The 56670-nt window shown below is 55.9% G+C and carries 54 protein-coding genes and 2 pseudogenes (1 of these 56 only partly in view); 25 read left to right on the forward strand and 31 right to left on the reverse strand.

Features of this window, described 5'->3' with window-relative positions:
- Positions 1–309: 309 nt before the first annotated feature.
- From AC2FI9_RS15855 to AC2FI9_RS15865, 3 genes are read right to left on the reverse strand one after another with little or no spacing between them, the layout of a single operon-like run.
- Positions 310–1362: an adenylate/guanylate cyclase domain-containing protein gene (locus tag AC2FI9_RS15855; RefSeq protein ID WP_496768959.1), complete on the reverse strand. Its 1053-nt coding sequence runs from the start codon at positions 1360–1362 to the stop codon at positions 310–312.
- A complete protein-coding gene (locus tag AC2FI9_RS15860) occupies positions 1359–1748 on the reverse strand; it encodes a DUF1987 domain-containing protein (protein ID WP_496768961.1) in 390 nt (129 codons plus the stop codon). Before AC2FI9_RS15860 ends, AC2FI9_RS15855 begins: the two co-directional genes overlap by 4 nt.
- A 10-nt stretch (positions 1749–1758) precedes the next feature.
- Complete coding sequence (locus AC2FI9_RS15865; RefSeq protein ID WP_496768963.1) at positions 1759–2313, reverse strand: SiaB family protein kinase; 555 nt, start codon at positions 2311–2313, stop codon at positions 1759–1761.
- A 120-nt stretch (positions 2314–2433) separates the two neighbouring features.
- Between AC2FI9_RS15865 and AC2FI9_RS15870 the strand changes: the two genes are divergently transcribed.
- From AC2FI9_RS15870 to AC2FI9_RS15880, 3 genes and pseudogenes are all read left to right on the forward strand, one after another.
- Positions 2434–2811: a hypothetical protein gene (locus tag AC2FI9_RS15870; protein WP_496768965.1), complete on the forward strand. Its 378-nt coding sequence runs from the start codon at positions 2434–2436 to the stop codon at positions 2809–2811.
- A gap of 25 nt (positions 2812–2836) precedes the next feature.
- Positions 2837–4303, forward strand: a complete 1467-nt coding sequence (locus tag AC2FI9_RS15875) for a SpoIIE family protein phosphatase (protein WP_496768967.1) — start codon at positions 2837–2839, stop codon at positions 4301–4303.
- A gap of 639 nt (positions 4304–4942) precedes the next feature.
- A pseudogene (locus AC2FI9_RS15880) lies at positions 4943–5055 on the forward strand (IS5/IS1182 family transposase); the annotation flags it as partial.
- A gap of 27 nt (positions 5056–5082) precedes the next feature.
- On the opposite strand, the gene AC2FI9_RS15885 reads toward AC2FI9_RS15880, so the two are convergent.
- The 11 genes from AC2FI9_RS15885 to AC2FI9_RS15935 form a co-directional block, all read right to left on the reverse strand.
- On the reverse strand, positions 5083–5568 hold the full coding sequence (locus AC2FI9_RS15885; protein ID WP_496724163.1) for a prepilin peptidase: 486 nt from the start codon (positions 5566–5568) through the stop codon (positions 5083–5085).
- Entirely contained in the window at positions 5558–6370 is an 813-nt protein-coding gene (locus tag AC2FI9_RS15890; protein WP_496768970.1) for a helix-turn-helix transcriptional regulator, read from the reverse strand. Before AC2FI9_RS15890 ends, AC2FI9_RS15885 begins: the two co-directional genes overlap by 11 nt.
- Before the next feature lie 267 nt (positions 6371–6637).
- Positions 6638–7639 (reverse strand): type II secretion system F family protein, encoded by a 1002-nt coding sequence (locus tag AC2FI9_RS15895; RefSeq protein ID WP_496768972.1) that lies wholly within the window; start codon positions 7637–7639, stop codon positions 6638–6640.
- Between the two features lie 10 nt (positions 7640–7649).
- A complete protein-coding gene (locus tag AC2FI9_RS15900; RefSeq protein ID WP_496768974.1) occupies positions 7650–8621 on the reverse strand; it encodes a type II secretion system F family protein in 972 nt (323 codons plus the stop codon).
- A gap of 3 nt (positions 8622–8624) precedes the next feature.
- Positions 8625–10013, reverse strand: coding sequence for a TadA family conjugal transfer-associated ATPase (locus AC2FI9_RS15905; RefSeq protein ID WP_496738143.1), 1389 nt, complete (start codon positions 10011–10013; stop codon positions 8625–8627).
- A 14-nt stretch (positions 10014–10027) separates the two neighbouring features.
- Entirely contained in the window at positions 10028–11236 is a 1209-nt protein-coding gene (locus AC2FI9_RS15910) for a CpaE/TadZ family protein (RefSeq protein WP_496724153.1), read from the reverse strand.
- Positions 11237–11260: 24 nt separating this feature from the next.
- On the reverse strand, positions 11261–11956 hold the full coding sequence (locus AC2FI9_RS15915; RefSeq protein WP_496768976.1) for a TadE/TadG family type IV pilus assembly protein: 696 nt from the start codon (positions 11954–11956) through the stop codon (positions 11261–11263).
- Entirely contained in the window at positions 11953–12459 is a 507-nt protein-coding gene (locus AC2FI9_RS15920) for a TadE/TadG family type IV pilus assembly protein (protein WP_496768977.1), read from the reverse strand. Before AC2FI9_RS15920 ends, AC2FI9_RS15915 begins: the two co-directional genes overlap by 4 nt.
- Positions 12460–12464: 5 nt before the next feature.
- Complete coding sequence (locus tag AC2FI9_RS15925) at positions 12465–14048, reverse strand: pilus assembly protein TadG-related protein (protein WP_496768979.1); 1584 nt, start codon at positions 14046–14048, stop codon at positions 12465–12467.
- 8 nt (positions 14049–14056) lie between these two features.
- The gene (gene cpaB / locus AC2FI9_RS15930; RefSeq protein ID WP_170558864.1) at positions 14057–14872 is read right to left on the reverse strand and encodes a Flp pilus assembly protein CpaB; all 816 of its coding nucleotides are present in this window, start codon (positions 14870–14872) and stop codon (positions 14057–14059) included.
- A 142-nt stretch (positions 14873–15014) separates the two neighbouring features.
- Positions 15015–15185, reverse strand: a complete 171-nt coding sequence (locus tag AC2FI9_RS15935; RefSeq protein WP_170558866.1) for a Flp family type IVb pilin — start codon at positions 15183–15185, stop codon at positions 15015–15017.
- A gap of 328 nt (positions 15186–15513) precedes the next feature.
- On the opposite strand from AC2FI9_RS15935, the pseudogene AC2FI9_RS15940 reads away from it, so the two are divergent.
- A pseudogene (locus tag AC2FI9_RS15940) lies at positions 15514–16454 on the forward strand (IS5 family transposase).
- Positions 16455–16829: 375 nt separating this feature from the next.
- Here the strand turns inward: AC2FI9_RS15940 and AC2FI9_RS15945 are convergent.
- The 8 genes from AC2FI9_RS15945 to AC2FI9_RS15980 form a co-directional block, all read right to left on the reverse strand.
- Positions 16830–17498 carry a helix-turn-helix domain-containing protein gene (locus AC2FI9_RS15945; protein WP_496768981.1) on the reverse strand — a complete coding sequence of 223 codons (669 nt, stop codon included), beginning with the start codon at positions 17496–17498 and terminating at the stop codon, positions 16830–16832.
- Positions 17498–17701: a helix-turn-helix transcriptional regulator gene (locus tag AC2FI9_RS15950; protein WP_496768983.1), complete on the reverse strand. Its 204-nt coding sequence runs from the start codon at positions 17699–17701 to the stop codon at positions 17498–17500. Before AC2FI9_RS15950 ends, AC2FI9_RS15945 begins: the two co-directional genes overlap by 1 nt.
- Before the next feature lie 84 nt (positions 17702–17785).
- Positions 17786–18514 carry a hypothetical protein gene (locus tag AC2FI9_RS15955; protein WP_496768986.1) on the reverse strand — a complete coding sequence of 243 codons (729 nt, stop codon included), beginning with the start codon at positions 18512–18514 and terminating at the stop codon, positions 17786–17788.
- Positions 18507–19604 carry a tyrosine-type recombinase/integrase gene (locus AC2FI9_RS15960; protein WP_496768989.1) on the reverse strand — a complete coding sequence of 366 codons (1098 nt, stop codon included), beginning with the start codon at positions 19602–19604 and terminating at the stop codon, positions 18507–18509. The genes AC2FI9_RS15955 and AC2FI9_RS15960 overlap by 8 nt, the downstream gene beginning before the upstream one ends.
- A 302-nt stretch (positions 19605–19906) precedes the next feature.
- The gene (gene nagA / locus AC2FI9_RS15965) at positions 19907–21043 is read right to left on the reverse strand and encodes an N-acetylglucosamine-6-phosphate deacetylase (protein ID WP_496768990.1); all 1137 of its coding nucleotides are present in this window, start codon (positions 21041–21043) and stop codon (positions 19907–19909) included.
- Positions 21040–22068 (reverse strand): SIS domain-containing protein, encoded by a 1029-nt coding sequence (locus AC2FI9_RS15970; protein WP_496768992.1) that lies wholly within the window; start codon positions 22066–22068, stop codon positions 21040–21042. Before AC2FI9_RS15970 ends, nagA begins: the two co-directional genes overlap by 4 nt.
- Before the next feature lie 19 nt (positions 22069–22087).
- Positions 22088–22837: a GntR family transcriptional regulator gene (locus AC2FI9_RS15975; RefSeq protein WP_496724132.1), complete on the reverse strand. Its 750-nt coding sequence runs from the start codon at positions 22835–22837 to the stop codon at positions 22088–22090.
- Positions 22824–23699, reverse strand: a complete 876-nt coding sequence (locus AC2FI9_RS15980) for a glucosamine kinase nucleotide-binding domain-containing protein (protein WP_496724130.1) — start codon at positions 23697–23699, stop codon at positions 22824–22826. The genes AC2FI9_RS15975 and AC2FI9_RS15980 overlap by 14 nt, the downstream gene beginning before the upstream one ends.
- 169 nt (positions 23700–23868) lie before the next feature.
- On the opposite strand from AC2FI9_RS15980, the gene AC2FI9_RS15985 reads away from it, so the two are divergent.
- The 7 genes from AC2FI9_RS15985 (at position 23869) to AC2FI9_RS16015 (ending at position 31999) form a co-directional block, all read left to right on the forward strand.
- The gene (locus tag AC2FI9_RS15985) at positions 23869–24756 is read left to right on the forward strand and encodes an N-acetylmuramic acid 6-phosphate etherase (protein ID WP_496733988.1); all 888 of its coding nucleotides are present in this window, start codon (positions 23869–23871) and stop codon (positions 24754–24756) included.
- Positions 24757–24781: 25 nt separating this feature from the next.
- Positions 24782–26035, forward strand: a complete 1254-nt coding sequence (locus tag AC2FI9_RS15990) for an ABC transporter substrate-binding protein (protein WP_496768994.1) — start codon at positions 24782–24784, stop codon at positions 26033–26035.
- A gap of 72 nt (positions 26036–26107) precedes the next feature.
- Complete coding sequence (locus AC2FI9_RS15995; protein WP_496768996.1) at positions 26108–27022, forward strand: carbohydrate ABC transporter permease; 915 nt, start codon at positions 26108–26110, stop codon at positions 27020–27022.
- Positions 27023–27032: 10 nt separating this feature from the next.
- A complete protein-coding gene (locus AC2FI9_RS16000; RefSeq protein WP_058275926.1) occupies positions 27033–27872 on the forward strand; it encodes a carbohydrate ABC transporter permease in 840 nt (279 codons plus the stop codon).
- Positions 27869–28903 (forward strand): Gfo/Idh/MocA family protein, encoded by a 1035-nt coding sequence (locus tag AC2FI9_RS16005; RefSeq protein WP_496768998.1) that lies wholly within the window; start codon positions 27869–27871, stop codon positions 28901–28903. Before AC2FI9_RS16000 ends, AC2FI9_RS16005 begins: the two co-directional genes overlap by 4 nt.
- Positions 28900–29895: an ABC transporter ATP-binding protein gene (locus tag AC2FI9_RS16010; protein ID WP_058275591.1), complete on the forward strand. Its 996-nt coding sequence runs from the start codon at positions 28900–28902 to the stop codon at positions 29893–29895. Before AC2FI9_RS16005 ends, AC2FI9_RS16010 begins: the two co-directional genes overlap by 4 nt.
- Positions 29896–30109: 214 nt before the next feature.
- Positions 30110–31999, forward strand: coding sequence for a PhoX family protein (locus AC2FI9_RS16015; protein WP_496769000.1), 1890 nt, complete (start codon positions 30110–30112; stop codon positions 31997–31999).
- Positions 32000–32051: 52 nt separating this feature from the next.
- Here AC2FI9_RS16015 and AC2FI9_RS16020 read toward each other — a convergent pair whose 3' ends face one another.
- Together AC2FI9_RS16020 and AC2FI9_RS16025 are read right to left on the reverse strand one after the other, a co-directional pair.
- Positions 32052–32618, reverse strand: a complete 567-nt coding sequence (locus tag AC2FI9_RS16020) for a tetratricopeptide repeat protein (RefSeq protein ID WP_282151724.1) — start codon at positions 32616–32618, stop codon at positions 32052–32054.
- Positions 32619–32648: 30 nt separating this feature from the next.
- Positions 32649–33137 (reverse strand): Lrp/AsnC family transcriptional regulator, encoded by a 489-nt coding sequence (locus AC2FI9_RS16025; RefSeq protein WP_496769002.1) that lies wholly within the window; start codon positions 33135–33137, stop codon positions 32649–32651.
- A gap of 102 nt (positions 33138–33239) precedes the next feature.
- Here AC2FI9_RS16025 and putA point away from each other — a divergent pair, with 102 nt between their 5' ends.
- Both putA and AC2FI9_RS16035 read left to right on the forward strand, forming a co-directional pair.
- Positions 33240–36641, forward strand: a complete 3402-nt coding sequence (putA, locus tag AC2FI9_RS16030) for a bifunctional proline dehydrogenase/L-glutamate gamma-semialdehyde dehydrogenase PutA (protein WP_496769005.1) — start codon at positions 33240–33242, stop codon at positions 36639–36641.
- Between the two features lie 42 nt (positions 36642–36683).
- Positions 36684–37427: a rhomboid family intramembrane serine protease gene (locus tag AC2FI9_RS16035; RefSeq protein ID WP_496724112.1), complete on the forward strand. Its 744-nt coding sequence runs from the start codon at positions 36684–36686 to the stop codon at positions 37425–37427.
- Between the two features lie 8 nt (positions 37428–37435).
- On the opposite strand, the gene AC2FI9_RS16040 is transcribed toward AC2FI9_RS16035, so the two are convergent.
- A complete protein-coding gene (locus AC2FI9_RS16040; RefSeq protein ID WP_496769007.1) occupies positions 37436–38257 on the reverse strand; it encodes an IclR family transcriptional regulator in 822 nt (273 codons plus the stop codon).
- Positions 38258–38447: 190 nt separating this feature from the next.
- Between AC2FI9_RS16040 and bhcA the strand changes: the two genes are divergently transcribed.
- Genes bhcA through bhcD form a run of 4 tightly spaced genes read left to right on the forward strand, consistent with a single transcriptional unit; the run spans position 38448 to position 42791 of the window.
- Positions 38448–39638 carry an L-aspartate--glyoxylate aminotransferase BhcA gene (gene bhcA, locus AC2FI9_RS16045; RefSeq protein WP_496724108.1) on the forward strand — a complete coding sequence of 397 codons (1191 nt, stop codon included), beginning with the start codon at positions 38448–38450 and terminating at the stop codon, positions 39636–39638.
- A gap of 11 nt (positions 39639–39649) precedes the next feature.
- Positions 39650–40621, forward strand: coding sequence for a beta-hydroxyaspartate dehydratase BhcB (bhcB, locus tag AC2FI9_RS16050; RefSeq protein ID WP_496769008.1), 972 nt, complete (start codon positions 39650–39652; stop codon positions 40619–40621).
- An 11-nt stretch (positions 40622–40632) separates the two neighbouring features.
- Positions 40633–41796 carry a 3-hydroxy-D-aspartate aldolase BhcC gene (gene bhcC / locus AC2FI9_RS16055; protein ID WP_496769010.1) on the forward strand — a complete coding sequence of 388 codons (1164 nt, stop codon included), beginning with the start codon at positions 40633–40635 and terminating at the stop codon, positions 41794–41796.
- A gap of 11 nt (positions 41797–41807) precedes the next feature.
- Complete coding sequence (gene bhcD / locus AC2FI9_RS16060) at positions 41808–42791, forward strand: iminosuccinate reductase BhcD (protein ID WP_496769011.1); 984 nt, start codon at positions 41808–41810, stop codon at positions 42789–42791.
- Positions 42792–42847: 56 nt separating this feature from the next.
- Here bhcD and AC2FI9_RS16065 read toward each other — a convergent pair whose 3' ends face one another.
- Complete coding sequence (locus AC2FI9_RS16065) at positions 42848–43633, reverse strand: inositol monophosphatase family protein (protein ID WP_058275936.1); 786 nt, start codon at positions 43631–43633, stop codon at positions 42848–42850.
- Positions 43634–43729: 96 nt separating this feature from the next.
- Positions 43730–44635 carry a LysR family transcriptional regulator gene (locus tag AC2FI9_RS16070; RefSeq protein WP_496769152.1) on the reverse strand — a complete coding sequence of 302 codons (906 nt, stop codon included), beginning with the start codon at positions 44633–44635 and terminating at the stop codon, positions 43730–43732.
- Between the two features lie 94 nt (positions 44636–44729).
- Here AC2FI9_RS16070 and metF point away from each other — a divergent pair, with 94 nt between their 5' ends.
- Positions 44730–45596, forward strand: a complete 867-nt coding sequence (gene metF / locus AC2FI9_RS16075) for a methylenetetrahydrofolate reductase [NAD(P)H] (protein WP_496724099.1) — start codon at positions 44730–44732, stop codon at positions 45594–45596.
- A gap of 170 nt (positions 45597–45766) precedes the next feature.
- Entirely contained in the window at positions 45767–46417 is a 651-nt protein-coding gene (locus AC2FI9_RS16080; RefSeq protein ID WP_496769013.1) for a J domain-containing protein, read from the forward strand.
- A 50-nt stretch (positions 46418–46467) separates the two neighbouring features.
- Here the strand turns inward: AC2FI9_RS16080 and AC2FI9_RS16085 are convergent, their stop codons facing one another.
- On the reverse strand, positions 46468–46986 hold the full coding sequence (locus AC2FI9_RS16085; RefSeq protein ID WP_058275938.1) for a YHS domain-containing (seleno)protein: 519 nt from the start codon (positions 46984–46986) through the stop codon (positions 46468–46470).
- A 250-nt stretch (positions 46987–47236) separates the two neighbouring features.
- Here AC2FI9_RS16085 and yghU point away from each other — a divergent pair, with 250 nt between their 5' ends.
- Complete coding sequence (gene yghU / locus AC2FI9_RS16090) at positions 47237–48115, forward strand: glutathione-dependent disulfide-bond oxidoreductase (protein WP_496769015.1); 879 nt, start codon at positions 47237–47239, stop codon at positions 48113–48115.
- 42 nt (positions 48116–48157) lie between these two features.
- On the opposite strand, the gene AC2FI9_RS16095 is transcribed toward yghU, so the two are convergent.
- Positions 48158–48946 carry an SseB family protein gene (locus AC2FI9_RS16095; RefSeq protein ID WP_496769017.1) on the reverse strand — a complete coding sequence of 263 codons (789 nt, stop codon included), beginning with the start codon at positions 48944–48946 and terminating at the stop codon, positions 48158–48160.
- Entirely contained in the window at positions 48939–49526 is a 588-nt protein-coding gene (locus AC2FI9_RS16100) for a uracil-DNA glycosylase family protein (protein ID WP_496755200.1), read from the reverse strand. The genes AC2FI9_RS16095 and AC2FI9_RS16100 overlap by 8 nt, the downstream gene beginning before the upstream one ends.
- A 230-nt stretch (positions 49527–49756) precedes the next feature.
- On the opposite strand from AC2FI9_RS16100, the gene AC2FI9_RS16105 reads away from it, so the two are divergent.
- The 4 genes from AC2FI9_RS16105 to AC2FI9_RS16120 are packed head-to-tail and all read left to right on the forward strand — an operon-like array spanning position 49757 to position 54318.
- Positions 49757–50416: an ABC transporter ATP-binding protein gene (locus AC2FI9_RS16105; RefSeq protein WP_282151737.1), complete on the forward strand. Its 660-nt coding sequence runs from the start codon at positions 49757–49759 to the stop codon at positions 50414–50416.
- Positions 50394–51968: a KpsE/RkpR family capsule polysaccharide export protein gene (locus tag AC2FI9_RS16110; RefSeq protein ID WP_496769020.1), complete on the forward strand. Its 1575-nt coding sequence runs from the start codon at positions 50394–50396 to the stop codon at positions 51966–51968. The genes AC2FI9_RS16105 and AC2FI9_RS16110 overlap by 23 nt, the downstream gene beginning before the upstream one ends.
- A gap of 5 nt (positions 51969–51973) precedes the next feature.
- A complete protein-coding gene (kdsA, locus tag AC2FI9_RS16115; RefSeq protein ID WP_496769023.1) occupies positions 51974–52807 on the forward strand; it encodes a 3-deoxy-8-phosphooctulonate synthase in 834 nt (277 codons plus the stop codon).
- A gap of 14 nt (positions 52808–52821) precedes the next feature.
- Positions 52822–54318, forward strand: a complete 1497-nt coding sequence (locus AC2FI9_RS16120) for a phosphomannomutase/phosphoglucomutase (RefSeq protein ID WP_496769024.1) — start codon at positions 52822–52824, stop codon at positions 54316–54318.
- A 56-nt stretch (positions 54319–54374) separates the two neighbouring features.
- On the opposite strand, the gene AC2FI9_RS16125 is transcribed toward AC2FI9_RS16120, so the two are convergent.
- Positions 54375–56324, reverse strand: a complete 1950-nt coding sequence (locus AC2FI9_RS16125; RefSeq protein WP_496769026.1) for an AsmA family protein — start codon at positions 56322–56324, stop codon at positions 54375–54377.
- Positions 56325–56418: 94 nt separating this feature from the next.
- On the opposite strand from AC2FI9_RS16125, the gene rimO reads away from it, so the two are divergent.
- A protein-coding gene (gene rimO, locus AC2FI9_RS16130) for a 30S ribosomal protein S12 methylthiotransferase RimO (protein ID WP_496769027.1) crosses the window boundary here: on the forward strand, positions 56419–56670 show its beginning. It continues 1137 nt past the right edge of the window; only the first 252 of its 1389 coding nucleotides appear in the window; the start codon lies at positions 56419–56421; the stop codon falls past the right edge of the window.

The following is a 56670-nucleotide window of genomic DNA, read 5'->3' on the forward strand; positions in this document are numbered from 1 at the left end:
TAATCAAACCAACCAGATGAGCCACATCCTCTCTTAGATCAGAGCGCCATCTGTCCCAAAATCCCTGACGACGGACACAAGGGTAGGTCTTTATTCTGCGGTCGCAGATCGCATTGCAGCCGTCCGCTGCAAGAGCAATCTTTTGGGTTGGGTGAGCTCACAGTCCGCGGGCGAAGCTACCTTTGAGGCAGGTTACATCTAATTCAGATGTATGAACAAAACTGACCTTGTCCACGGCATGGAACAATTCTTGAGAATTCGTGGGAATTTTCTGAGACACGTTCAAACACTGGCTGCGAGACCTCAGTGTTAGTTTTTGCGGAGTGATGCAAGAGCCGTTTTAAGTATCTCTAAGCTTGCGGCGCGTTCTTCTGGTGTCATCGAGCTCGGGTCCAACACCATTTGAAAATTCGGGTTTTCATATACTACTTTTTCTGCGCACGGTCTCGATTTCTTTTGACCCAAGACACGGTATGTCATGACAGGTTGAGCCACGCCTTTGACTTGGATAGCTCCAACTTCTTCGGTCTCTATTTCGTGGTTCACGTGCGCCCAGGTTTCGTACGAGATGTAAATCTCTCCTTCCTCGGCCTGATGCTCCAACCTTGATGCCACGTTCACAGAGCCGCCGATAATAGTGTAATCCATTCGGTCGTCACTTCCAAAATTCCCAACCGTACAAAAGCCTGTATTGATACCTATACGGCATTGTAAATGTTGCCTTATTCCATGACGAATCCATTTTGCCCGCAACTCTGTCAACTTGTCTCGCATTGCAATTGCCATTCTCACACATGCCAAAGCATCTTCCCGCACCCCTTTAGTCTCCGGGTCTCCAAAGAAAACAAGGATTGCGTCCCCGATAAACTTATCTATCGTCGCACCGTGGTTCAGAGCGACTTCCGCCATTTCGGTCAGGTAGCTGTTCAGGAGTTCTGTTAAATCTTCCGACTCCATCTGATCCGTAAGCTCTGTGAAGCCGGCGACGTCCGAGAAAAACACTGTCAGCTTTTTTCGCTTACTCGCGAGTTTAACTTCTTGGCGACCGGAAAAGATCGAGTTGTAGACTTGAGGCGATAAGTATTTGGCAAGCTTTCCTGACAATGCCTCCAGCTCTTGGTTCTTTTGGGCAACCTCTTCGGCGGCGATGCGCTGTTTTTCGGCTAATGCATTCAGTTCCCGCTCGTTACGATCACTCAATCGCATCATGCGCCGCGTGGTTCTGAGCAGCTTTCTGTATTCTCCGACAAGGTTTTCAATTGATTTGCGTGTTTCATCATTCGGAAACTGTCCACTGTTTATAGCTGCTTCCGCGACTTCCAAAGCCTCATTCTCGCGAACAAAGAGATCGTCGATAGTCATCGATCCGACAACTTTTCCAGTGTGAACTTGGCATGTTTCAGGTCTTCCCCAAACTCCTCCCCAAGTTCTTCCATGGTCGCGTCTTCGGGGTCGTGAAACCAATAGACGTCAACTCTATTCCCCGCCTCAGCAGCGGAATCCAAAAGCTCCATGATCATCATGATGGCCTTGGCGCTGGACGAATTGAAATAGATGAGTTCAAAGTCAAAACGACATTTGGACATTAAACCATCCGACAACCAACTTTTCAAAGCATCAAACAACGGGTTGTAAAACGTCGTAACATCCTCAGGGTAGGATTCCCCAATCAGTTTGAGGTGGCCAACGTCAAAATCGAACGCCACGGCCGGGGTGCGGTTTGTTGCTGGGATATCAATTTTCTGCATTCGTACCCTCTTAAATCGTCGCTTTGAGTGCGAAGAATGCGTGCTGATCGTCAATCCGCATAAAATCAAACTCGATTGGCCTTGACGCTCGACGCGCAATTTCAATTAACCCGATACCTGCATTATTGCTGACGGCGTCAGTTTCTGACCGGAGTTGGCCTTTGTACGCAGCCCTAAGCTCCTCACGATTCATGGCGCGTAGTTCGGAAAGTCGTTTTCGCATGTTGTCTACGTCACTCAAAAGGATCAGATTGCCCGCATGAACGACATAGCCGTTGGCCTCATTTCCTATGGTCACGATGCCGTAACTTATATCCAGTACCTCGGTCTCACCGTCGGCTGATAGCCGTTCGACTGAATATCTGATGATGTTCTGCATTTGCTCTACGAAAACAGCGAAAACGCTTCGGAGAGTTTTTGTGTCAGCATCTTCAGACACTAATTTCTGCTTTAACGCATCGCCAACACCACTGAGGATACCTTCGGTTACATAACCACTGTATGCAAAGACAACACCTTGTCGGCGCAGGTTGGCGCGTAGATCATAGACTTCGCTTGCAAGCATCTGTTCCCCTTGGTCATGCTTGGGTGGCACCAAGTTCAATTCAGGTCTTAATATCATAAGATACACATTTATGCATTTTCAGTGTATCAATTGTGCAGTGTTGTTAGTGGGGAGGTTTATATGATTAGGCTATTGTGTGTGGTTGCCGTAGTAATATCGTCCGACCCGGCTACAGCCGCCGACATTCCAACAGAGATCAAGGCAAAGCTCCAATCCGCCATGATTTCGCATGTCGATGGGGTAATGGTCGACGGTTCTTACACGTATCTGGACACGACCACCAACGCGTTTGAAACCGTTTACCCTGCGAATGTTCATCCCATGGTTCTTCTTGCGGGAAGTGACTATTTCGTCTGCTCTGAAATGATAACCGAAGATGGCGATACCGTGACGGCGGACTTTCTTGTGCGTGAAGTTTCCGGGGATTACAAAGTTGTACAGATGATCGTCAACAATCGTGGCGCTCTTCAGGCCGCGATGAAGAACATCGGGAACTAGATGCCGGACACTATAGAGGCATTTAGTGCGTAAACTCTGGACATCTTTGAAGCGCCGAATATTTCTGAAGCATATTCTGGCGACGCTCCTGCTCGGAGGCGTGTTAAATGCCATTGTGCTTCTTTTTTACTATGAATTCAAAAAGCAAGCTCAAACGGATCAGGTTGCCGCGGAAGTTGCAACGATTGCCAATCGGATCGCGCGTCCGTTGGCTGAATTGGTTGAAGCAGGAAGTCTTGTGCAAGCAACGAGCCTGCTGGCTGTCTATTCGGGTTTTCCTTACGTTATTTGCGCCGAACAGAGGTTAGAGCAAAGCTCAGAAACCTTGGTTTCCTGGCCTGCTATAGGATGCGACAAGATAAAAAAACCTGGTTTAGACATCGTCGTTTCTGTTCCGACGGCCGCAGGGCCGACAACGATGTTGGCCCGAATTGATCAGGCGATCTTGAACGATGAGTTAAGGACAGAAGTGGGGGTTGTGGTCCTTCTTGGAGTTCTCGGGGGATTTGCGCTCATCTTAGCAGGCGCTGCTGCATTTCTTTGGCTCATCAACAGACCTCTCGGCCAAATGTTGAAAGCCATTGAAAAGTTCGAGCGATACGATGACCCTCAAATTGTCCCATACGAGTCAGAAGATGAGATTGGCAAGGTTGTTCAAAGCTATAACTCAATGCTGGATCGCGAGGTTGAACGTGTCAATGAAATCCGCGAGGCGCACCACCAGATCGTCGCAAGCGTAAACTATGCCACGCGAATTCAGCAGGGTTTGCTGCCCACGACAAGCCAGTGCAAGGCCGCCTTTGCTGATTTCGCTGTCATATGGGAACCACGCGATTTGGTTGGTGGGGACATCTACTGGATCAAAACGGATGGCCCAATTACGACGCTCGCCGTAATTGACTGTACTGGACATGGCGTTCCCGGAGGCTTCATGACCATGTTGGCAATCGCTACACTCGAGCGGCTCTACTTCGAAAATGAAACGCTTAGCCCGTCACTGGCGCTGTCCAAGTTGAGCGACTTGACGCGTGCACTTTTAAATCAGGATACTGCAAACGGGACTTCTAACGACGGCATGGACGCTGCGATATGCCAGATCGATTCAGCAAAAGGGGTTGCGACGTTTGCAGGCGCGCACATGTCTCTTTTGGTCAAATCCAAGACTGGAATTGACCGAATCCGAGGCGATAAGCTGAGCATTGGGTATGTGGATACTCCAATTGGTCCAAAATTCTTGGAACACGAAGTTCAAATGGATCAAATAGCAGATTTTTTTATTTCAACTGATGGGTTGATTGATCAATTAGGTGGAGAAAAACGTTTGGCTTTTGGCTTCCAGAAAGTTGTATCTGTATTCGAACAGGAAGAGTGGTCGTGTTCGGAAGATCTATTGTCGGCTATTCACGGCGCTTACCAAGATCATAGTACGAATGAAGAACGTTTGGATGACTTAACCATGATCGCTTTTCGCACTGCCCGAAAAACAGATTAAGGTGCGTTTGTGAGATGCAACGCCCTCTGCTTATCCGTAAACGTTGATGTCTACTCCTGTACTACCTAAGGCTTTGTTAGGCTTTAATAAAACTGAGGTGACGTCGGTTTTTCCTCGCTGAACAGACCCTACAATAGACTGACCATTCTACAGGGCGCTTCGGAGGCATAGGTGCGGCCGCGGGATCGTCGAGATCGTCATACTGAACCTGAATGGCCGCTTTTTGAGTTTCCCATGAATTACTTTGCGACTGCAAAGAACGGCAGTGCCCGTCCCGCGTGTTACTGTGGCATGTCTGGTTTGGGCTGCCTGCGGTATTTGATTCCGAACAGGCGAAAGGCGGAAAAGTTCGCACAGCAGACACTTGTCGCGATTTAGCGAACGACGGCTTAGAGCCCAAACTGGACACTGGTTCGCTACGCAGCATTGATCAATTTGGACGGCAACCGGACATTCTCTGCAGGCGCAAATTGGAGAGCCTTCCTATCGCTAAGCGATCATTCGGCTCCAACACGGTGCTGTTTGTCGGATCAACCCCAACATCTTTCTGGCCTAAGCGCTGTCGCCAACAACCTGAAAACCGCTAAAATGAATTTTCCTCACAGTTCATAAAGCGATGTGGTGCTCACCACACCACCCCAGATCATGTTTGGCCAGTTCAAAGATTGGAGACACGTTGCCATCTGCTACGACAGTAACCTAATGGCCTTCCGTTCTGCCCTAGCACTCCAGCAACCGTTATTTATTGGCTATTCGGCCTAAAACTATCTTGGATAGTACTACCCCAAACCCATCGCAACCAAGGGCAATAATACACCCGACATGGCTATCGATACACCCATCGGATAGCTGGCTTTTGGTCGCAATGCGAGCCAGCGGCATTCCGGAAATCCAATTATCGAGCGGCTTGTGATCACAAACAGCATGCCCACGGCCATGGACAGGGTGAAAGTGTAAAAGAACAGCAAAAGAAAGTAGCTGGGCACAAACAATGTCAGCGCGGCGATTGCCTTTACGTCCCCTCCACCCCACAGGCGTAGCGTGAAACCAAGAAAACCAACGACAAAAACGCCAACGCCGAAGACCGCGCGGTACACCGTCTCGTGCAACGATAGAAACACGGGCGCGGAGAGGACAAAAGCGGCGAGCATCATCAGCACCAGCTTATTGGATATCCTGAGGTTCTTCAGGTCATTCCATGCCATTGCGGCCAAAAGCGGAGTAATGACGATCAAAGGGGCGAGCTGCGCGACTTCAGGCGACATTTTCGCTACCTGCAGTCGGCGATTGGCGCTTGACCATCGGGGTCAGCAAATCATGAATCAATTCGGGTTGAGATGACGTTTCTGTTTTCACGTAGATATTGCGAAGATGTGTACGCAGTGTCGAAATTGAAATCGACAACTCGGACAACAAGGCATTGTTGTTTAATCCCCGCGCCAATAACAGGCAAACCCGATATTCCGAGCGACTCAGCCGACAAGGGTTGTCCAAAGACAAAATGCTTTTTGGTTCTTTCTTGATAAGCTTTCGGCGCGTGTTTTTCAGCTTCGCTTCGGAAAACCGACCAAGAGATCTTTTCTTCCAGCAATCCGACAGAACATGGCCCAGAACGCTCAGAATATCTACCACGGCCGAAGAGATGGGGTGGCTGAAATGCAATTCCAGAAAGTCGGCGACACCATTTTGCCTTTCCAGCAAAATGGAAACGGACTCGTAAAATCTGCGGAACGCATAGAACTCTGACAGATGTTCATATTCGGAAAGGTCATCGAGGTCGCCGAACCAAGCCGACCCCAGTTTGGCCCGGCTCATGTTGTTGCCGCAGATGGCAGGCGCGATGCAGAAGTCGAAACCGCTGAAACTGTCCGGCGTCTTGTGATTGGCGTCGTAGCTCACCACTTTTGCCGAATTCTGATTGCCTTGCAGGTCGACCCGGCTGATTGCAACCACTTCCGCGTCAATTGCGCGAGCCGTTTCACGCAGTGCGTTTAGCAGTGGAACTTTCCCCTGAGAGGCCTGGCAAAGGACCGCCACGACCCTAAGAAGTTCTGAAGTCGGTGCCATTGCATCTGGCGCGAAACGATGCGCCGAAAACATACCATTCATACCGTTTAATACTGACCGAAACCCGATCAACCCTTTCGACAAACGCCCCCACCCGTCGATTGTGTCTCGATTTTTTTTGCGTGGCCGGACTCCACTTAACTGCATATAAGCTTAGTCATACTTCCCTAAAGCGGGCAAAAAGGTTCGCAACAAGTATTCTGTTTGTTCTCCTTTTGGAAACACGGCCTGTTTGAACACGTTATTGATGTGGAACCGGGCACAAATTCACGCCCCAAAGCCCCGGAAGTATCGAATCATCGAAGGTGCGGCGGTGATGATGATCAGCGTCGGCAGCATCAGCGCAGCCAGAACGGCGGACATCTTTACCGGTAACTGATTTGCCAGTTCCTGCGCCCTGGTTTCGCGGGAATCCCGCATTTCAGATGCATAGGTGGTCAGGGCTTCGGACATGCTCGTTCCATAACGAATGGATTGCTGGACGACTGTGGCAAATGACTGGATTTCATCAACCCCTGTACGCCGCGCCATGTCAGACAGCGCGGTTGCGCGGGGACGCCCAGCCTGAATCTCGTGTTGTGTGTTCAGAAACTCAAAGGCCAGATCAGGGGAGGCCAGCGCCAGTTCGTTTCCGACCCGGGTCATAGCTGCATCGAAGCCTAAACCGGCGTGAAGCGAAATCTGCAACAGGTCGAGGGCATTTGGAAACGCGTCGCGGATACGTTGCTGACGCTCCTTACGGCGACGCTTCAGCCAGGCTGCGGGTAGAAAATATCCGACGGCCGTCAGCAAACCGATAAGCTGTATGGCGTTGGCTTTGCTGATGGATTCAAAAATGTCCGTAATCGCGCTGGGAACTGGAATGCCAGGAGTTCTTGAGGCAACAATGAGCAGACCCACAATCATCGGCACGAAAATCCCAAACCAAACCCGCGTCAGCGTATAGATCCGCAGGGCATTCCGGCCGGTCAACCCGGCTTGAATAAGCTGATCCTCAATCTTGCGCCGCTCAGACTCTTTGCTGGGTAGCGCTGCTCTAAAAAGGCCTTTTGGTGTAGCAATGGTTTCCCGCAACAGTCCACGGTCGTTGCGGGCCCCATATCTTTGGGCGCGCAGTTTGGCGATGCGGACGGCCGCGGGATGGCGGCGGCTTAACGCCGAGGTTACAGCAACGAACACCAGCAAAACGCCGAGGCCAAAGATGGTCAGCAGAATTGTTTCGGCTGGCAGACCGAAACGAAGCGACATGATTTCCAGCATATATTCCATGAAACTGCCCTCAGATACGGAAATTGACGAGTTTGTGCAGGATGATGACGTTCGAGACCATCAGAACGACAACCAGCACTGCAAGTTTGATGAATGCGGGATCGTCACTGATATCGGTGTAATATCCCGGTGCGTTGATCGACATTACCCCCATGATCACCAGCGGAATGATCGACAAAAGAAACCCGGACAGGCGCCCTTCTGCGGAAATGGCCTTGATCCGCGCACGCAATGCAATGCGCCGTCTGACCACGGTAGCCAGAACGGACACGATCCGCTCCAGATCGCCACCAGTGCCGTGTTGGATTGCCATGCTTGCCGCCAGGTACTGTGCATCTTCCGAACCGACCCGGTCAGCAAAGTCCTGAACCGCGTCGGGCAATTCGTCGCCAAAACTGATCTGGTCGAAAATGATGCCGAACTCGGACCCGATAGGGTCTTGCATCTCGTCCGCGACGGCTTTGATCGAGGTGTTGACCGGGTGGCCAATTTTCAGGCCACGCGCCATCAACTCTAGCGCATCGGGCAACTGGCTGGTCAAAGCTTTTTGGCGTTCAGCCTGCCGCGATTTCACCACCAAAGCCGGCATGACCACACCCAGGACGAGTGCGATCGGGGCCGTCTGCCAAGGCGGCAGAAACATCATACCGGCGGTTGCGATCGCCAAGGTACCAAACAGGCAAAGCAGCACAAAATTCTTCGCTGAAACATGCAGCCCCGCCTGAACTAGCGTATCCGGCAAGTTCCCAAAAAAAGGGATCTTCGCAAAAAAACCTGTCTGGGTCTCGGGAAGCAGCAAGGCGAGCCGATCTTCATCGGTAACGCCTTGCCGGACCATGCGCATTCGGCGGTTGCGGGCCTCGGAGTGGTTTTCACTGCGACGGGCAAAGTGGAACACACCGGTAACCAGCATGAAAATTCCGACGAAGACGCAAGCGAGCGTCAGATAGTTAAGAAGTTCGGCTGTGTTAATACTGGTCATGCCTCAGCCTCCTGATACTCGGAAGGTCTCGGGTTCGAGATCGACGCCAGCGGCTGTGAGCATGTCATAGCATTTCGGGCGAATCCCAGTGGGAACAAACTTACCAAGCACCTCGCCGCTTTCCGCGCGGCCTTTCTTCTGGAACACGAAGATGTCTTGCATGGTGATGATCTCACCTTCCATCCCGGTTATTTCCGAAATGCTGGTGACGCGGCGCGACCCATCCGCCAACCGCGACAGATGCACAATAAAGTGTAACCCCGACGCGATCTGGGATCGAATGGCTGCGGCGGGAAATTCGATACCCGTCATCGTGACCATCTGCTCCAGACGGCCCAATGAATCGCGCGCCGAGTTTGCATGTACAGTCGTCATCGAGCCATCATGACCCGTATTCATGGCTTGAAGCATGTCGAAGGTCTCCGCTCCGCGAACCTCACCGACAATGATCCTGTCGGGGCGCATACGCAGCGCGTTTCGCACCAGATCACGCTGAATTACCTGGCCGTCGCCGGACGGGGATGGCGGGCGTGTTTCCAGTCGCACAACATGCTCCTGCTGGAGTTGCAGTTCGGCTGCGTCTTCAATGGTGACGACACGCTCGCCATGGTTGATATACGAAGACAGGGCGTTCAACATCGTTGTCTTACCCGACCCCGTCCCGCCTGCAATCAGGACATTCAGGCGCGCAAATACCAGCGATTGCAAGAACCGTGCGGCGGCATCGTTCAGAGCGCCATTTGCAACCAGCTTTTTCATTGTCAGTTTCGACTGGGCGAATTTTCGAATTGAAACACTGGGGCCGTCAATCGAACACGGGCGGATGATTGCGTTTACACGGCTGCCATCTTCCAGCCGGGCATCCACCCAAGGCTGGCGCTCATCCACGCGTCGGCCGATCTTGCTGACGATCTTGTCGATAACACGCAACAGGTGCTTTTCATCCCGGAACCGCACCGGCACGCGTTCCAGCAGGCCAGAGCGTTCGACATAGACCGTCTGATAACCGTTAACCAGAATGTCATTGATAGTTGGATCAGCCAGCAATGGCTCCAACGGGCCAAGCCCCAGAATTTCGTCCAGAAGTTCTTCGACGATGCGGTTGAAGTCTTCGGTATTCAGTGGCTTGCCCGCTTGGGATAAAGCGCTGCCGACAACCCCGGCGACTTCGCGCCGCAGCACGTCTTTTTCAACCTTTTCGATCACTGCAAGGTTCAAGCGTTCCAGCAAAGCCTCGTGCAAAGTGCTTTTGAGCTCAAGCCAATCTGCCAGTTCTGTATCTTCGGCGGCAGTGTCTGGCTGAATGTCCTGGGCCTGCGGTTCGGCACGTTGATTCAGCTGGATAACTTCGGCCTCATTGGTTCGTCCGGCGCGCGTAAACTTTTCAAACATCCCTTAGACTCCAATTAGGCTGCGTTGTTTCTCAGGTCGGCTTTTCCGACCATCGTTTCATTTATGATTTTTCGACCCACCGAGCGGATCGCCTTGGACAGGGCACAACTGCCTGAGGCCTGCGACAGCAACTGACCCCGATCCAGCGCCTGCTTTGCGTGTCGCGCGTCGCTGGGAAGCCAGAACCGCAATTCGCGTTCCAGCACCTTTTGGGCTTCAACATGTTGGCTTGACCGGAATGTCGGTTTCGTTTCTTGGCTGATGACGATCTCAACCGGAGGTTCGAGCCGCTCTTTTGTGAAGAATTCGATCAAACGGCAGGACTGGCGCACTGAAGAAACCGAGCTGTCGCCCACCATGAGCATCCGGTCCGACGCGGTAACAACCGCACCCAGCCAATCGACCAGTACGCGTGGAAGATCAATGACGACAAAGTCGAATTCCAGACGCAGGTTCTCGATCAGCGCGCTGATCTGTTCGCGTGTCAGAACATCCAGAGGAATTAATTCTTCGGGAGCGCTCAGGACTTCCAAGCCGGATGCATGTTGCACCAGAGATTGTTGAAGGAACGTCCGGTCCGGCATGACCCCGTTTTGAGCCATTCTCAGAAGCCCCGAGGAAGGCTGCAAGTCCAAGGACGTTGCCACGGTGCCAAATTGCAAATCCAGATCGACGACAGCGACCTTGTTTTGTGTCTTTTTCCGAAAGATACCGGAATATCCCTGCAACTGGTCGGCCAGATTAATAGACAGCGTTGACGCACCGATGCCACCGCGGGCCGGACATACGCTGATGATCTGTCCCAATCGCTGCGGTTGCGGCGCATAAATGGTGGGCAACAAAGATTTGTCGACCGTCAGACGTTGGATCTGCTCAGCCAGTTCGTCCTGCCCGATGGGATAGGGCAAAATCTCATCGACACCCGAATTGTTCATCGCGCGCACCTCGGTCAATGAGATGTCACGGTCGCTAAGTGCCAGCAGGGTGCCGCGGGGACCGGCGTTACGACGAAGATCGCTGACAGTCTCCAGATCCAATTCACCTGAAAAGCTGAACACCAGCAGGTCATTTTCACTCATCAGATCACAGGCGCGGCCGTTTACCGAAGACAATGTTCCGGAGTGCGTCTCGAGCGAAAGATCGTCGAGCCGGTCGACGGCCTGGGCGACTGAATTCTTAATCGCCTCATTATCAGAGATAAGGGCTAATGATTTTTGAGTCATTTTGCAGCTCCCATGGTTAGAAATTCAACCGTTGACTCCGCTGGCGAGGTCTTCGCCAGGAAGGGTTGCGGTAAAGTCGGAAAATATCTTGAAGCCCGTTGTCGCGGTGGTCAGCGCATCGGTTTGCGGCGTGGAACCGCCCAAAACCAGCGCTGCGATCGAACCCAACGGAGAGACAAACCGGAACGGAAGCTCTTCGATTGTCACTGTGACCATCGGTACATAGGGGCCACCCAGGAAATTCATTTCCGGGTCGAAGTTGTAAGTGAACGTGATGTTGCTTTCGTCAAAAGTTGCGGTGGGATCGTTGGGAACGGCAAACTGAAGCATGTTCCAGATGTCGGTCACGGTGGTCTGGGCAGCTGCATTCGCGGGGGCCGCACCGGTGCATATGGTGGTGGCCGGTTCGACACAGACGCCAGCAGCGAAACTGCAATTGGTTCCGAACCGCGGGCCGGTGATATCGGTATAGGTGCCTCGGCTGTTGGTTGTCGGAACACCGCCACATGCGGGTGGCATCACTGCAGCCATCCGAGCGGCGACCTGTGCTGTTTTTTCAGCAGCCACATAGTGGAAGGCCAATCTGCCGAAATCTATCAAGCCCAGGAAAATCAAAAGGAACAACGGCAGGACAAAGGCAAGCTCAGTGACCGTCGACCCATCTTCCTGACGGCCAAGTCGCGACATTTCGCGGGTTATCTTTTGAATGCGGCGGATCATGGTCCAAACACCCGGCTGCGATCTGTGATCGTGGTTTGGATCTGCGCCGTTGCCGAGCCTCCAACCAATTGGAACACGGGCGTAAATGGCAGATTTGAAATTGTCAGTGACGCGGTCAGTACGGCAACCGGTGTGGGCGAAACGCGGTATTCACCTGCGTTGCCAACGCATTCGAGGGACAGAGAGTCCAGACCAACAGCAATGTCAGTGGTCGAAAGCGACGTCAGTGTATTTGAGACGGCGGTTTGAAAATCGCCGATAGCAGCGCTTGGCGAGGCAGTGCACAGGTCCGACGGGGCGATCCGGCCAACATAACGGGCAGTGTCCCGAACCCCCGTGATCGCATTTTGATAGGACCAGAAAATCCGCCCCCCTTCGACGATCAGGGCAAATGTCACCAACAGGATCGGTAAAAGGATCGCGAATTCGACCAACGCCGCGCCGAACTGGTCATTGCGGAACCGGATGAGGGTCTTTCTGATATGACGGGATGCACCAAACATGATCATTACTCGTACAGCTGAACCAGATCGTGAACGATACCGCCGACTCCGGCGCCGCCAATGCCGTCCGAAACGGTCTGAATGACTTCACCATAGATGACCGCGTTGGCACCGGTGCTGCCGGATTCAGAGGGGCGGATCAGAAACATCTCGATAAAACTGGTGACCGGAATGGTGCCCGATCCGCCGTTAAGCTCGTCCGCAAAAGTTGCGCAATCGATACCGGCGACGGTGATGACACGGCGCGTAGGATCTGCACGACCGGCTGACGCGGGTTGGCACGAAGGCATGCTGCTTTCAGCTTTACCACCAGCGGTCAGGATAGCTTCCAGAGCGGCCTGGTTGGTGACTTCAGCATTGTAGATGTCGTAGCGGGTGCCACCAGTCGGGAACCATGGCGGAATACCGGTTGGGAGAGGGCCGCTGAAATCTGCGCCATAGTTGATGGTCAGATATTCGGTAAGACCAGCAGTGAATACGCCATTGCCAATACGAGGCGTCGGGCAAGTGCCACTGGCAAAACAATCGTCAAGCGGCAAACCAACGGTCGCGGCCGGATCAAGGGCACCGTTTGAATCATAGCTAGGCGACGGCTGGCTGGTACAGTTGTTTCCATTGCCCGAAGTGATCCAACCGTCTAAGACATGCGGAGAAGAGGCAAAATTGTCGACGTCGTAGCGCGAACCGTTACTGAACTGTTTGGCGCTGGATTCAAACTGGTCGAAGCGTGTGTTAAAGCCCGCGATCATGTTACCCACGCTCAGACCCGGTCTGGTTTCAACGCCTCTTTGGCTGAAGCACATGGAAACAGCGCGCGACGCGGCCAGAGCACAAGAATCTTCCTGACCGTTTGGTGCAGGTTCGCAGGCACCAGACGCGTCGATGGCCAGATTCTGATTAGAAGACAGAAAACCAAAGTTTCCGGGACCCCAATGGCCATTGCCGCCCTGACTTACCATCCTAATCAATTGGCCCTCGGTCAGATCGAGGCTAGGTTGCGGCAGGCAGATGAACATGGGGGTGATGTCGCAGGCCATCAGGGTGAACCCTGCCACAGCCTCGGCATTGACGCTGGAGAAGGGCTGCGCATTGCCCAACAAAGCCGCCGCTGCCGCTGCGAGCGGAGTACCAACCTCGTGCGTATCGACAGTCACCCGAACGAATGCAGCATTCGGTCCGCTGACCGGATCGGTCGAATCCAGCAGTTGCGCGGGTTGAGCTGGATCAGTCGCAGTGGTCGGCGGGTTTTCATAAAACCGCAACTGGTAATCCGTTGCGCCGGACAACAGCTGATCCTTGTTCCGAACGCCAAAGCTTTGACGGTCGCGGATCATGTTTGCAGCCGCATTTGTGGCGCGGGTGATTGAATCCGGGCGACCATCAAGCTCCCCCGCAGCCGCAAGGGCAACATTGTCCGCAAAGCTCTGCAATTCCGACTGTGTGGTGGTCACCCGACCAATGTCGAATGCAAGGGCGGCCATACCGACCATGACCGACAGGGCCACCGCAACAAAGACCAGGATCGCGCCGTCTTCGGAGCTGCGGAATGGACGTATGAATTGAGCGAGGGACACGGTCAAAACCTTCATTGGTCGATTCAGTTGATGATGGATTCTGTCACTTCGGTGCCGCGGCGGACCCGAATAATCGTTTTGCGAACCGGTTCTTTGATGTCCCGCGCGACGGCTGGTTCATCAATCAGAAGATCGTTCAGTCGAGTCATGGTCAGCGTCTTGTCCTCGGTGTCATCAATGGACCGCAAGGTCAGGCTCAGCCGACCGGCACGTTGCGCCAGAGCAAGGCGCTGAACTTGATCCGGGGTAACGGCGACGGTGACCGTGCGAGCAACAACGGGTTGGTCGGTCTGTTCATCAGATTCCTGATCAACACCGATGACCCTGATATTTTGCAAAATGGTGACGGCGTGCATGTCTCTTTTTTCGCCAGTGGTCATCACCACATCGACCCGATCACCCGGGGTAACAAAACCCCCAACGGCGGTTTCAGCGTCAACCTCAATGGCCATGGCGCGATGATCTGCGCCCAGCGTCTGAACGATGGTGACCTTTTCACCAAAGTCGGAAACCTTGCTGTTCAGGATCAGTTCACCCTGAGTAATTGCGCGACGAGCGCGACGGGACGGCATGCTAGCCGCCGCAATCAGGTCGTCATAATCTGTAAAGACTCCCACGGGTACAGCACCGCGGGGCCAGTCAATGGTCGTCAGCGCGCCTGGCTCGATTTCTTCGCCAAACGAAATATCGCGCGACGCAACGACCACGCTCACCATCTCGCTCTCGGCCTCGACATTTGCGGACTGAGTATCGAATTGAATGTAATCCCGAGCGACGTAAACCGACCCTCCGGCTACGACCAGGCCCGTCAATGCTGTGAAAATGGCAGAGAGTCTCATCTGGTGCTCCTTCAGCTTTTTTTGGCGTTTATCGAATGAACCGATCTGAGTGGTTGCACTTTGCCAGCGGATCAAGAAAATATTCCGGGACGATAAGCACGCGGGGCTGAGCGCACCGCGTGCTTTGTCTTCCGTCAGGTCATTACATCAGGGTTTCAGCGTCTGTGAACTGACCGTTAACGTCGTTGCCCAACGCTGTCAGGGTAGCAACTGCAATCGCCGTGACGATTGTCAGGGCAACGCCATATTCCACGATGGTCGCGCCGTTTTCGTCACGTGCCATGGTCTTCATCATTACATAAAGCTTCAACATCTTACTCTCCTAGTTAACTCACTAGCTACTCATGGATGCCGCCCAAATTCGCGGCGTTCTAACCCCCTCCATACCGACGGAGCCTTCCACAAGCTTACGTCCCGCCATCAGGGCACCGCATCCTCCAAACCACGGAGAAATACACGCCAGGATTGTAAAATTTGGCAGCTTGGTCGATTCTTTGTCGCAAATTTGACTGATTCCTTACCGGAATCCGAATGGCCAGGTTCCTGATTCTTTCCCAACTGACAGGCCGCCAATTCCGGTGCCAAGCTGCTTTGCTGCACAAATGGACTGAAGGATTCACTTCATGAATCCAGAATGATAGCTGAGAGGTACGACCAGTTGGGCCCGGACGAAGCACAAAGCCGGGAAAAGCCTTCGTACAATACCGCATTGAAAGAACGAGGATCGCTCTCGATCTGGTTTGATCCTGAGATGTATTGGACATCGCCAACTTCAGGCAAGCGCGGCCGTCACCAGAGTTTCAGCGACTCCGCAATCCAAGCGTGTCTGACCCTGAAGGTTTTGTCGAGATGACGATGAGGCAAACCACGGGCTTCGTAGGCGGTCTCCTGCGGCTGGGTGGCTTGGACAGTGCCGTGCCTGATTTCAGTACCCTGTGCCGCTGTAAAAAGAACGCTGAACGTGAGCCTTCCGTATCGTGGTGGGAAGCGGCCCGCTGCATCTGCTGATCGACATTACCGGCATCAAATCCGAGGACGAAGGAGAATAGAATGCCCGCAAGCATGGTAGCCTCAAGCGGTCCATTTGGCGTAGAATACGCATAGGCATCGACGAGGAAACGCTGGAAGTGTGCGTCGTTGAAGTTACCACAGGCAACGTCGGAGACCCGCCAATGCTGCCGAGTTGCTTGATCATATCCCTCCAGGTCACAACATTGGGGCAGTGACCGCAGACGAGGCATGCGACACGCGCAAATGCCACGACGCGCTTGCCGCCCGCAATGGCCACGCCATCATCCCGCCACGCAAGAACGCCAAGGCATGGAATCCCGCAATTGCCGGTGCCATTGCCCGAAATGAGACGATCAATGCATCTCGATACCTTGGCCGCGCTATCTGGCAACGGTGGAGCGAGTATCACCGCCTAAGCCGCGTTGAGAGAGAGGTGCACTGTAAGAAACTGATGGGCCAATCGCTGATGGCGCGAGACATTGATCGGCAGGTAGCGGAAATCCAATTCCGCGTCGCCGTCCTCAACCGTTACACCGCCCTTTGCATACCTGCCACAGAGCTCGTGGGATAAGTCCGCAGGATAAAGGGGGTCTGTCGACCTCAACCGATTTGTGCTACAAAGCCGTCTGCAATTGGTGTGCCCTTCCGACGGCTATTAAGTTGTGATACAAGCTTGTTTTTTCCATTGAAAGCTAGCGGAAGCATGCATTCGCGTACGTGGAGTAAGCGGTCGGAAAGTCCGCGGCGCGAACGTTCAGCGATAGTTTAATGTCTGTTCTGCTCCCCTTTTCGGAGCTCTATGAACGGTGCAGAAAAAGTCTGTTTACAGCCCTAAGTGCACAATTCGTCGTACCCCCCCTTAAAAGTTTCACGCGAACAAATCTGACTACCCCCACCGGTCCCTAGCTTTTAGCCCTAAGACTTTTGATGCCCCCCAAGGAGACCTTCATCGAGTTGGCGACGGTGCAGTACCAATGCTCTGTCCTTTGCTGAGAACGACTTCGCCAAAGCACCGAACATACCGATCTGCTTCTTCAGATTTTGGAAAACGTGCCGGCAAAGCAATAGAACCATCCTTTCTCAGCAATTGCGCCAACGCCTCAAAATTGAAGGCGGTCTTGGCAGCTACGAACGCTTCCCATTCACGAAGAGCAGATGCGTCACTTTCGTCGAACCAATGATATGCACCACGACCTGTCGCACTGAGCTTGATTTCTATGTTCTTTCCTATGTTCTTATTGTGCGCGACAATGTTGTCGCCTTTCCAGTACAGGTCTGTCGCCCTTTGGCGTATATCAATGTCAGGTTCAGTGTCGCGTTCGGCATCACGTGGCACGCTGATCTGAAATGTGCGACGAACACCGCGCCGACGAACACGCGTGATCCAACCGCACCCTTCGAGTTCCCGAAGATAACGCTGAATGCTGCGCTCATGAACGCCAAACGCGCTGGCGAGCGTTGTATTTCTGGCCCAGAAGCAACCATTCGCTTTTGACACAAACTGATCGCAGACGAACATTGCAAAGTGCTTGGTTCGTGGTGCCAGATAAGCTGAACTTTGAATTCGCCTCTTCCAATGGTAACGAAGTTTCGTAAATGGAGCCGTTCGAGCCATTAGCCCTCTCCCCCGACACCTTCGCTTCGCGAAGTCATCCACGCGTCGAGTTCAGAGCGCTTGTACCGGATGGATCGTAAACCGATCCGAATAAACCTCGGTCCCGCAACGCTACCGATACCCATGCGCAGTTTTGCGAGATAGCTTTGGCTTATTCCGGTGTATCGAGCAGCTTCTTGTGTTGTCAGATAGTGCGCCTGCATCGCCTTGCTCCTTTAAGTATGTCTAGGAACAAAAAAGGCGTAGGTGGCGCTTTCGTCATGGGTCGTCAGAAAGAAAGAACCCTTCTAACGACCCACATGTTTTTTCCAGCCTCTAAATGCCGACGTTGGAAGCTCTTCAATACCAAACACCTCGAACATATCGCACAGGAATCGATAGAACGGACCCGCTTCATTCATCGCTTTAGGAACTCGGATTGTGTCTGGGTGACGCTCACAAAGCCCGACACAAGCCGAGACTAAGCGCCAAGCTTCAATTGCCTTCTTCCCGGCCGGCTCGCCCTGAGCAGCAGCAGTTTCAGCATCTTTAATCAATTCAATATAGTAGCGAAGTCTTTTGAAGAACTCTACTTTGGCCATCATTGCCTTCCAATGTGGTGTTTCTTCAATTGCATCGTTAAACCAGACGTTACGAATATCAGCCACTTTGTTTTGATTGCGCAAACCACTCCTGTTAAATGCGCCGATGCGAAACGCATCACTGACGGGCGCAGGAAGCCGATCTAAGATTTCTCCTGCTTCGTTTAAGCGTGTTTTGAGCCTAGCGAGGTCTTCCAGCACCTCTTTAGATGACCAGAACACGTCTAGTTCATGAGCTTGGTCGAAATTTAGGTAATGGGCCACCCAGCTATAGCTTTCGTCATCAACGCGTTCGTACTTGTCAAAGTGCTTTCTCAGGAGGCGAATTAACTCCATATTGAATTCGCTGGGCCCACTATCAAACTCCTCTGGATCTGGCATATCCAATTCAGGTAAGTCGGAATCGACAGGCCAAATCCAATCCCGCTTAGACATTACAATCCACCGCGTTCCACCTTGTTCTGCGGGCCAATTCCCGACACACAGTATCCATCGCTGGTGTGAGGGCTTTCAGCGACGGCTTCACGTAGCGCTGACCGGTGATTGATAGCGGCGTGTGATTGAGAAGGCGTCCTACAATCTCTTCCAATATTCCAGCCTCCATGGCGACCGTCGCGAATGTCCGACGATGGGATTGAATGGACCATTGCATACGCTGGGGCCCCTTCAAATGGCCACTCGGTGACTTCGGAGAGGGGAAGACCCATTGGCGATGAAGGCCCCGTAAAGGAGCAAGTATCTCGTGATGCACTTGCGATATGGGGAGATCAAAACTGCGCCCGTTCTTGGTCATCGGCAAATGTATGTGATCTTCCTGCACGTTCTTCCATTCGAGCGTCAGTGCCTCAGTTTTGCGAAAGCCTGTGAACAAGAGTAATTTGTAGAATACCCTATGGATCGGGTTGTAGAGCTCATCAACGGCCTCGCGCCATGCGTTCAAATCCTCAATTGTCGAGCCATTTGGTTGTTCCGCATACCACTCTATGGCCATCGTTGGGCTTTCCGGCAGATCATGTACCCGCCGCGCATGGTTCCAGACTGTCCGAAAGTACTTCAAAGTGTGATTTGCGGAGGACGGTGTCGCGGCCATTGACCCATGGCGCTGAACCACCATGGATTTTGTGATCTCATCCAGCGGCAGGCGTAGCCAATCTTTCAAATGAAGCTCGAACTGCTGTCGCAACCCGGACCGGTGGGCCTCAGACCGAAGCTTTGGACGTGCCAGATAAGTCTCCATAGCTGTCTCAAGAGTGGGAGCTCCAATCTGCAGCTGCCTGCCTGCTCCCCTGCCCCAGTCCAACGCAAAACCCAATGCAGTTTGTCGTGCGACGTCCGCAGAGATCAGTGGGCACCGCCCGATCAAAACCCGCCGGGTTTGCCCTCCAACATCTTTCTGGAAGTACCAGGTTTTGGACTGCTTGCCGACGAACAGAACGAGCCCTTTGACCTCGTTATCCCAGTGCTTGGCAGTGCCCTTTTTTGTCTGTGGAACCTTGCGGGCGAAGGTCTCTGTGAGTTTTGGCATTTTGTCAGTTTTTTGTCGGAAATGAATTAAAACTCAGGGAAACTCAAGGAAGGAGCAGAAATCAAATAAATACATATTATGAATAGTTTGGCAGCTGCAGGAATGCCTGGGAAACATATAACATCTGCTTGGAAGGCTGAGGTAATAGCCAGTATACGACGCCCGCTCAGCGCTAGTCGATTTAAGCGATGCGTCAGATGTCGTCAAGCGCAGTTCGAAGCCCGATTTCAAATTCGTCGACAAAAATTGACAGGCGATAGTCTGCATCCAGAAGACAGTCGTTCTGGCAGTTAAAGACAAACTCAAGACTGCGGGGGCAGCCATTCGCAACGGCTGAAATCGGCAGATATCCGGATCACCGAACCGTATTCTAAGGCCGTTGGCGGGGCCAACCCGATCAGCTGAGCCGGATAAGAAGTGGCCGCCGCCAGTGCGTCCTGCAACGGCACACCTACTTGTTTGACCAACAAGCCAACGGCGGTCGTCAGGTCCAGGTCCGCGCCGGCCAGCGTTCCGTCCGCCAGTGTCAACCTGCCTTCGGTTCGCGTGATTTTGCGGCCTTCAAGGGTGAATTCGGTTTGATCCGTACCCGCCACAGCCATCGCATCGCTGACCAGAAAGATTTGACTCGGCGCAGTTTTCGCAGCCCAGGCAGCGCGCATCGCGGCGGGGTGCACATGGACACCGTCGGCAATCAGCCCTGCAGACAGCGTTCCGCTGGCCAGCGCTGCGCCGACGAGGCCGGGTTCACGATTGCCCAGCTGGCTCATCGCGTTGAACAGATGGGTTACGCAACGCGCACCGGCGGCAGCATACCGCTGGCAAGTCGCAAAATCCGCATCGCTGTGCCCGAGCGAAATAAGGATACCAACGTCGCTCATGGCGCGGACCTGCTGCTCGGACACAGCTTCGGGGGCGACAGTTACCTTCAGGCAGGGAAGTGCATTAGCCGCTTCTATCAGCGTATTCAAATCCGCCGCTTCCATCGGCCTTATCAAATTACCGTCGTGCGCCCCTTTCCGCGCGACCGACAAATGCGGCCCTTCCAAATGCAGCCCTGCAACGCCCGGCACCTGTTCACGTACCGCCTCGATCGTCGCATCTATTGCTGCGCGGGTTTTGGCGGGTTCGTCGGTGATCAGAGTGGGCAGCAGCGAAATCACACCCAATCGGCGATGGGCGCCGGCAATTCTGCGGATCGTTTCGACCGACGGATCATCGTTGAACATAACGCCATCGCCGCCATTGACCTGCAGATCCACAAAACCGGGGCTGAGGATATCGCCGTTCAGATCTACAACGTCCTTTTCTTCGGTCACCTCAGCGTCGGGGAAAACTTCACCCACGCGCCCCTCGCGAAAAACAATCGCGTGGTCGTTTAACAACCGGCTGCCGTCGAAAATCGGCCCGTTTCGAAAGATCACCTTGCGTTCTGTCATACCGTTTCGGTCACTTTTTTAAGGTGCCGCGGTGCGTCCGGGTCGATCCCCCGCGCACTGGCGACGGCCTCTACCATGCTGTAGAAAGACGTAATCGCCGTTATTGGGTCGGTGATCCAATGATCCGTTCGAACCACTGGCAGAGCCTGCGCACGCGATACTTTGGTGGTCGTCGCAAAAACCGCAGCACCTTTTTCGGCCAAGGCATCAGCCGCATCGGCAGTCGCCTGTTCGGCTGCATCATTGGCCGCGAACGAAATCACCGGAAACCCTTCTTCGACAATCGAAACCGGACCATGCAGCACTTCGGCCGCTGAATAGCTTTCGGCGTGAATTTGGCAGGTCTCTTTGATCTTCAATGCAGCTTCGTCAGAGATCGCACAAGAAGGACCGCGGCCAAGTGTAAACAACGAGCGCCCGGTGATTGTTTCGGCTGCAGCCGACCAATCACAATGTGCCGCCCGCGCCAGATATTCGGGCAAGGATTGGATCGCCCCGATCAATTCAGCATCCTCTTTGACCTCGGCCAGCAGCCATAGACCGGACACCAACGAAGTCACAAATGTCTTGGTTGCTGCGACGCTCAGTTCCGGTCCCGCGTGCAGTGGCAGAACCGCATCCGCCACTTCGGCCAGGCGCGATTCCGAGTTGTTGGTCACCGCAATTGTCAGTGCGCCAGAGTTTCGCAAAGACCCTGTGAGGCCAACGATATCCGGGCTTTGGCCGGATTGTGAGATGGACAGGCAGACAGATCCTTTTGCGCTAAGGTCCACCCCGTAAATTGAACTGACGGAGGGCCCTACTGAGGCAACCGGCAACCCCAAAAGCAGTTCGCTGGCGTATTTCAAATAGCTGCAGGCATGGTCGGATGATCCTCGCGCGACCGAGATCAAAAACCGCGGATCCGTATCCCTTACACTTTGCGCAGCTGCTCGGATATTGTCTGCCCCCGTGCTGAGCAATCTGTCGACGGCATCAGGGATTTCCAGGATTTCCTGACGCATTTTCGAGTTCTTTTCGGACATTTGATCCCGGTCCTTCCGGCTATAGGCGCAATTCAGCGACAAAGTCATAAGCGTCGCCGCGATAGAGCGACCGCGTCATCTCTGCGACCCGCCCGTTTTTCAAAAATGAGATACGCTCGATGTTCAGCCCCGCCGCACCTTCGGGCACCTCCAGCAGGTCTGCCTCTCGCGCAGCAAGATTGAGAGCTGATATCTTTTGCACCGCGCGCACCGGGCGGCGCCCCAGACCTTCAAGAACTTCGTACAGAGACGTGGTGACTTCGATTGGGTTCGGCAGGATATCCAACGGCAGCGCAGCACGTTCCAGCGCCAACGGACGCCCGTCCGCCTCGCGCAAGCGGTAAATACGAGATATCTGCTCACCCTCTGACAGATTCAGCGCAGTGACCTCTTCCGGGGTTGGCGCAAATACTCCGCGCTCCAACCACTTTGAGGTCGTCTCCATTCCTCGGCTCGACATATCTTCGGTGAACGAGGTCAGGTGTTTCAGCGATTGTTCAACCCTTTGAACACGTTCCCGAATGAAGGACCCAGACCCTTGGCGCTGCTCGATCACTCCTTCCTGCACCAGCTCCTGAATCGCCTTGCGCACGGTCACGCGGGATAGTTCTGTGATTTCAACCAGTTCCCGCTCCGATGGCAGCGATGAGTTCGGCGCAAGGACGCCCGTATCGATCCCCTCTTGCAACCTGCGCCGCAATTGCACGTAGCGGGGGCCATTTTCAGGGGTCAGCCAAAGATCAGAGCGCAGGAATTCAGCAATACTCATGCGAGACCTCCTTCGCCAAAGCCAACGCCCCGGTCAACGGCTCGCCCGATGGAGGGCGTATCTCTGACTGCAAGGCAGCAGGCAGATAGTCCGCATAATGCGGAGAGATGCCGCCGGTCAGGCAGATCGCGACTTCTGGCTGCCATCCGAGACGTGCCGCCAAATCGGCAATGTAAGTAGCACCGGCCTGCATAATTTTTTTGGCGACCTCGTCTCCGGACACTGCTGCAGTGGTAACCATCGGGGCCAACGCGCCGAACTCTGTCGGCGTCGCCCGTCCGGCAAACTCGACTATTCCGGCGGCACCGCGAAGTTCGTTCAGCAACTGCTGTGTCAGATCGCTAGAGGCCTGAACGCCATCCACGGAATTCAATGCTTCTGCCAATGCAAAACGACCAACCCATTGCGCGGACGCTTCATCCCCCAATATCGGCCCCCAGCCCCCTGCAAACCGCATCACCCGATCCTTCTGCGAAGCAACAAACGACCCCGTACCACAATGCGCGATCAGTCCATCCTGAGACCCAAGCGCACCGCGAAGCGCGGCGGGTCGGTCATCTGAAACGCGCGCCCGCGTTAGGCCCAGCGCGCTCTGCACGCGACTGGCAATATGGTCATCTGTGACGCCAGCCAATCCGACAAAGGCGGGCAACTGGGTCAGGTCCTGAACATCTACAGCAAGCGTTTGCGCAATCTGCGTAATCCCCGATTTCATCTGCTGGACGGACGCATCGAAATCTGTCGAGACATTGGCAGCCCCGGTCTCAACAGAATGGACAATACCAGCGACTTCACATGCAACCCTGCATCGGGTTCCGCCACCATCTATGGCCAGTACAGCGTTGCTCAGAGACTCAGTCATGACAATACCATTATAATACCTATTTGAATTTAGGAAGGCCAAAATAGGCCGATTTCTGCAGCTTTTCTTTGTTTTAATACAGAATACGTTGATTTCCGCTGAAAAAATAAATTTATGGACAAGTGGTATTGAATAGGTATTGTATTGGGAACCGCAAAGGGGGATTCTTTTGACGCTGCCGCCGACCGAACAACTGCATCCAGACGCCATCAAGCTGGACCCACAAGACCCTGTCGCTTCTGCTCGGGCGCTGGTTGAGGGTCAGATTGAAGCCGCGACCTCGGCACGGGGCGCATTGGACGCGATCGCGCGGGGCGGCAACGCCATGGCGCAGACCATCCGCGCGGGCGGCGTTTTACACTATGTGGCGGCTGGCTCATCTGGGTTGATGGCTGCTGCCGACGCGCAAGAGCTGGGCGGCACCTTTTCAATCCCCGCGAACCAGCTCCGTATACATATGGCAGGCGGCCTGCCGACCGGTGTCGAAATGCCCGGAGGCGCAGAAGACGAAGCCGACGGATTAGCAGACGCGCTTTCGACATTGCAACCGACGGATACAATCATCGCAGTGTCCGCAAGCGGATCGACGCCATACACCCTGACCGCCAGCAATATCGCACAGTCATTTGGCGCAACCGTTATCGGAATTGCCAATAACGCAGACAGCCCTTTGCTGGAAAGCGCAGATATCCCAATTCTTTTGGCGACGCCGCCGGAATTGATCTCGGGTTCGACGCGTATGGGTGCCGGAACAGCTCAAAAAATCGCTCTGAACATGCTGTCGTCACTTATGGCACTGCAACTTGGCCATGTTCACGGCGGCATGATGGTCAACCTGCGCGCCGACAACGACAAGTTGCGCGCGCGGGCGACGGGGATCGTCGCGCGGATCGCCAATGTTGATACGGAAAAAGCAAAACTCGCGCTGGACGCCGCGAACGGAGACGTGAAGCCGGCGGTGCTAATCGCTGCACGTGGCATATCACCCAAGGATGCCTCTGCTGTTCTTAACGCAAGCAACGGGGTTCTGAAATCCGCACTGGAACAAGATAAATAACTGCTAACCAACTGGGAGAACACGAATGAAACGCAATAGCCTGAAACTGGCCTTACTGGGCACGACCCTGATGGCTTCAAGCGCCTATGCCGAGGACGTCACGCTGATCATCGAAAGCTGGCGCAATGACGACCTGACCTTGTGGCAGGAGCAGATCATCCCGGCCTTCGAAGCCAAACACCCTGGGATCAAACTGCAGTTCACCCCGTCAGCTCCGGCGGAATACAACGCTGTGCTGAACTCGAAACTGGATGCAGGTTCGGCCGGTGATCTTATCACGTGCCGTCCGTTTGATGCGTCGCTGGCACTTTATGAGGCCGGGCACCTGACCGATCTGTCCTCGGTCGACGCTATGAGCAACTTCTCGGACGTGGCAAAATCGGCATGGCAGACGGATGACGGCTCGGCCAGTTTCTGCGTTCCGATGGCGTCGGTGATCCACGGCTTCATCTACAACAAAGATGCATTTGCCGAGCTTGGCATTGAAGTGCCGACCACCGAAGACCAGTTCTTTGCTGCCCTCGACAAGATCAAGGAAGACGGCACTTACATCCCAATGGCGATGGGCACCAACGATCAGTGGGAAGCCGCCACAATGGGCTACAACAACATCGGCCCGAACTATTGGAAAGGTGAAGAAGGTCGCCAGGCTCTGATCGCTGGCGAACAGAAACTGACGGACGAAGCCTGGACCGCCCCCTACGCAACGTTGGCACGTTGGGGACAGTATCTTGGTGACGGGTACGAGGCGCAGACCTATCCCGACAGCCAGAACATCTTCACTCTGGGGCGGGCCGCTATCTACCCTGCCGGATCGTGGGAAATCGCTGGCTTCAACACACAAGCCGACTTTGAAATGGGCGCATTCAAGCCGCCAGTCCAAAGCGCAGGCGACACCTGCTATATCTCTGACCACACAGATATCGGCATCGGCATGAACGCCGCCACCGAACATCCCGAAGCGGCCGAAACATTTCTAGCGTGGGTCGCAAGCCCCGAGTTTGCCGAAATCTTTGGCAACGCCGTTCCGGGCTTCTTCCCGCTGTCCAACACACCAGTCGAACTGCAGGACCCGCTGGCCAAGGAGTTCGTCGGTTGGCGTGATGAGTGTGAATCGACCATCCGTTCGACATACCAGATCCTGTCGCGCGGCACGCCGAACTTAGAGAACGAGACCTGGGGCGCGTCGGTTGCTGCAATCAAAGGCGCAAACAGCCCTGAGGAATTGGGCGCAGACCTGCAAAAAGGCCTGTCCTCCTGGTACGCTCCGCACCAGTAAGCGCTGATCTGACACATACCCGGGCGGCGGTGATCGCCCGGGTATCCCCGACACCCCATTGAAAGCAGTCCCATGAACCGCCCCCGCTTCCGCTGGCATATCCTTGTGTTTCTTGCACCGGCCGTTCTTGTCTACACGGCAGTCATGATCTTCCCGCTGTTCAACACATTGCGACTGGCGCTTTACTCCGAAGTCGATCAGAGCCGCGTCTTCGTTGGATTGCAGAACTTTCAAACCCTGTTCTTTGATCCGATCTGGTCGGAACAGTTTTGGAATGCGTTAGGCAACAACTTCTGGTTCTTCCTGATCCACATGCTGGTTCAAAACCCAATTGGGATTGCTCTGGCCGCCCTGCTCAGCCACCCGCGCCTGCGGTTTGCGGCCTTGTATCGGTCGGCGATCTTCATTCCCACCATCCTGAGCTTTGTGATTGTCGGGTTTGCCTGGAAGCTGATCCTCTCGCCGATCTGGGGCATTGCGCCGTCTATGCTGGATGCCGTCGGGCTCAAGTCGCTGTTCGCCCCGTGGCTGGGAAAAGAGGAATATGCACTGACCACACTGGCGCTGATTTCGGTCTGGCAGTTTGTCGGCATCCCGATGATGTTGATCTACGCCGCCTTGTTGACCATTCCGGAAGAAATCCTTGAGGCTGGAGAGATCGACGGGATCACCGGAACTGCGGCCTTCTGGAAGATCAAACTGCCGCTGATCCTGCCCTCGATCGGGATCATCTCGATCTTGACCTTCGTGGGGAATTTCAACGCTTTCGATCTGATCTACGCGTCACAAGGCGCGCTGGCGGGGCCGGATTTCTCGACCGATATTCTTGGTACCTTCATGTACCGCACATTCTTTGGCTTCCAGCTGCAACTGGGTGACCCGCATATGGGTTCGGCTATCGCCGGGGCGATGTTCGCCATCATCCTTGTGGGTGTCTGTATCTACCTGTTCGGCATCCAGACCCGGATGCGCCGGTATCAATTGTGAGGGCCACGCGATGAACAAAGCACGTCATAACCCCCTCAACATGGTCGCGATGCACGGCGCGCTGATCCTGTACACACTGATCGCGCTGTTTCCGGTCTTTGTGATTCTGATTAACAGCTTCAAATCCCGCCGCGCGATCTTTCGTGAACCACTGGCCCTGCCCAATGCGGACAGCTTCTCGATGATCGGCTATGAGACGGTGATGAAGCAGGGGGATTTCTTCCTCTATTTCCAGAACTCGATGATTGTCACCGTGGCATCTCTGTCCTTTATCTTGTTGTTCGGCGCGATGGCCGCCTATGCGTTGTCGGAATACCAGTTCAAGGGCAACCTGATCATGGGGCTGTATCTGGCGCTGGGGATCATGATCCCAATCCGCATCGGCACCGTGGCAATCCTTGAGATGATGGTGGCGACCGGGCTGGTAAACTCGCTCTGGGCGCTGATCCTAGTATATACGGCTCAAGGGTTACCACTGGCCGTATTCATCCTGTCCGAATTCATGCGACAAGTCAGCGATGACCTGAAGAATGCCGGGCGCATCGACGGTTTGTCCGAATACACGATATTCTTCCGCCTTGTTCTGCCTCTGGTCCGGCCCGCGATGGCGACCGTGGCCGTGTTCAACATGATCCCGATCTGGAACGACCTTTGGTTCCCGTTGATCCTGGCCCCAGCCGAAGAAACCAAGACCCTGACGCTGGGAAGCCAAGTGTTCATCGGCCAGTTCGTGACCGATTGGAACGCAGTTCTGTCGGCCCTGTCGATGGCTATTCTGCCGGTGCTTGTCCTGTACGTAATCTTCTCGCGACAGCTGATCCGCGGCATCACATCCGGAGCAGTCAAATGACCCGCGTTCTGGTTGCAGGTCTCGGCAATATGGGTTTGAGCCACGCGCTGGCGCACCATCACCGCCCCGACGCGCAGATCGTTGGTTTGGTGAACCGGTCTGGCCGTGTGGATCACCCACATCTCACCGATTATCCGGCCTATTCCGATTTCGACACCGCGCTGGCTGAAACGAAACCCGATCTGGTCGTGGTCGCCACCTACTCTGATAGCCACGCGGATTTCGCCTGCGCGGCTATGGAGGCTGGCGCACATGTGTTTGTTGAAAAACCGCTGGCCACTAATGTCGCCGACGCCCGGCGTGTGGTCGAAACAGCAACCCGGCTGAATCGTAAGTTGGTGGTTGGATATATCCTGCGCCATCACCCCTCTTGGATGCGGCTGATCGATGAGGCGCGCAATCTTGGCGGGCCCTATGTGTTCCGGTTGAACCTGAACCAGCAGTCGTCGGGCGCGGAATGGGAAACGCATAAGGCATTGATGCAGACCACTTCGCCCATTGTCGATTGCGGCGTGCACTATGTCGACGTGATGTGCCAGATCACCGACGCGCTGCCCGTCCGGGTGCATGGTATGGGCCTGCGCCTGTCGGATGAAATTGCACCGGACATGTACAATTACGGCCAGTTTCAGGTGGTCTTCGACGACGGTTCGGTCGGCTGGTACGAGGCTGGATGGGGCCCGATGATGTCGGAAACCGCGTTCTTTGTGAAAGATATCGTGTCGCCCAACGGGTCGGTCTCGATCACCGACGGAAACAAGGGTGCGTCTGCCGACATCGACGGCCATACCAAAGTCGGCGGCTTGCTGGTCCATACACCGCAAGGCGACCACACGATCGAGATGCCGGACGAACCCGGCCATCAAGACCTTTGTGATGCTGAGCAGGCTTATATGCTGCGCGCCATCGCCGAAGATATCGACCTGACCCGTCATATGAATGACGCCGTCCAATCGCTCGCCATTTGTCTGGCTGCGGATCAAAGTATCCGAACCGGCCAGCCCGTTTCCCTTGAGGAGCCCGCATCATGACCGCCCTGACGCTGAACAATGTGAACAAGTCCTTTGGCAACGTGCATGTCCTGAAAGACATCACCCTGGAGGTCGAAGAAGGCGAATTCGTCGTCTTTGTCGGACCGTCGGGCTGTGGCAAGTCCACCTTGCTGCGCGTGATTGCAGGGCTAGAGGATGCATCGTCAGGTGAGATCAACATTGGCGGGCAGCAAGTCAATCTGGTGCCACCATCCAAGCGTGGGATCGCGATGGTTTTCCAAAGCTATGCGCTCTACCCTCACCTCAGCGTTCGGGGCAATATGACCCTTGCGCTGAAGCAGGAAAAGCAGCCCAAATCGGAAATCGAAGGCCGTGTCGCCAAAGCCAGCCGGATGCTGAACCTTGAACCCTATTTGGACCGTTACCCGTCCGAGCTGTCAGGTGGCCAGCGCCAGCGCGTCGCCATCGGGCGCGCCATTGTGCGTGAACCTAAACTGTTCCTGTTTGATGAGCCGCTGTCCAATCTGGACGCCGCCCTGCGAATGAACACTCGGATCGAGATCGCCAATCTGCACCGTGCTTTGGATGCATCGATGATCTACGTCACCCATGACCAGACCGAAGCCATGACGTTGGCCGACAAGATCGTTGTTTTGCGCGATGGTCGGGTCGAGCAGATCGGTAGCCCGATGGAACTGTACAACAACCCCGCAAATCAATTCGTCGCCGGGTTCCTGGGCTCACCTTCCATGAACTTCCTGCCTGAAGCGTTAGTTCAAGAAAGCGGTCAGAACACGATCGGAATTCGCCCCGAGGACCTGTTCCTGTCAGATGACGGCCCGCTTGCCGCGCGTGTCAGCCATGTGGAAAAGTTGGGCGGGGACACCAATGTGATAGCCAAAGTTCAGGACCACGACGTCACAGCCCGTTTGTTTGGCCAACATGCCATCGCAGAAGGTCAAGAATTGCGATTCGGATATGCATCCGAGAAAGCTTATCGCTTTGATGAAGCAGGGCAGCGGCTGGCTTAAACCGGCATACTGTTGGGATCACACAACCTGATCGTCACAACAACATTTTACCAAGATAACAAGCGCGGCTGGCAGAAAGCTTTGGTATGCTTTCGCCAGCCGATTGCTTTTTCTTGAGGGCCAAATGAAGTCATTAATAATGTTGTTAAGAACATGTCACAAAGTCGCCCTACATGCCTTTCATCGACTACTCTAAGACAGCCAGGAGCCATTCATGAAAGACGTTGATACCACCACCCTGTCCGCCGACGATTGGGACGAGCTGCATTTCCCCCGCCCCGAGGAAAACGATTTTGATCACGTCGTCGAAAACGCCATCTCGCGCCGTGGGTTTCTGGCTGGCGTAGTGGCCTTTGGCTCGGGTGCCGCCGCAATGGGCACGGGCCTGCTGGGCTCAACTGCCGCACACGCTGTTACGGCCTCGCGCTTTGCCTTCACGCCGATCGCTGCCCAGACTGACGGCACCGTTCACGTGCCGGAAGGCTATGAGTGGAAGGTTATGACCCGCTGGGGCGACCCGCTGTTTTCCGATGCCGACGGCTATGACATCACCGATGGTGGCCCGATTGAGAAATCGGATCGCATCTTCGGCGAAAACACCGACGGGATGGAGACCTTCTCGTTCCAGGGTCACGAGCTGATCGCGATCAACCACGAATATCCGAACCGCAAGATCAACATGCCCGCCGCTCAGGAAGGTGTTCCGGCCAGCGCCGAGGACGTTTTGAAACTGCAGAACATTCAGGGCGTGACCGTGATGGAAATCACCGAAAGCCCCGATGGCTGGTCAGTTGTCAAAGACAGCCCATTCAACCGCCGTATCCACCACAATACGCCAATGAAGATCGTAGGCCCCGCCGCTGGTCACGACCTGCTGCAAACTGAAGCTGATCCGACCGGAACTACGTCGCTAGGTACGATGAACAACTGTGGTGCGGGTAAAACTCCGTGGGGTACCTACCTGACCTGCGAAGAAAACTTTAACGGCTACTTTGGGTCCAGCGATGAAAACGCCAGCTACGACCAGACGGTCACGGACGGCTTCAAACGCTATGGCATCAAGGCCGAAAGCTGGAACGGGTACGAACTGTTCGATCCGCGTTTCGATACATCAAAAAACCCGAACGAGCCGCACCGTGCGGGCTGGATCGTTGAAATCGACCCAACCAACCCGGACAGCACGCCGGTCAAGCACACCGGTCTGGGCCGTTTCAAGCACGAGAATGCCGAGGTCACTCTGGCCGCAGATGGTCGTGTTGTTGTCTACATGGGCGACGATGAGCGGGGCGAGTACCTGTACAAGTTTGTGTCGAACGGCACCTACCAACCGGGAGGTGAAACCGAGGGCCTGCTGAACGTCGGCACGCTCTACGTCGCCAAGTTCAACGACGACATGAAGGGCGAATGGCTGGCTCTGACACCGGAAACCACCGGGATGGACGAAGCCGATATCGCAGTCTTTACCCGTATGGCCGCGTCCAAGGCCGGCGGCACGACCATGGACCGCCCTGAATGGGTCGCATCCAGCCCTGTTGCGGTAGAAGCGTATTGCTGTCTGACCAACAACAAGAACCGCGGCGTGAAGGCTAACGCCGGTGGAGATGACACCTCGGTCAACGCCCCCAACCCGCGCGAGGCCAACAAGTACGGTCAGATCGTGCGCTGGCGCCCCGCAAATGACGACCACGCCGCCGAAGGGTTCGATTGGGACCTGTACGTGATGGCGGGCAATCCGACGGTTCACTCGGACGATCGCGCCGGCTCGGCAAACGTGAATGAAGGGAACCTGTTCAACTCGCCCGATGGCATGGTGATAGACTCGACCGGGTTGATCTGGATCCAGACGGACGGCAATGACGACAATGAAGGAGACTTCGCAGGCAACGGCAACAACCAGATGCTGGTTGGTGACCCGATCACCGGCGAGATCGCGCGCTTCATGACCGGCCCGAACGGCTGTGAGGTTACCGGTCTCGCCTTGTCCAGCGATCTGCGCACCATGTTTGTCGGCATTCAGCACCCCGGCAGCAATTGGCCGGACGGCGGCACGCCACGGTCGTCGGTTATAGCAATCAAACGTACCGATAACGGTCTGGTCGGCTAATCCCCACAAAACCTATACGCCCCCGACCTTGCGGTTTCGGGGGCGTTTTGTTTCAAATGTCCTCACCCGGTATGGCAAGTGGCCCACCCGGTGCCATGAGATGGCGCTCTGAAAGCCACGGGTTCAGCTCCAACGCCTGAGACAACGCTTCTCGCGCCTCGTCCATGCGCTGTAGTCCCATCAGGGTCAGCGCACGGCCACTGATCGCGGCGACGTGGTTGGGAGACAGCTCGATTGCCTTGTCCAAGTCAGGCAGCGCGGATTGAAAATCCTGGCGCAGGTAGTGGGCGAATGCGCGTTGGTTGTACCCTTCCGCGTAGGACGGGCAGTACGCGACCAGCTTGTCAAAATCTTCAATCGCGCCCAGCAGGTCCCACGCATTTCGGCGTGTCATGCCTCGATCCAGAACAGCCTGCGCGCTTTCGTCCGGGGCATCGGTCCAGAACTCCCATAACTGACCGGACAGTGCACGAGCGGACTGTTCGGTTTCAGCGCTTTGTATCTGTTCCAGAACCGCCGATACATCTGCGGAATGGTCTGGCGCGACAGGGCAGTCTTGCGCATTGGCCGCAAAAACGGTCGCAGCATAGAAAATTGAGGCGTAAGCAAAGCGTTTCATGCGCCAATGGTGACGCGTGCAACCTGTTCGTCAACCCATCGCATCCAAGGCCCCAGACATCCCGGTCTCTTTCACAGCCTCCATCGCGACAAAGGTTGAAGTGCTGGCGACATGCGGCAATGATGAGATCTTTTCGGCCAAAACCGCGCGGTATTCCGACATAGACCCGGTGCGAATTTTCAGAAGATAGTCAAAATTCGACGCAATCATATGGGCTTGTTCGATCTCAGGCACTTTACGAACGGCCGCGTTGAAATCGGCTAAAGCTCTCTCGCGCGTGTCAGTCAATCGGACTTCGACAAAGGCTACGTGGTCCAAACCAAGGCGAATGGGGTCCAGCAAGGCACGATATCCGGTAATGATGCCATCAGCCTCAAGTCTCTTCACACGTGCTTGAGTTGGGGATTTCGAAAGCCCGATACGCCGCGCGAGATCGGCGATGGGGATCCGGCCGTCCTCGGCCAGAATCGCCAGAATTGATCTGTCGAACCTATCCAGCCCCGGAAAGTCTTTTTGCATCGCTCAAACCCCTGAAATCAGGCCAATCGCCTAGCCGTAGATAAAACTAAGGCAATCGTCCCGGAAAATCGACACTATATTACTCAAAAGACCGGAGGACACATGTCACACAGCCTGCGCGCACGCATTGATGCCAAAACCTATGCCGATCCGTCGGAAATTCTTGACGCGTTGATCGCAAATGCTGATCTGAGCGAAGCCGACCGCACCGCGATCTGCGCGGCTGCGGCGCAATTGGTGCGTGACATCCGATCCAGCACCTCACCCGGTATGATGGAAGTGTTCCTGGCCGAATACGGCCTGTCCACCGACGAAGGCATTGCGCTGATGTGTCTGGCCGAGGCGCTGCTGCGCGTACCCGATGCCGACACCATCGACGCGCTGATCGAGGACAAGATCGCCCCATCGGATTGGGGCAAGCATCTGGGTCGGTCTTCTTCGTCGCTGGTCAACGCGTCCACGTGGGCCCTGATGTTGACGGGCAAGGTTCTGGACGAAGACAGGACCTCTCCGGTCGGTGTCTTGCGCGGTGCGATAAAACGTCTGGGCGAACCCGTGATCCGCACGGCAGTCGGGCGCGCAATGAAGGAAATGGGCCGCCAGTTTGTGCTGGGCGAGACGATCAAATCCGCCATGGATCGCGCCAGCGGTATGGAGGCAAAAGGCTACACCTATTCCTACGACATGCTGGGCGAAGCGGCACGAACCGAGGCCGATGCCGCCCGCTATCACCTGTCCTACTCACGGGCGATTGCTGCAATCGCCGAAGCCTGTATTCACGACGATATCCGGGCCAATCCGGGGATGTCTGTTAAGCTGTCGGCGCTCCATCCACGCTACGAGTTGGCGCAAGAAGCAGAAGTCATGGAAGAACTGGTGCCCCGTTTGCGGGCTTTGGCCCTTTTGGCTAAGGCGGCAGGCATGGGCCTGAATGTGGACGCCGAAGAAGCAGACCGCCTTTCCTTGTCTCTGCAGGTGATCGAGGCGGTGATGGCCGAACCGGCCCTGGATCGTTGGGACGGCCTGGGTATCGTCGTTCAGGCTTATGGCCCGCGCGCCGGGATCGTGCTGGACACACTGTATGACATGGCCGGGCGTCACGAACGAAAGCTGATGGTTCGTTTGGTCAAAGGGGCCTACTGGGATACCGAGGTCAAAAGAGCTCAGGTTGAAGGCATCGATGGCTTTCCCGTGTTCACCCGCAAGGCGGCCACGGACATTTCCTACATCTCAAATGCGCGCAAACTGCTGGGTATGACCGATCGAATTTACCCGCAATTTGCCACCCACAACGCCCATACGGTCAGTGCGATCCTTCATATGGCCGATGACCAGCCATTCGAATTCCAGCGCCTGCATGGGATGGGCGAAACCCTGCACCAGCTTGTCAAAGACCAAAACGACACACGGTGCCGGATCTATGCGCCGGTCGGGGCGCATCGCGATCTGCTGGCCTATCTGGTGCGGCGTCTGCTGGAAAACGGTGCGAACTCGTCATTCGTAAACCAAATCGTGGACGAGAACGTTCCGCCGGAAGAGGTCGCCGCTGATCCGTTCCTGACCATTGTGGATCAGGCACGACCGCTGCCAACCGGACCGAACCTATTCCAACCCGAACGCGTCAATTCGAAGGGTTTTGACCTTCACCACACCCCGACTTTGGACAAGATCGACGCCGCGCGGGATGCTTTCCGGGCGCACCACTGGTATGCGCAGCCGCTGCTGTCCGGCGATGCAACCCCTGAACAGGATCAACCGGTTACCAATCCGGCCCAACCGCAGGATCGCCCCGGAGCAATCGCCCCCGCCAGCGCCGAGGATGTCGAGCTTGCCCTGAGTTCCGCGGCACCGTGGCAGGCACCACCAGCAGAACGGTCGCGTATCTTGAATACTGCTGCCGATCTATATGAGGCTCATTTTGGCGAGCTTTTCGCCTTGCTCGCGCGCGAGGCAGGTAAGTCCCTGCCCGATGCCGTTGCCGAATTGCGTGAGGCGGTCGATTTCCTGCGCTACTACGCTGCGAACATTCCCGATGCGGAACCGGCAGGCGTTTTCACCTGCATCAGCCCGTGGAACTTCCCGCTCGCTATCTTCACAGGCCAGATTTCAGCGGCCTTGGCCACGGGCAACGCAGTTCTGGCCAAGCCCGCACCGCAAACGCCACTGATCTCGCATCGGGCCGTTCAATTGCTGCACGAGGCCGGAGTTCCCCGCGATGTGCTGCAATTATTGCCCGGCGGCCCATCCGTTGGTGCGGCGTTGACTTCTGACCCGCGCGTATCCGGCGTGGCGTTTACCGGATCGACGGCGACCGCGTTGAAAATACGCGCAGCCATGGCCGACAACCTGCGCCCCGGTGCGCCTCTGATCGCCGAGACCGGCGGGTTGAACGCGATGATCGTGGACAGTACCGCCCTGCCTGAACAGGCCGTTCAGTCTATCATCGAAAGCGCGTTTCAATCTGCCGGGCAGCGGTGTTCTGCCTTGCGGTGTCTCTATGTCCAGGAAGATATCGCCGACGATTTGCTGACAATGCTAACCGGTGCAATGCAGGTTCTGCAGGTCGGAGATCCTTGGTTGATCTTCACCGATTGCGGACCGGTTATTGACGATACGGCGCGCCAGGGCATCGCAGTTCACGTTGCAAATGCCCGCGCCGAAGGCCGTGTTTTAAAGGACACGCCTATACCGCCCGAAGGGACGTTCATCGCCCCGACGCTTATCGAGATACCCGGCATTTCCGCCTTGCAGCACGAAATTTTTGGCCCTGTCCTGCATGTCGTTCGCTTCAAGGCATCTGAGATTGATCAGATCATCGCCGACATAAACGCAACCGGATACGGGCTGACCTTTGGCCTGCATACTCGGATCGACGACCGTGTACAGCACATCACCGAGGCAGTGCACGCCGGAAACATCTACGTCAACCGCAACCAAATCGGCGCTATCGTAGGATCTCAGCCATTTGGCGGTGAGGGGCTTTCGGGCACAGGCCCCAAGGCGGGTGGGCCGAATTACATGACGCGGTTCTGCGCCCCGGACCGGCAGCTGTCCGTCGAGCAATGGGATAGCCCAATGAGCGAGCTTCCCGATGTTCAGGGTACGCCCGCGTCGGTGCAGACCCAATCCCTGCCCGGCCCGACGGGCGAATCCAACCGGTTAAGCGAATTCCCACGCGCGCCATTGCTGTGCATGGGTCCCGGAGCCGAGGCCGCGCGCGCGCAAGCCGACGCCGTTCAGGCGCTGGGGGGAACGGCCATTCAGGCGACCGGTTCGCTAGACTTGCATCGGTTGGAGAACGTGACCGGGATATCGGGCGTTCTTTGGTGGGGCGATGACGACACAGCGCGTGAGATCGAACGTCACCTCGCCCGTCGGGACGGCCCGATCCTGCCGCTGATCCCCGGCCTTCCGGACCGCGCACGCGTTCTGGCCGAGCGTCACCTGTGCGTTGATACAACAGCCGCGGGCGGCAATGCCGCATTGCTTGGGGGTGCGGCGTAAGCATGCCTTGACGCTGGGCCGGGAAAAGCCCAGCGTCGCCTCATGTTTCCAATCCGCGACCATAACCCTTCGGGGCGAACACCCTATGTCGTCTATCTGCTGATGGCGGCCAATATCCTGATATTTCTCAGCTATGTGGGCATCATGAACGATGCTCGGCTGATCAATCAGCTGTACTACGACTATGCGATTATCCCGGCGCGGATCACTGACGGTTTTGCGTTTGAGACACTGGTGACCTCGATGTTCCTGCACGGAGGTTGGATGCATCTGGCCGGAAACATGCTGTTCCTGTGGATTTTCGGCGACAACCTCGAAGATGAAATGGGCCACCTGCCCTTTCTGTTGTTCTATACTGCAGCCGGGATCGGCGCGGGTCTGATCCATGTCTTCACGGCCCCGGGCTCGGTCGTGCCGACCATTGGGGCATCCGGTGCGATTGCGGGGGTTATGGGCGGTTACCTGCTGCTGTTCCCCAAGGCCCGCGTGGATATCCTGCTGATCCTCATTGTCTATTTCCGCATATTCACGATACCTGCCTTTGTCATGCTGGGGGTCTGGTTGGCTATGCAGTTCTTTGGCAGTCTGGCCAGCAACCCGGATGAAGGCGGGGTGGCCTATTGGGCGCATACGGGTGGGTTTTTCGTGGGTCTGATTTTGTGCATCCCAATCTGGCTGCGGCGCGGTGGCACTGATTTTTGGGGCCGCACGCACGGCCATCCGCCGCATCCTGAACACAAGTACAAGCTAACTCAGTCCCGTATTCCCCACGTACCACGCAAGTAGCAGGGACATCAGGGTTTCGGTATCTGGCCGCCGCTTAGGTGGGTGATTTCCCGCGCTGCGGCCAGAACCAATTCACCCAGTGCATGCGCACGATCCGCTCCGAACCGAGCGGTCGGACCCGATACCGAGATCCCTGCGCATGGCTCCCCCCGGTCATTGAAAATCGCCGAGCCGATACAGGACATGCCCTGATATCTTTCTTCTCGGTCATGCGACCAGCCGCGTGCGCGGGTATTGGCAAGATCCTGTTGTAGTCCGTCGCCCGGTATCTGCGTGTTCGCGGTGAATTCCACCGGATCAATCGCCGCTAGCGTTTTGGCCAACCCCATTTCGGTCATTGCTGCAAGGATCGCCTTGCCGGTGCCCGAGGCATACATCGGCGTTCGCGCCCCGGGCGGGAAAAAGGCGCGGATGGGATTCGGAGTTTCGACCTGACCGACAAAGACCACCTCGGACCCATCCGGCACCGCCAGGTTGGCGGTCTCACCGCTGTCCTGCATAAGACGTCTCAGAATTGGCCGCCCGATTTCAAGCACACTGTTGCGGCGCAGGAACGAGGCGCCGGTCCGGTACGCCTCGATCCCGATCATCCATTCCTGACGTTCGTCGTCAAAGGCCACAAAGCCGTGTTTCTGCAAGGTCACCAGAATGCGGTGCGTCGTGGCCGTCGGCACATCGATCTCGCGTGCCAGATCGCTGAGCGCTGCGCGTTCCAACCGAGCCACCGTGGTCAAAACGCCCAGCGCCCGATCCAGCGATTGCATGGTCCCGACCGAGCTTTCCTTGAACAGGGATTTGGGCCTGCCACGCGGTCTTTTCTGATTGTCCATCGCCCTACTCCATTGCTCTACGCCAGATTATTTCTAAATCGTTCATTTTTGAGATCCAAAAATGAAAAACGAAAAACTGCATAAATACAGCGCGTTAAATATTTAATCGCAAAAATGAAAATATTTTTCAAGAAAATTGCACATCGTGAGGTTTTCCCGGACACTTACATCCAAAGCGGAGGAATAACAGATGTCCAACCAAAACCCGGTTTTCATACCCGGCCCAACCAACATCCCAGACCGGTTGCGTCTTGCCATGCAGGTTCAAACGCAGGATCACCGCGCACCGGATTTTGTCGAAACCTTTGCACCCGTTCTTGAGGACACGAAAAAGGTGTTCGGTACTACGACCGGCCAGATCGTGACCTTCCCAGCCAGCGGCACCGGTGGATGGGAAGCGGCCGTTACCAACACACTCAGCCCCGGCGACAAGGTTCTGGTCGCGCGCTACGGCGTGTTCAGCCATCGCTGGATAGACCTGTGCGAGCGTCACGGGCTGGACGTTCAGATCGTCGAATGTCCTTGGGGCACCGGCGCACCCGCTGATCAGTTTCAGGCCGCTTTGGCCGATGACAGCGCGCATGAAATCCGCGCTGTTCTGGTGACCCACAACGAAACAGCCACCGGGGTGCGTTCGGACATCGCAGCGGTTCGCCAAGCGATGGATTCGGAAAACCATCCCGCGATGCTGTTTGTCGACTGCGTCAGCTCTCTGGCTTCGATGCCGTTCGACTTTGACGCTTGGGGCGTCGATATCGCCGTGTCGGGGTCGCAAAAGGGATTCATGCTGGCGACCGGCATGGCAATTCTGTGCGTCAGCCCCAAGGCACAGGACGCGATGAAAAGCGCCAAGCTGCCGCGCACTTTCTTTGACTTCGACGATATGATGGCAGCCAATGCATCGGGCGGGTTTCCCTATACGCCGCCGCTGCAATTGATCTACGGCATGCGCGAAAGCCTCAAGATGCTGTTTGAAGAAGGGCTTGAGAATGTTTATGCCCGGCATTTCCGACTGGCCGAAGGTGTGCGCCGCGCCGTCGACGCCTGGGGGCTGAAACTTGTCGCGCAATCGCCCGATCTGTATTCTGACACTGTCAGCGCGATCTACGTGCCAGACGGGTATGATAGCAACACACTCACTGACCACGCGTTCAACGCTTATGGCGTGTCCTTTGGTATTGGACTGGGTCAACTGAATGGTAAGGCGTTCCGCATCGGCCATCTGGGCAGCCTGACGGATGTGATGGTTCTGTCCGGCCTCAGCACAATCGAGATGGCGATGGCCGATCTGAACTATCCGATCACTTTGGGCAGCGGGGTCGCGGCGGCGCAGGATTATTATCGCACCGGCCCATCTGACCGCGCCCAGGCCGCAGCCTGAGGAGGATGGCAATGCTGGATCACATCCCCGCAGCGGATCTGACGATCGACGATATGCGCGCTGCGCATGAACGGATCAAACCCTTCATCCGGCGCACCCCGATCATGGTGTCGGACTACTTGAACGATCTGACCGGAGCGCAGCTGTTCTTCAAATGCGAGAACTTCCAAGAGGCCGGCGCGTTCAAAGTACGCGGTGCGAGCAACGCCGTGTTTGGCCTGAGTGATGATATGGCGACCAAGGGTGTTTGCACACACTCCAGTGGCAACCACGCTTTGTCCCTGTCTTATGCCGCCGGACGGCGGGGTATTCCCTGCAACGTGGTTATGCCGCGTACCGCGCCGCAAGCCAAGAAGGACGCCGTGCGCCGTTATGGCGGGACGATCACAGAGTGCGAGCCGTCAACCTCATCCCGCGAGGCGACCTTTGCCGAAGTTCAGGCCAGAACGGGCGGAGAGTTCGTGCACCCTTATAATGATCCGCGCGTCATTGCGGGTCAGGCCACTTGCTCGGCCGAAATGTTGGAACAGACAGACGGAATGGATGCAGTCGTCGCCCCGATCGGAGGCGGGGGCATGGTCTCGGGCACGTGCCTGACGGTTTCGAACCTGGCACCCGACACCGCAATCTATGCCGCCGAGCCAGAACAGGCGGACGACGCATACCGGTCCTTCAAAGCAGGTCACATCATCGCCGATGATGCGCCAAAAACCATCGCCGACGGGCTACTCGTGCCGCTGAAAGAGAACACGTGGCACTTCGTGTCCCGAAATGTGACCGACATTTTCACCGCCTCTGACGACGAGATCATTGAAGCGATGAAGCTGACGTGGAAATACCTGCGCGTCGTGATGGAGCCGTCATCGGCCGTGCCTCTGGCAACCATACTCAAGAACCCGGACGTATTCCGCGGCAAGCGCGTCGGTGTGATCATCACCGGCGGCAACGTGGATCTGGACAAACTGCCCTGGCTGAAAGGGTAAGGAGGAACGACATGAACAAACCTGTGAACATCAAAGAACTGGAAGTCGGGTTCGACATCCCCGCTGCAATCGGCATGGATGAAAGCGAAATCCAGACCCCTTGCCTGATCCTGGACCTTGATGCGCTGGAGCGGAACATCAAGAAGATGGGCGATTATGCCAAGGCTCATGGTATGCGCCACCGCGTGCACGGCAAGATGCACAAGTCCGTCGACGTCGCCAAGCTACAGGAACAGCTCGGCGGTGCGGTTGGCGTCTGCTGTCAAAAGGTATCTGAGGCTGAGGTTTTCGCGCGGGGCGGCATCAAGGACGTTCTCGTGTCGAACCAAGTCCGTGATCCGGCCAAGATCGACCGGTTGGCGCAACTGCCCAAATTGGGCGCGCGCATTATTGTGTGCGTAGACGACATCGACAATGTCGCCGACCTGTCCAAAGCCGCTGTCGATCACGGCACGGAACTTGAAGTCTTTGTCGAAATTGACTGCGGTGCAGGTCGGTGCGGCGTGACCACGACCCAAGCTGTTGTCGATATCGCAAAGGCAGTCAACGCAGCACCCAACCTGAAATTTACCGGCATTCAGGCCTATCAGGGCGCGATGCAGCACCTCGACACCTATGAGGCGCGCAAAGAGAAGCTGGATACAGCCATCGCCATGGTCAAAGACGCGGTTGACGGTTTGAAAGCCGAAGGCATCGACTGCGAGCTGGTTTCGGGCGGTGGAACAGGATCATACTACTTCGAGAGCAATTCAGGCATTTACAACGAGTTGCAGTGCGGATCCTACGCTTTCATGGATGCGGATTATGGGCGCATTCTGGACGAGAACGGCAAACGGATCGATCAGGGCGAATGGGAAAACGCGCTGTTCATTCTGACCAGCGTTATGAGCCATGCCAAGACTGACAAGGCCATCTGCGACGCCGGCCTCAAGGCGCAATCGGTCGATAGCGGCCTGCCTTTCATCTTTGGGCGCGACGATGTGCAATACCTCAAATGTTCGGACGAGCACGGTGTCATCGGCGACCCCGACGGCGTTTTGAAGGTGAACGACAAGCTGAGGCTGGTGCCTGGGCATTGTGATCCCACCTGCAACGTCCACGATTGGTATGTCGGTGTGCGCAACGGCAAGGTCGAGGCTCTGTGGCCCGTGTCGGCCCGCGGAAAGGCTTATTGATGAGGGATGCTATGACCACGCAAGATGGCCTGCTGATAGTAGGCGAAGACCTGTGCGAACAGCTGGTGGGCCGCCAACAGGCCTTTGATGCGGTCCAATCCGTGTTTGGTGCAATGGCCAGCGGTGGGGCGCGGAACTTTCCGGTCGTTCGCGAGGCACTGGGCTACGCTGATGCGCTGTATGGTTTCAAATCCGGTTTTGATCGGGACGGACAGGTGTTGGGCGTTAAGTCCGGCGGCTATTGGCCGGGCAATGCCGAACAAGGATTGACCAATCACCAATCCACGGTGTTTCTGTTCGATCCTGATACCGGGCGGCTATCTGCGCTGGTAGGCGGAAACTACCTGACGGCCGTGCGAACAGCAGCTTCATCAGCGGTTTCGATCGCACATCTTGCTCGGAAAGATGCCAAAGTGCTGGGCATGGTTGGCGCAGGTCACCAATCGACCTTCCAACTGCGTGCGGCAGCAGAACAGCGTGCATTTGAAAAGGTTGTCGCCTGGAATCCGCACCCCGACATGCTGCCCCGTTTGGCGGCTGTCGCCGAGGAAATCGGACTGGAATTCGAAGCCGTCAGTCAACAAGAGCTTGGTGCCCAATCGGATGTGATCATCACAATCACCTCGGCATTCGAGCCGCTATTGATGAAAGACTGGATCAAACCGGGCACGCATCTGGCCTGTATGGGCACAGACACGAAAGGCAAGATGGAGGTCGACCCGGCGCTGGTCGCCTCGGCCACCGTTTTCACCGACGAGGTCGCCCAATCCGCGACGATCGGTGAGGCGCAGCACGCTATAGGAAGCGGTACTTTGACCGAAACACAAATCACCTCAATTGGTGCAGTCATCAACGGCGATCATCCCGGGCGGACCAGTGCTGACGAGATCACCCTGTTCGACGGAACTGGCGTGGGTCTGCAGGACCTCGCTGTTGCATCCGTCGCCGCGCGGCTGGCGGACGAAGCAGGTCTGGCGCAACGCGCGACCCTCTGAAAACAAAAAAAGCGCGCCTCAATCGGGGCGCGCTTACGGAATTGCTATGTGGCTGATTAGCCTCGGATCACCTTGGAAAACTGGTCGAAAATCGGCTCGTTCGAACAGATCACTTCACCGTCTTCCAAAACGTTGCCTTCAGGGTTTAGCGCCTGAACAAATCCGCCCGCTTCTTGGACGATGATGATTCCGGCGGCCACATCCCAGGAATTCAGGCGACGCTCCCAAAAGCCTTCGTAACGCCCCGCTGCCACATAAGCCATGTCCAGCGCGGCGGCACCCCAACGGCGCACACCAGCACAAGCAGGCATTAGGCGCGCCAGATCCTGCAGCGTTGCAGGCAGGTCCGAACGGCCACCAAAAGGCAGGCCGGTCGAGAAAATCGACTCGATCATCCGATGACGGCCCGAGACGCGGATACGCATGTCATTCATCCAAGCGCCCTCGCCTTTTTCGGCAAAGAACATCTCATCCTTGGCGGCGTCATAGATTACGCCAGCCACGATCTTACCCTTGTGTTCCAACGCAATTGAGATCGCCCAGTGCGGCAGACCGTGCAAGAAGTTCGTGGTGCCGTCCAGCGGGTCGACGATCCAGCGGCGGGTCGGGTCTTCGCCCTCAATCACGCCACCCTCTTCGGCCAGCCAGCCGTAGGTCGGGCGTGCGCCCAGCAGTTCCTCTTTCAGGATCGCCTCGGCAGCAATGTCAGCTTTGGAAACAAAGTCGCCTGCGCCTTTCATCGAAACCTGAAGGTTCTCGACTTCACGGAAATCCTTGACCAAAGAACGCCCCGCCTTGCGCGCGGCTTTGATCATGATGTTGAGGTTTGCACTGCCAACCATTGTCCAAAGGCTCCTGTCCGGTCAAACCGCGCGTATACTGATGCAAAGCGCCCTTGCCAAGAGGAATGATGCGCATACCAGACCCGCGTTTTTTGCCTATTGCGCCTGCAGCTTGCGCGCCTCGGTTTCAGCCAGCTTGATCAGCTCTTGCACAAAGGGTTTTTCCAGATCCTCGCTGCGCACTGCCGCGTAAAGCCTGCGGGTGATGCCGTCCTTGGTTAGGGGGCGGGTGACGTAGTCGGAATTGTACTTCACTTCGCGCACAACCCAGTCAGGCAGCACCGAAATACCGCGGTTCGACGCGACGAGCAAAAGGATCACTGCAGTCAATTCGACCTGCCGGATTGCTGCCGGCTCGACCCGCGCGGGTATCAGCAACTGGCTGAACACATCCAGCCGGGTGCGCTCGACCGGATAGGTAATCAGGGTTTGCCCACGGAAATCCTCGGCTTCGATGAACTCTTTCTGCGCCAGCGGGTGGGATGAGGCAGCAACAAAAACAGCGTCATAGTCAAACAGTTCAATGAACTCGATGCCGGGCAGGTCTTCTGGATCGGACGAAACGACCAAATCGACTTCTTCTTTTTGCAGCGCAGGCAGGGCGTCAAATGCCAAACCCGGGCGGATATCGACGTCCACGTCACCCCAGGATTTCCGGAAAGATTCAAGCACCGGGAATAGCCATTCGAAACACGCGTGGCATTCGATCGCGATATGCATCCGGCCCGTACGCCCATCCCGAAGTGACGTGAATTCCTGTTGTGTGGCCTGGACTTGCGGCAATATTTGTTCGGCCAACCGCAGCAGCCGCAGCCCTGCCGCCGACAGCTTCATCGGCTTGGACCGGCGCAGGAACAGTTCAACCCCCGCCTGATCCTCTAGCCCCTTGATCTGATGGCTTAGCGCGGATTGGGTGATGTTCAGTTGATCCGCCGCACGGGCAAGCCCACCGCATTCGTGGATCGCCTTGATCGTACGCAGGTGGCGGAATTCAATGTGCATTACAGTGATACTCATGTTGTTCTTGAATAATATGAGTTTGTCTCACATTGCCCAAACTGGCACAAGGTCCTTGTACCAATCAAATGAGGCCGTGATGACCAAGCCAGAAATTTCATTCGAGTTCTTTCCGCCCAAGACGCTCGAAGCCTCGTTTCGTCTTTGGGACACGGTTCAGACTCTGGCCCCGTTAGAGCCGCGATTTGTCTCGGTCACCTATGGTGCGGGTGGCACAACGCGGGAACTGACCCGCGATGCGGTGGCGACCCTGCACAAATCCTCGGGGCTGCCTGTTGCTGCGCATTTGACATGTGTTGATGCCTCGCGGCAGGAAACGCTGGAAATCGCGGATACTTTCGCGCGGGCGGGCGTACAGGATATCGTAGCCCTGCGCGGTGATCCGCCAAGCGGTCAGGATCGTTTTGAGCCACACCCCGAAGGTTTTGCAAATTCGGTTGAACTGATTTCGGCCCTGGCTGAGACCGAGATGTTCAACATTCGAGTCGGCGCCTACCCCGACATTCACCCCGAGGCACAAAATGCCCGCACCGATATTGAGTGGCTCAAGGCCAAACTCGATGCAGGCGCAGATGAGGCCCTGACCCAGTTCTTTTTTGAGGCCGAGACGTTTTTCCGGTTCCGGGACGCCTGCGAAAAAGCCGGCATCGACAAGCCTATCGTGCCCGGCATCCTGCCGATCGAGAACTGGAAAGGTGCACGCAATTTCGCCAAACGATGCGGCACGCGCATTCCCCAATGGGTCGAACAGGCGTTTGAAAAGGCCGTGCGCGACGATCGTGAGGATTTGCTGGCTACAGCATTGTGCACCGAGCTGTGCTCGGACCTGATCGACGGGGGCGTGGACAAACTGCATTTCTACACGCTGAACCGGCCGGAATTGACGCGTGATGTGTGTTTTGCCCTTGGCATAACGCCGAAAACTGATCTGCAAAACGTGGCCTGAATGGGGCTCGGGAAAAGGGCGCCTTCACCGGCAGGAATAAAACTGAGAACAATTGCTGCGCACTGCCGCAATTGTTCCTGCAGGCACTTCAATTTTATGTGAAATTTGACAAGTTCGCAGTCCTGTTCAAACTGGGACAGTAACATTTTTTGTAATGAGTATTTTGGGTTATGGAACCTGCTGACAAGATCAATGCCCGCACAGAGGCACTGTATGCGCTAGGGTTAAATCAAAGCGCTACCTCTGATGAAATCAGAAACGCCTGGCGAAACATTGCGTTTCATGGGCACCCTGACCAAGCCGAAGGCGATAGTTCTGGATTTACACGCGCCAAAGAAGCCTATGACCTTCTGCGCAAGGAAGGGCTGGCCGGGAAAGGCACCGGGCTGAGGAAACCGCTGCGTCCAAAGCTGCGGCGACGCGTTGTTACGTTGGAAGCAGCTGATATTAACGCATGCCGCGCTTTATTGAATACTGCATTGCCAGACCGATCAGAAGAGATCGAAACACCCGAATCCGAGCTTGCGTGCAAATCAGACCATGTTCCGGATGCGGTCGGGTTTTTCGGACGCCATTTGACGTTCTTTGTCTCGACGCCAGTCTACGAAGGGGCAAATCGTGTTGCTCTGCCAACGTCAGTTCTGGCCGGGTCGCGCCGAACGGAAACAGAGGTTTTGAATTTCCAGTCGAACGATTCCGGCGGCGGCGAGGTTGTTGTCCCCGACGCGATCATTGCCCGGACGTTCCCCGGTGCCAAAAGCGTTCGCATTCGGTTCGATGCCGATCAGCAGATGCGGGACGAATTCTCGTTTGCGCATTGACGAAAAAGCCCGGCTGGAATGAGCCGGGCTTTGGTTTGGCGAGTGGCCACCTAGTTTGAAATCGGGCCTTCCGAAGTGAATTTCGGGATCACGCTGGAGGATGCGCCATCGGGTTCGATCCCCGGCCAGTTGCCTTCGGCGAGGTTGATATTGCCGGGCACGTCTTCTTCCCAGAAACCGACGACGACATCGGTGATGTTCAGATAAAGCTTGTCATCGACGATCCGCCACAGGTTCGGGTTCGCAGGGACTTTGCCTCCCTTCGAAACACCGTATGCGCAATGTCCGTCATATTGCGGTGCGTAGAAGGCTGGATTCTCCTGAAATTTGTCGCGGTTCTCTTCAGACGAAAATGCCCAGGTGGCACCATTGTATTCCGCAGTGATGTCTGCACGGCCGCGTACAGGTGCTGGCTGAGATTGGCCAACCGCAACCTGATCTAGGCCACGGTAGGCGACGACATCGTAGCCGGACACGGCGAACCCGGTGCCGTCAATATACTGGTCACCAGCAAAGGCCGGAGCGGCAAGGGTCAGTGCCGCGGCTACAGTCAGGGCAAAACGTTTCATGGTGGTAAGTCCTTTTGTCCTCGGGGTTGTTGATTTGCCCGAACTTGCGGGTCTGAATATACAATAGGCAATTCAGATCGCTTGCGAAGTCCCCCTCGCGTCGCTGTGACGTTGAATGAGAATTCGTGAGATGTCGGGTGAGGATTGTTACAAAAACGCTGCGCTCTGGGGGGTTGGACTCGGTGCTTTGCAACATTAGCTGTTGTGATGGACGGACAATTCACGTGCACTTTGCGAAGAAAGGCAAGAAATGAGCGAGCAACCGACCTATACGCCCCCAAAGGTCTGGACATGGGACAGCCAGAATGGCGGCCAATTTGCCAACATCAATCGCCCAATCGCTGGCGCCACTCACGACAAGGATCTGCCGGTTGGACGGCACCCGCTGCAACTATATTCGCTGGCCACCCCCAATGGCGTCAAAGTGACCGTGATGCTGGAGGAACTGCTGGCGCTGGGTCACGAAGGTGCCGAATACAACGCATGGCTGGTCAATATCGGCGAAGGCGATCAGTTCAGCTCGGGCTTTGTCGGGGCCAACCCTAATTCGAAAATCCCCGCTCTTTGGGATCGCTCAGGCGACAAGCCGACACGCGTGTTCGAAAGCGCGTCGATCCTGTTTCATCTGGCCGAAAAGTTTGGTGCGTTTTTGCCAGAGTCCGGACCGGAACGTGCGGAAGTCATGAACTGGGTCTTCTGGCAAATGGGCAGTGCACCCTATTTGGGCGGCGGATTTGGCCATTTCTACGCCTACGCGCCGGAAAAGTTCGAATACCCGATTAACCGCTTCACGATGGAAACCAAGCGTCAGTTGGACGTTCTCGATCGTGAACTGGCCAACAAGACGTATATCGCAGGCGAGGATTACACCATCGCGGACATGGCGATCTGGCCCTGGTATGGTCAACTGGTTCTGGGTCGCCTGTACAGCGCCGCGGAATTCCTGGATGTCGAATCGTACAAAAACGTCATGCGGTGGGCCAAGGCCATCGACGCGCGCCCTGCCGTACAGCGTGGCCGCATGGTCAACCGCCCATTCGGTGAGCCACATACCCAGCTGCACGAACGCCACGAGGCCAGCGATTTCGAAACCCGCACCCAGGACAAACTGGAAGCTGCTGCGGAATAATCCCCAAAGCCCCGCAGATCCTTCGTGCGCGGGGCTTTTTTCCTATTTTAGAATGGGTGGCTTATCCGGGTTGCTGCCAGGTATCGTCTGCGCGACAACACGAGCCTCTGGCTGCGGCAGATCGAACCGCAAACCAACCCGCGCCAATGAGGCAGCTGCTTGATCGTGCGCACCGAAGAACCCGACATCCATTGCCCCTGCCTCAATCCCGGAAAACGTCAACGCCTCGGACGTGGCTTTAGCGAGTGCGGGCTCGGCGCCTTCGACAGCACCTATGAACCCAAGCAGGTGCCCGGAACCGCCGCCTTCGGACTTCGTTCCCACCAGATATGCGGCTTCAGCCAATCCAACGGCCGTGGCAAGTTTCGCATCCAGTGCGGTCAACAAATCGTCGGGCAGACCCGCAGGGGGCAAGAACTCTGCCAACCGTTGCTGAACCTCCTCTGGTCCATGCTGCAGAGTTTCCGCCAGCCAACCCAGCGCCTCGGACGGGATCAGCATAGAGGACGGCGCAACTTCGAGGTTGAGGCCCAGCCCGATCCCCTGCCCCGCCAGCATGGAGGACAACACCCGGCCCGACAACGCCACATAAGGAACAGGACGTTCGGCAAACCGCGCTAACCGGTCCTCTCGGTCAAAGGCCAGCACGAAGCGTCCATCAGCGACGTCAAACAACTCGGGCGAGATATTTTCGCCCTTCGCCTCTTCCGTCAGCATCAGAAACAGCTCGCTGTCGGCAAGCCGTTCGAAGAAACGCAATCGCGCTGAATCATCGTTTGGGGCGGCAGCCATTGCGGTGTGGGCAGTGTCCAAAGCGGTGGTTTCAGTCATTCAGAACCTCTTGCACCCGCGCACGCAGAACCGGCAGAAGGTCGGTCTGGAACCACGGGTTTTTCTTCATCCATGCCGTATTCCGCCACGAGGGATGAGGCAAGGCAAAGACGCGCGGCGCATGGTCCCGCCAGTTGCGAACCGTTTCCGTCACCGAGCTGCGCACATGCAGGTGGTATTTATGAGCGTGCCCACCCACCAAAATAGTAAGGGGTATTTCCCCCAGCGTTTGCATGACTTTGTTGTGCCAGGTTTGCCCGCAGACGGGGGGCGGCGGCAAATCCGCCTTGCGCGCATCATACCCCGGAAAACAAAAAGCCATCGGCACGATTGAAACCTGTGACCGATCGTAGAACACAGCTTCATCCACCCCAAGCCAGTCCCGTAAGCGATCTCCGGACGGATCGGTGAACGGTCGGCCCGACTCATGCACCCGTGCGCCAGGGGCCTGACCGGCAACCAAAATCGGCGTTCCCGGCTGAAACCAGACCACTGGGCGCGGCTGATGCGCGGTCTCTGTCGCAGCAAATCTTTCCGCGCAAATACGGCAGGCCGAGATTTCTTTCTGTAGCGAATTCATCAGATGGCAAGGTTTCCTGCATCAAATTGGTTGACGGTCACCCTGAAAGATAGTCAACGCAATGCGTGGGTCCAACCGATGGAAAAGTCACATTACCAACAGCACACGTGCCGGTACATTGATCATTGCCACCAAAACTCGACATAATATGGCCCACATAAAACGTAGGATAACAACCCGATTACCGGCACATCCGGTACTTATAAAATGGTGCAAGCAGCAGGCCCTCAATGCTTGAGTTTGAAAATGTCAGTAAGTCCTTCTGGACCGGGACACGCCGCAAGGTGATCCTGGACAGTGTCTCGTTTCGGGTCCAACTGGGCCGTTCGATTGGCATTCTTGCACCTAACGGAACCGGCAAGACCACCTTGATCAACATGATGGCAGGTCTGGAAAAGCCCGATGAAGGCGTGATTCGAAAGTCCTGCCGGGTATCTTTTCCTATGGGTTTCACCGGAGGTGTCGCAAACAAACTGTCCGCCCTGGAAAACGCGCGCTACGTCGCCAACATCTACGGGATGGACCCCGATTATGTCGAAGCCTACTGCAAATGGCTATGCGGATTGGGGGAGTATTTCGACCAACCCCTGGCCACTTATTCCAGCGGTATGAAGGGGCGCTTTACGTTTGCTTTGATGTTAGCTCTGGATTTCGACATGTACCTGATTGACGAAGGCATGCCGGCGTCGACTGATGTCGAATTCAACAGGAAGGCCGGCGACATCCTTCGGGAAAAACTACGCACGACAACATTGGTGATCGTGTCACACAGTCCCGCCGTGCTGGAGAAATTTGCGCAAGAGGCTGCCGTTTTGATGGATGGCCAGCTTTATATGTTCGACACCTTGGAAGAGGCAAAGCAGCTATATGACTACCAAACCCAAGGCTAGCATCTACAACTGGCGCCGCAAACGCCGCAATGCGGGAACGGAAGAAGACCGCGCTGACGCCATTTCGCGCATTCGCAACGCGACGCGGCCACCCGCTGCGGCCAATGACTCAGAGTCCAATACCGAGATTGACGCCATCAAAAACGAAGGGCTGACCGGGCGTCAATTGCGGATGGCACGCAGACTGGCGCAGAAGAACGGGCTGGAGGCGACTTCGGACTATGATGCGGTGCGTTTGCTGCGCCAAAAGGGCATCGATCCGTTTCATCGCGCCAATTTGCTGGGGATGGCGGGTGAAACGGCACAGACCGAGGATCAGACCAAGGACAAGGTCACGATTCATTTGCCGCAAACGGTCAGCGAAGGTGGAAGGACCCTGCCCGGACCGGAGATGTCCCCTACGCAACGGCGCGAGTTTGAAATTGGCGAGATACAGAAAGACATCGCCCGCCGCCGCCGTCGCAAACTGCTTGCCCTGTTTGCCCGCCTTGCGGTTTTCGTCTTCCTGCCCACCTTTATTGTCGGGTTCTATTTCTACCGAGTGGCGACGCCCATGTATGCCAGCGACTCGGCCTTCTCGATCCTTCAGGCGGACGGCGGCGGGGCATCGTTTGGCGGGTTTTTGGCGGGCACACAATATGCCACCGCGCAGGATTCTGTCGCCACACAGGAATTTCTGGAGTCCAAGGATGCCTTGCTGAGGCTTGAACGTGACATGGGCTTTGAAGAAATTTTCAAGCAGGAGTGGATCGATCCTATTCAACGGCTTTCGCCGGACGCCACGCTGGAAGAGGCCTACAAGCTCTTCCGACGCATGATCACCATCGGGTACGACCCGAGCGACGGCATTATCCGGATGGAAGTCGCGGCCCCTGATCCGCAGATTTCGGTGGCCATCTCTGACCGTCTTCTGTCCTACGCCGAAGAAACCATAAACGGGCTTACAGAACTTAAGCGCGAAGACCAGATGCGCGATGCGCTGGATGGTTTTGAAATGGCCCAGCAGGAACGCAGAAAAGCGCAGGAAGATCTGATCGAACTTCAGATTCAAGGCGCGTTGCTGGACCCTCAGAACGTCATCGCCAGCTTGCGTGGCCGCATAGACGCCATGGAAACGCAGATTCAGGACAAAGAACTACAATTGGCCGCATTGCTGGACAATCGTCGTCCGAACCAGGCCAAGGTGGATGGTGCCCGTGCGGACATCGCGCGATTTGAGGCTGTGTTGGCAGAACTCAACGCGGAAATGCTGGATGTGTCTGCAGGCGAAAATTCGCTTGCCCGGCTCAGTGTACGAATTCAAATGGCGCAGGCCGATCTTGTTGCCAGGGACATGATACTGCAGACAGCTATGCAGCAAATGGAAACCACACGGACTGAAGCAAACCGCAAAGTGCGCTATCTGACGGTGTCCGTAAGGCCGGTGCCAAGTCAGGAACCCACCTATCCGCGCAAGTTCGAAAATACGATTTTGGCTTTTCTGTTGTTTGCTGGTATCTACCTGTTGATCTCGCTTACCGCGTCGGTCCTTCGTGAACAGGTATCCTCGTAAGACACATGAAACATGTAAAAATCTCCGACCTCACGGTCGGCAATGATCTGCCTCTGACGGTCATTGCCGGCCCCTGTCAGCTTGAAAGCGCGGATCATGCGCAGATGATCGCAGGCAAAATGAAAGAAGCCTGTGATGCCGCCGGTGCGCAGTACGTTTTTAAGGCCTCGTATGACAAGGCGAATCGCACCTCAATTTCAGGTGTCCGTGGACCCGGAATTGCCAAAGGTCTGGACATTCTGGATGATGTGAAAAAACAAATTGGGGTGCCTGTCCTGACTGACGTACATACGCCAGAGCAATGCGCAGACGCGGCCAACGTTTGTGATGTTTTGCAGATTCCCGCGTTATTGTGCCGTCAAACCGACTTGGTGTTGGCCGCAGCCCAAACAGGCGCGGCGATCAATGTTAAAAAAGGGCAATTTCTGGCACCATGGGATATGGCGAACATTGTCACCAAGATAGAGAGTGTTGGTAACTCGAATATTCTGCTGACAGAACGTGGCACCTCGTTTGGGTACAACACCTTGGTGACAGATATGCGCTCGCTCCCGCAGATGGCGGCGACAGGCTATCCGGTTGTGATGGACGCAACCCACTCGGTTCAGCAGCCTGCAGGGCTTGGAGGTTCGACCGGTGGTCAGCGTGAATTTGCTCCGGTGATGGCGCGCGCAGCTGCCGCCATAGGCGTCGGTGCTGTGTTTATTGAAACACACGAAGACCCGGACAAGTCTCCGTCAGACGGTCCGAACATGATCTATCTGGACCAAATGCCTCAATTGATTGACACTTTGATGCGCTTTGATGCATTGGCCAAAGCCAATCCTATACAGATTTGAGTAAGAGCAATAGCATGACCAAACCCATCCCCGAGGTGACCCCGAACACCTGGAGTTTTCTGCGCGATCCGATGATCAAGCCAACCGGCTTTCGCGAATATGACGCGCGCTGGAAATACCCGGAAGAGATCAACCTGCCCGGCATGACCGCGCTTGGCTTGGGTCTGGGCACACAGATGCGCAAGCGTGGGATCGAACCGGTGATTGCGGTGGGTAATGACTATCGCGACTACTCACTGGCGATCAAAAACGCGCTGATCCTGGGCCTGATGCAGGCGGGTATTCAGGTTAAAGATATTGGCCCTGCGCTTAGCCCGATGGCCTATTTCGCGCAATTCCATCTGGATGTGCCCGCCGTAGCCATGGTCACAGCCAGCCACAATCCGAACGGCTGGACAGGGGTGAAGATGGGCTTTGACCGCCCACTGACCCACGGCCCCGATGAGATGTCGGAATTGCGTGACATTGTCCTGAACGGCGAAGGCGTCACCCACGACGGTGGGTCCTACGAATTCGTCGAGGGCGTAAAAGAAGCCTATATCGACGATCTGGTCGGTGATTTCAAAATGTCCCGTCCCCTGAAAGTCGTATGCGCAACCGGAAACGGAACGGCTTCGGCCTTTGCGCCTGAGATTTTCGAGCGCATTGGCGTCGAAATGGTGCCCAGCCACACCCAATTGGATTACACTTTCCCCCACTATAACCCCAACCCCGAGGCTATGGAGATGTTGCACGACATGTCCGCCTCTGTGAAAGCCAGCGGTGCCGATCTGGCTCTGGGCTTTGACGGCGACGGCGATCGCTGCGGTGTTGTGGATGATGAGGGGGAAGAGATCTTCGCCGACAAGGTCGGTGTGATCATGGCCCGTGATCTGGCCAAATTGTATCCGAACTCGACCTTTGTGGCAGATGTGAAATCCACTGGTCTGTTTGCCAGTGACCCCGAATTGCAGGCCCTTGGTGTCAAAGCGGATTACTGGAAAACCGGCCACAGCCACATGAAGCGTCGGGTCAAAGAGATCAACGCGCTCGCCGGTTTTGAAAAGTCTGGTCACTACTTTCTGGCTGAACCGATCGGGCGCGGCTACGACTGCGGGATGCGGGTTGCCGTTGAAATCTGCAAGCTGATGGATCGCAATCCTGACCAAAGCATGTCGGACCTGCGTAAAGCGCTGCCGAAAACCTGGTCGACGCCGACCATGTCGCCCTATGCCGCCGATACCGAGAAGTATGACATTCTTCAGCGGTTGGTCGACAAGCTGGTTGCCAAGGCAGATGCCGGAGATACCTTTGCCGGTCGCGCGATCAAAGAGGTCGTCACTGTCAATGGCGCTCGTGTCATTCTGGACAATGGCAGCTGGGGTCTGGTGCGCGCATCCTCGAACACTCCGAACCTTGTTGTGGTCTGCGAAAGCAGCCAGAGCGAGGACGAAATGCGCGCAATCTTTGCCGATATCGACGCGGTCATTCGCACCGAACCCGGCGTGGGCGACTACGATCAGACCATCTAAGCACTACTGCGTTTCGGGGCATCTTCTGCCCCGAAACCTTTGCGTATTGGCGCTGATTAGTTACCGCCAAATAGCTTCAGCAGCCCCTTGTTCACTTCGTCTTCCAGTTTGTTCTTGATCGCATCTTCGATCTGATCACTGTCCGTAATCGTCGTGTTCAGCTCGTCCCCGACTTTGTCTAAGACTTTCTGCTTGGCCTCATCTTCAAGCTCTTTGGCTTTTCCTTCAGCAACAGCTTCAATGACTTTGGTCAGATCCGGCTTGATCGACGGGTTGCTCCACGGCCCGACGATTTTCACTGGTACCGCGATGCCGTTTCCCGAATTCGCGCGCAGCGCAACAGGTGTGAAAAGATAGTCGATATCGCGGTTGCCGATTCCGACCCGACCGGAACCGTCGGCTCGGAAGTTATCCAGCGCCATCAATAGGTCGTTGTTCCACAATACCCCTTGATCCATGGTGAAGCTGGCGGACAGGCTGTTGAATACGGTTGTGCCGCCCTCACCCCCGCTGCGGCCCATCAGGCGGTCCAGATCAAACCCCGAGATCACGCCCTTGCCCACGTCCACACGACCCTTGCCGCTGAGTGAGCGCATGATCTGATCCTCGGTCTGTCCAACTCCCAGAAACTCAAACGATCCTGATCCGGTGCCGGACAACCGCTCGATCCCGCCAAGGGCGGACAGAGCTTGCTGTACGTCCATACCATCCGCGGTCAGATTGCCGCCGACCGATAAACCGTTCCGGTTGTTGGCAACCACTTGCCCGTTCAGATGCCCTGAAAACAATGTGGCAGGATTCATCTGAAGAACCGCCCTGGATCGATCAAGGTTAAGCGTCAGATCGCTGGGTCCCAGCGTCAGGCCCGGTACGGCAATGGAATTGGCTTTGAGGCGGATTTTGCCATTCGCCAAGGCCAGCGCAGACGCATCAATCGGGGTGGTCGACCACCCTTGGTCAGGCGACGGCGCCGACCCTCCGCCAGCGCCACCAGGCGTATCATTGAATTGAGTAAGATCCAGGTCACCGCCTTCCAGCCGTGCGGTAATCTGCGGCGGGTCCGAGATAACGATATCTGCCTCGCCGGTCAGGCGATTATTATCCAGCAACGCCACCAAATTGCGCAGTGAAATCCGACCATCGCTGGTATAGGTCATTTGCCCGGCCACGTCAGCCTCGCGCCCAAGACCCAATGGCTCCCCAACACCGGCCTGACCAAAAGCAGCCAGCATACGTTCCGTGTTCGTCGTTTTGGCCAGCAATCTGCCATCCATTTCACCAGCCAGATTGACCCGGCCTGCAAAACCGAACTCTCCTCCGGGCGCGGTCATGGTCAAATCCAGCGGCGTTACCGCGCCGGACGCGTAAGCTGGCAGATCTTGAATCTTGAGGTCGACATCGACCGCCCCCCCGGGCACTGCCATCTGAGCCTGAACCTGCAGAGGCGCCGAAACGTCCGGCCAACTGGCCGCCAGATTGACATTGGCAAAATCGAATTTAGTTGCGCCGTTTTCGATATAGACCAAACGTGCATTCGTCAGCTTCAGATGATCCAGCGTCACCTCGCCCTGCTGCCCTTGCGGTGCCGCGCCGCTTGCAGCCCCCGCCGAGGTTGTGTTTGCGGGTGCCGAAAGTTCCCAATTCCCACGCCCATCCGAAAGTTCCAACCGCAGAACCGGATTGTCGGCAATCACCCGTTTGATGCGTAGGTCTCCGGAGATCAGCGCTGCAGCATCAACCCCCACGGCCAGGCTTTCGGCGCTCAGCATTGGTTCAGGACCGGCCCATTGTGCATTTCCAAAAGTCACCGGACCGGTTTCCAGCCCCAGCACGGGCCAGAAAGACAGGTTCACATCACCCGTAAGCTTCAGGTCACGCCCGGTTTGGGTGCGGACCTGCTCGGCCAATATGGTGGCCAGCTTGTCGCCGGGCATCAGCAGCAAGGCCCCGATGACCAATCCAAAAACCGCCACCAACAGGAAAACTATGCGCAACAGCCACTTCATATTCTGCTCTCCGCCTTTTTTCATGCGTTAAAAAGATCATCCAAAGCCTGCGCCGCATTTGCAAGGGGAAGCGTTCCCCATTATATGCCGCGCAATGACAACGAACCCGCCAAACCTCCGCCCCGACCTGGCGCCTACCGCCCGGATGCCCGAGACGCCACGTTCGAACCAGCCGACCATCGGTATGGTATCCTTGGGCTGCCCCAAGGCCCTGGTCGATAGTGAGCGCATTCTGACGCGCCTGCGTGCCGAAGGATACGGCATCTCGCCCGACTATTCAGGCGCGGATGCCGTGATCGTGAATACCTGCGGGTTTCTCGACAGTGCCAAGGCCGAGTCGCTGGAC

The sequence above is a fragment of the Ruegeria sp. CDSA246 genome (assembly GCF_059611225.1).

Excerpts from the sequence above, each read along its gene's own strand:
- AC2FI9_RS15855 (WP_496768959.1), bottom strand. The coding sequence starts at position 1,362 with ATGACTATCGACGATCTCTTTGTTCGCGAGAATGAGGCTTTGGAAGTC.
- AC2FI9_RS15860 (WP_496768961.1), bottom strand. The coding sequence starts at position 1,748 with ATGCAGAAAATTGATATCCCAGCAACAAACCGCACCCCGGCCGTGGCG.
- AC2FI9_RS15865 (WP_496768963.1), bottom strand. The coding sequence starts at position 2,313 with ATGCTTGCAAGCGAAGTCTATGATCTACGCGCCAACCTGCGCCGACAA.
- AC2FI9_RS15870 (WP_496768965.1), top strand. The coding sequence starts at position 2,434 with ATGATTAGGCTATTGTGTGTGGTTGCCGTAGTAATATCGTCCGACCCG.
- AC2FI9_RS15885 (WP_496724163.1), bottom strand. The coding sequence starts at position 5,568 with ATGTCGCCTGAAGTCGCGCAGCTCGCCCCTTTGATCGTCATTACTCCG.
- AC2FI9_RS15890 (WP_496768970.1), bottom strand. The coding sequence starts at position 6,370 with ATGGCACCGACTTCAGAACTTCTTAGGGTCGTGGCGGTCCTTTGCCAG.
- AC2FI9_RS15895 (WP_496768972.1), bottom strand. The coding sequence starts at position 7,639 with ATGGAATATATGCTGGAAATCATGTCGCTTCGTTTCGGTCTGCCAGCC.
- AC2FI9_RS15900 (WP_496768974.1), bottom strand. The coding sequence starts at position 8,621 with ATGACCAGTATTAACACAGCCGAACTTCTTAACTATCTGACGCTCGCT.
- AC2FI9_RS15905 (WP_496738143.1), bottom strand. The coding sequence starts at position 10,013 with ATGTTTGAAAAGTTTACGCGCGCCGGACGAACCAATGAGGCCGAAGTT.
- AC2FI9_RS15910 (WP_496724153.1), bottom strand. The coding sequence starts at position 11,236 with ATGACTCAAAAATCATTAGCCCTTATCTCTGATAATGAGGCGATTAAG.
- AC2FI9_RS15915 (WP_496768976.1), bottom strand. The coding sequence starts at position 11,956 with ATGATCCGCCGCATTCAAAAGATAACCCGCGAAATGTCGCGACTTGGC.
- AC2FI9_RS15920 (WP_496768977.1), bottom strand. The coding sequence starts at position 12,459 with ATGTTTGGTGCATCCCGTCATATCAGAAAGACCCTCATCCGGTTCCGC.
- AC2FI9_RS15925 (WP_496768979.1), bottom strand. The coding sequence starts at position 14,048 with ATGAAGGTTTTGACCGTGTCCCTCGCTCAATTCATACGTCCATTCCGC.
- cpaB (WP_170558864.1), bottom strand. The coding sequence starts at position 14,872 with ATGAGACTCTCTGCCATTTTCACAGCATTGACGGGCCTGGTCGTAGCC.
- AC2FI9_RS15935 (WP_170558866.1), bottom strand. The coding sequence starts at position 15,185 with ATGTTGAAGCTTTATGTAATGATGAAGACCATGGCACGTGACGAAAAC.
- AC2FI9_RS15945 (WP_496768981.1), bottom strand. The coding sequence starts at position 17,498 with ATGGCTCGAACGGCTCCATTTACGAAACTTCGTTACCATTGGAAGAGG.
- AC2FI9_RS15950 (WP_496768983.1), bottom strand. The coding sequence starts at position 17,701 with ATGCAGGCGCACTATCTGACAACACAAGAAGCTGCTCGATACACCGGA.
- AC2FI9_RS15955 (WP_496768986.1), bottom strand. The coding sequence starts at position 18,514 with ATGTCTAAGCGGGATTGGATTTGGCCTGTCGATTCCGACTTACCTGAA.
- AC2FI9_RS15960 (WP_496768989.1), bottom strand. The coding sequence starts at position 19,604 with ATGCCAAAACTCACAGAGACCTTCGCCCGCAAGGTTCCACAGACAAAA.
- nagA (WP_496768990.1), bottom strand. The coding sequence starts at position 21,043 with ATGACAGAACGCAAGGTGATCTTTCGAAACGGGCCGATTTTCGACGGC.
- AC2FI9_RS15970 (WP_496768992.1), bottom strand. The coding sequence starts at position 22,068 with ATGTCCGAAAAGAACTCGAAAATGCGTCAGGAAATCCTGGAAATCCCT.
- AC2FI9_RS15975 (WP_496724132.1), bottom strand. The coding sequence starts at position 22,837 with ATGAGTATTGCTGAATTCCTGCGCTCTGATCTTTGGCTGACCCCTGAA.
- AC2FI9_RS15980 (WP_496724130.1), bottom strand. The coding sequence starts at position 23,699 with ATGACTGAGTCTCTGAGCAACGCTGTACTGGCCATAGATGGTGGCGGA.
- AC2FI9_RS15990 (WP_496768994.1), top strand. The coding sequence starts at position 24,782 with ATGAAACGCAATAGCCTGAAACTGGCCTTACTGGGCACGACCCTGATG.
- AC2FI9_RS15995 (WP_496768996.1), top strand. The coding sequence starts at position 26,108 with ATGAACCGCCCCCGCTTCCGCTGGCATATCCTTGTGTTTCTTGCACCG.
- AC2FI9_RS16000 (WP_058275926.1), top strand. The coding sequence starts at position 27,033 with ATGAACAAAGCACGTCATAACCCCCTCAACATGGTCGCGATGCACGGC.
- AC2FI9_RS16005 (WP_496768998.1), top strand. The coding sequence starts at position 27,869 with ATGACCCGCGTTCTGGTTGCAGGTCTCGGCAATATGGGTTTGAGCCAC.
- AC2FI9_RS16010 (WP_058275591.1), top strand. The coding sequence starts at position 28,900 with ATGACCGCCCTGACGCTGAACAATGTGAACAAGTCCTTTGGCAACGTG.
- AC2FI9_RS16015 (WP_496769000.1), top strand. The coding sequence starts at position 30,110 with ATGAAAGACGTTGATACCACCACCCTGTCCGCCGACGATTGGGACGAG.
- AC2FI9_RS16020 (WP_282151724.1), bottom strand. The coding sequence starts at position 32,618 with ATGAAACGCTTTGCTTACGCCTCAATTTTCTATGCTGCGACCGTTTTT.
- AC2FI9_RS16025 (WP_496769002.1), bottom strand. The coding sequence starts at position 33,137 with ATGCAAAAAGACTTTCCGGGGCTGGATAGGTTCGACAGATCAATTCTG.
- putA (WP_496769005.1), top strand. The coding sequence starts at position 33,240 with ATGTCACACAGCCTGCGCGCACGCATTGATGCCAAAACCTATGCCGAT.
- AC2FI9_RS16035 (WP_496724112.1), top strand. The coding sequence starts at position 36,684 with ATGTTTCCAATCCGCGACCATAACCCTTCGGGGCGAACACCCTATGTC.
- AC2FI9_RS16040 (WP_496769007.1), bottom strand. The coding sequence starts at position 38,257 with ATGGACAATCAGAAAAGACCGCGTGGCAGGCCCAAATCCCTGTTCAAG.
- bhcA (WP_496724108.1), top strand. The coding sequence starts at position 38,448 with ATGTCCAACCAAAACCCGGTTTTCATACCCGGCCCAACCAACATCCCA.
- bhcB (WP_496769008.1), top strand. The coding sequence starts at position 39,650 with ATGCTGGATCACATCCCCGCAGCGGATCTGACGATCGACGATATGCGC.
- bhcC (WP_496769010.1), top strand. The coding sequence starts at position 40,633 with ATGAACAAACCTGTGAACATCAAAGAACTGGAAGTCGGGTTCGACATC.
- bhcD (WP_496769011.1), top strand. The coding sequence starts at position 41,808 with ATGACCACGCAAGATGGCCTGCTGATAGTAGGCGAAGACCTGTGCGAA.
- AC2FI9_RS16065 (WP_058275936.1), bottom strand. The coding sequence starts at position 43,633 with ATGGTTGGCAGTGCAAACCTCAACATCATGATCAAAGCCGCGCGCAAG.
- AC2FI9_RS16070 (WP_496769152.1), bottom strand. The coding sequence starts at position 44,635 with ATGCACATTGAATTCCGCCACCTGCGTACGATCAAGGCGATCCACGAA.
- metF (WP_496724099.1), top strand. The coding sequence starts at position 44,730 with ATGACCAAGCCAGAAATTTCATTCGAGTTCTTTCCGCCCAAGACGCTC.
- AC2FI9_RS16080 (WP_496769013.1), top strand. The coding sequence starts at position 45,767 with ATGGAACCTGCTGACAAGATCAATGCCCGCACAGAGGCACTGTATGCG.
- AC2FI9_RS16085 (WP_058275938.1), bottom strand. The coding sequence starts at position 46,986 with ATGAAACGTTTTGCCCTGACTGTAGCCGCGGCACTGACCCTTGCCGCT.
- yghU (WP_496769015.1), top strand. The coding sequence starts at position 47,237 with ATGAGCGAGCAACCGACCTATACGCCCCCAAAGGTCTGGACATGGGAC.
- AC2FI9_RS16095 (WP_496769017.1), bottom strand. The coding sequence starts at position 48,946 with ATGACTGAAACCACCGCTTTGGACACTGCCCACACCGCAATGGCTGCC.
- AC2FI9_RS16100 (WP_496755200.1), bottom strand. The coding sequence starts at position 49,526 with ATGAATTCGCTACAGAAAGAAATCTCGGCCTGCCGTATTTGCGCGGAA.
- AC2FI9_RS16105 (WP_282151737.1), top strand. The coding sequence starts at position 49,757 with ATGCTTGAGTTTGAAAATGTCAGTAAGTCCTTCTGGACCGGGACACGC.
- AC2FI9_RS16110 (WP_496769020.1), top strand. The coding sequence starts at position 50,394 with ATGACTACCAAACCCAAGGCTAGCATCTACAACTGGCGCCGCAAACGC.
- kdsA (WP_496769023.1), top strand. The coding sequence starts at position 51,974 with ATGAAACATGTAAAAATCTCCGACCTCACGGTCGGCAATGATCTGCCT.
- AC2FI9_RS16120 (WP_496769024.1), top strand. The coding sequence starts at position 52,822 with ATGACCAAACCCATCCCCGAGGTGACCCCGAACACCTGGAGTTTTCTG.
- AC2FI9_RS16125 (WP_496769026.1), bottom strand. The coding sequence starts at position 56,324 with ATGAAGTGGCTGTTGCGCATAGTTTTCCTGTTGGTGGCGGTTTTTGGA.